We start from the raw sequence: 57,671 nt of genomic DNA, 5'->3' as shown, positions 1-57,671 counted from the left end.
GCGCAGCAGACCTTCCAGTACCGTAACCAGCGTGTGGCGAGTACCGCGCAATTCGGCCTCAGTTCCACCGTTCATTACCGGCTTGGTCAGCTCCAGATACCAGTCACAGAACTGGTTCCAGGTGAATTCATACAGAATGCCTGCGGCGATATCGAAGCGGAAACTATCCAGTGCTTCGCGGTACGCTTTGATGGTTTGGTTGAACTCCGCCAGAATCCAGCGATCCGCCAGCGACAGCGTCATTTCGCCACCGTTGAAGCCGCAATCCTGACCTTCTGTGTTCATCAGCACAAAGCGGCTGGCGTTCCACAGTTTGTTACAGAAGTTACGGTAACCTTCCAGACGCTTCATATCCCAGTTGATGTCACGACCGGTAGAAGCCAGCGCCGCCAGGGTGAAGCGCAGCGCGTCAGTACCGTGCGGCTCAATGCCGTTCGGGAACTGCTTCTCGGTGCGCTTACGGATTTTGTCCGCCAGCTGCGGCTGCATCATATTACCGGTACGTTTTTCCAGCAGTTCTGGCAGCGAAATACCGTCGACCATATCCAGCGGGTCAATCACGTTACCCTTGGATTTAGACATCTTCTGGCCTTCGTCGTCACGAATCAGACCGGTCATGTAAACAGTGTGGAACGGCACCTGCGGTTTGCCATTTTCATCTTTGATGAAGTGCATGGTCATCATGATCATGCGGGCAATCCAGAAGAAGATGATGTCGAAGCCAGAAACCATCACGCTGGTCGGGTGGAACTGACGCAGGGCGTCGGTGTTTTCCGGCCAGCCGAGCGTAGAGAAAGTCCACAGCGCGGAAGAGAACCAGGTGTCGAGAACGTCTTCGTCCTGACGCAGCGCGACGTCCGCACCGAGGTTATTTTCCTGACGCACTTCATCTTCGTTGCGGCCAACATAAACGTTACCCGCTTCGTCGTACCATGCCGGGATACGGTGACCCCACCACAGCTGACGAGAGATACACCAGTCCTGAATATCGCGCATCCAGGAGAAGTACATGTTTTCGTACTGCTTCGGTACGAACTGAATATCGCCGTTCTCAACCGCTTCAACTGCCGGTTTCGCCAGTACATCGGCACGCACGTACCACTGGTCAGTCAGCATCGGTTCGATAACCACGCCGCCACGGTCGCCGTAAGGAACGGTCAGATCGTGCGGTTTAATTTCTTCCAGCAGGCCGAGCGCGTCAACTGCGGCAACGACTGCTTTACGCGCAGCAAAACGCTCGAGTTTCTGGAACTCTGCCGGGATTTCACTGGAGTAAACGTCAGATTCGTTACCTTTGGTATCAAACACCTGGGCGCTTTCACGGATATCACCGTCAAAGGTCAGGATGTTGATCATCGGCAGGGCGTGACGTTTACCCACTTCATAGTCGTTAAAGTCGTGCGCCGGAGTGATCTTCACGCAGCCGGTGCCTTTTTCCATGTCGGCGTGTTCGTCACCAACGATCGGAATACGACGGTTAACCAGCGGCAGAATGACAAATTTGCCAATCAGATCTTTGTAACGCGGATCTTCCGGGTTAACAGCCACGCCGGTGTCGCCCAGCAGGGTTTCCGGACGGGTAGTCGCAACGACCAGATAATCTTTGCCATCAGCAGTTTTCGCGCCGTCAGCCAGCGGATAGCGGATATGCCACATCGAACCTTTCGATTCGCGGTTTTCCACTTCCAGGTCAGAGATAGCGGTGCGCAGTTTCGGATCCCAGTTTACCAGGCGCTTACCACGGTAAATCAGATCTTCTTTATACAGACGAACGAAAACTTCTTTCACCGCATTGGACAGGCCTTCGTCCATGGTGAAGCGTTCACGCTCCCAGTCGACGGAGTTGCCGAGACGGCGCATCTGACGGGTAATCGTGCCGCCGGATTCCGCTTTCCATTCCCAAATTTTGTCGATGAAAGCTTCGCGGCCGTAGTCGTGACGGGTTTTACCTTCTTCTGCGGCAATCTTGCGCTCAACGACCATCTGGGTAGCGATCCCGGCGTGGTCAGTACCGACCTGCCACAGGGTGTTTTTACCCTGCATACGCTGATAGCGGATCATGGTATCCATGATGGTTTGCTGGAAGGCGTGACCCATATGCAAACTGCCGGTGACGTTCGGCGGCGGGATCATGATGCAGAAACTTTCCTGGCTTTCATCGCCATTAGGCTTAAAGTAGCCCTGCTTTTCCCAGTGCTCGTAAAGCGGCTGTTCGATATCTTGTGGGTTATATGTCTTTTCCATTATTTCCAGGTTGCCGTATTCAGGTTGAAACCAGCCACGCGGTAGGCTTTATAGCGTTCGCGCGCCAGTTGTTTCAGAGAATCTTCATAAGGAACGAAGTCTACCACTTCTGTGAAAGCGGTGGCAAAATCTGCAAAGCTTGTTCGCAGACTAATCAATATATCGCGCGGGCTGCTGCTGCGTTTTTGCGGCCAGGCGATCTCCACCGGCGCGCCGCCGCGCGGTCCTTCTCCCGCTAAATTGTGCGGAACAAAGCTTTCTGCCGGACGCGCCCACAGGGCTTCATCCAGCCGGTAAGCCTGTTTTTCATCTTCACAGGCGATGAGCACGCGCTTACCGCTGCGCCAACGTTCTGCGGCAATTTCACACACCAGTTGCTCAACGGCGCTTAAGCCATCGACGGTGGTGTCATTGTCCAGAAGGTAGAACGTTGCGTTTTTCATATATGGGGCTTCTTGTGGTGGATTTAAATATTGCTGCATTCCTCACCCTGAAAGATGAGCAATGAATTTCTATTGCGCTCGATCGGTTCCCTCTCCCTTAGGGAGAGGGTTAGGGTGAGGGTAAAACGCAAACTTACTCTTCGCCGTTAAACCCGGCGCGGTTTAACAGGAACTGTGCCAGCAACGCTACCGGACGACCGGTTGCGCCTTTTGCTTTACCAGAACGCCAGGCGGTTCCCGCGATATCCAGGTGCGCCCAGTTGTACTTACGGGTAAAGCGCGACAGGAAGCAACCTGCGGTAATCGCCCCGCCAGGACGTCCGCCAATGTTCGCCATATCGGCAAAATTGGATTCCAGTTGTTCCTGGTACTCGTCACCCAGCGGTAAACGCCATGCGCGGTCGCCAGACTGCTCAGACGCGGCAATCAGCTCATGAGCCAGCGGATTATGGTTCGCCATCAGACCGGTAATGTGATGACCCAGCGCGATCACGCAGGCACCGGTCAGCGTCGCCACATCAATTACCGCTTCCGGCTCAAAACGTTCAACATAAGTTAATACATCGCACAGCACCAGACGGCCTTCGGCGTCGGTGTTCAGCACTTCTACGGTTTGACCGGACATAGTGGTTAACACATCGCCCGGACGATAGGCACGACCGCCAGGCATGTTTTCGCAGCCTGCCAGTACGCCGATAACGTTAATCGGCAGTTGCAGCTCTGCAACCATGCGCATCACGCCGTAAACCGCCGCCGCGCCGCACATATCGTACTTCATCTCATCCATGCCTTCTGAAGGCTTGATGGAGATACCGCCGGAGTCGAAGGTTAAACCTTTACCCACCAGCACAATCGGGCGCGCATCTTCCGACGCGTTGCCTTTGTACTCAATCACCGACATCAGCGATTCGTTTTGCGAACCCTGACCCACCGCCAGATAGGAGTGCATCCCCAGCTCTTTCATTTGCTGTTCGCCGATAACGCGGGTGATGACATTCTTGCTGTAGCTGTCAGCTAACTGGCGCGCTTGTGAAGCGAGGTAAGCGGCGTTACAGATATTCGGCGGCATATTGCCGAGATCTTTCGCAGCTTTGATCCCGGCGGCAATCGCCAGACCGTGCTGGATCGCGCGCTCACCGCTGGTCAGTTCACGGCGGGTTGGCACGTTGAACACCATTTTACGCAGCGGACGACGCGGCTCGCTCTTGTTCGTTTTCAACTGATCGAAACTGTAGAGCGTCTCTTTTGCCGTCTCGACAGCCTGACGCACTTTCCAGTAGTTGTTACGGCCTTTAACGTGCAGTTCAGTCAGAAAGCAGACCGCTTCCATTGAGCCAGTATCATTCAGCGTATTAATGGTTTTCTGAATAACCTGCTTGTACTGACGCTCATCCAGCTCACGTTCTTTGCCGCAACCAATAAGGAGAATTCGCTCGGAAAGTACATTCGGAACATGGTGCAGCAACAATGTCTGCCCCGGTTTTCCTTCCAGTTCGCCCCGACGTAGCAGGGCGCTGATGTACCCATCGCTGATTTTATCGAGCTGTTCTGCAATCGGAGAAAGGCGACGTGGTTCGAAGACGCCCACGACGATGCAGGCACTCCGCTGTTTCTCCGGGCTACCGCTTTTTACACTAAACTCCATGCACTACGCTCCTGAATCTTAAAGACAACGGCGGTGGCTACAGATAGAATTGCAAGCTTTCGTAACTCATGTCCGCTGTTGCGATGACTTCGTGTTAATCTTAACGTTATTACGGCATTGGCACGTCAGAACAAAATCTGAGAGGTGAATCCGTTGAGTATAATTATCTTAGCGACGATTTCGACGACTCAAGAGAATAAATGACGTTTAAGCCATGAAACAAGCTAAAATCCTGCAAAAGACGAGTTTTTACGGGCGTATTTAAAGTGATAATCATAAGATATCTGGTTCGGGAGACGCTCAAAAGCCAGCTGGCGATACTCTTCATCTTGCTTTTGATCTTCTTCTGTCAAAAGTTAGTGAGGATACTCGGCGCAGCGGTTGATGGCGACATTCCGGCGAACCTGGTGCTCTCCCTTCTCGGGTTGGGCGTGCCGGAAATGGCGCAGCTTATCCTGCCATTAAGCCTGTTCCTCGGGCTGCTGATGACGTTGGGTAAACTGTATACCGAAAGTGAAATTACGGTAATGCATGCCTGCGGCCTGAGCAAAGCGGTTCTGGTGAAAGCGGCAATGGTTCTCGCGGTGTTCACGGCGATTGTCGCGGCGGTTAACGTTATGTGGGCGGGGCCGTGGTCATCGCGCCATCAGGATGAAGTGCTGGCAGAAGCGAAAGCTAACCCAGGCATGGCGGCGCTGGCGCAAGGGCAATTCCAGCAAGCGACCAATGGCAGCTCAGTGCTGTTCATCGAAAGCGTTGACGGCAGCGATTTCAAAGATGTGTTCCTCGCGCAAATTCGACCAAAAGGTAACGCGCGTCCTTCTGTGGTGGTGGCCGATTCCGGACATTTAACGCAACTGCGCGACGGATCCCAGGTCGTCAGCCTCAACCAGGGAACGCGCTTCGAAGGCACTGCACTGTTACGTGATTTCCGCATTACGGACTTCCAGGATTATCAGGCGATCATTGGTCACCAGGCGGTGGCGCTCGACCCGAACGATACCGACCAGATGGACATGCGCACGTTGTGGAACACCGACACCGATCGCGCCCGTGCGGAGCTAAACTGGCGTATCACGCTGGTATTCACCGTCTTTATGATGGCGCTCATGGTTGTGCCTCTGAGCGTGGTTAACCCGCGTCAGGGACGCGTCCTGTCGATGCTGCCAGCCATGCTGCTGTATCTGCTTTTCTTCCTGATCCAGACCTCCCTTAAATCGAACGGCGGTAAAGGTAAGCTGGACCCGACGCTGTGGATGTGGACCGTTAACCTGATTTATCTGGCTTTGGCGATTGTTCTCAACCTTTGGGACACAGTGCCGGTCCGCCGCCTGCGCGCCAGTTTTTCGCGTAAAGGAGCGGTGTGATGCAACCTTTTGGTGTTCTTGACCGCTATATCGGTAAAACCATTTTCACCACCATCATGATGACGCTGTTCATGCTGGTGTCGCTTTCCGGCATTATCAAGTTTGTCGATCAGCTGAAAAAAGCCGGGCAGGGGAGTTACGACGCGGTAGGCGCGGGGATGTATACCTTGCTGAGCGTGCCGAAAGATGTGCAAATCTTCTTCCCGATGGCGGCGCTGCTGGGCGCGTTGCTCGGACTGGGGATGCTGGCGCAGCGCAGCGAACTGGTGGTGATGCAGGCTTCTGGTTTTACCCGCATGCAAGTCGCGTTGTCAGTAATGAAAACCGCCATTCCACTGGTTTTGCTGACGATGGCGATTGGCGAATGGGTCGCGCCGCAGGGCGAACAGATGGCGCGTAACTACCGCGCGCAGGCGATGTACGGTGGTTCGTTGCTCTCTACTCAACAAGGTTTATGGGCCAAAGATGGTGACAACTTTGTCTATATTGAGCGAGTAAAAGGTGACGAAGAGTTAGGGGGTATCAGTATTTATGCCTTTAATGAGAATCGTCGTCTGCAATCCGTTCGCTATGCCGCTTCCGCGAAGTTTGACCCTGAACATAAAGTCTGGCGTCTGTCGCAGGTTGATGAGTCTGACCTGACCAATCCAAAACAGATAACCGGTTCGCAGACGGTGAGCGGCACCTGGAAAACCAACCTCACGCCGGACAAACTGGGCGTGGTGGCGCTGGATCCGGATGCGCTCTCCATCAGTGGTTTGCACAACTACGTGAAGTATCTGAAGTCGAGCGGTCAGGACGCCGGGCGCTACCAGCTTAATATGTGGAGTAAAATCTTCCAGCCGCTATCCGTGGCGGTAATGATGCTGATGGCGCTGTCGTTTATCTTCGGCCCGCTGCGCAGCGTGCCGATGGGCGTGCGCGTGGTCACCGGTATTAGCTTCGGTTTTGTGTTCTACGTACTGGACCAGATCTTCGGCCCGCTGACGTTGGTTTACGGCATCCCGCCGATTATCGGCGCATTGTTGCCAAGCGCCAGCTTCTTCTTGATCAGCCTGTGGCTGTTAATGAGAAAATCGTAACTTGATGAATGAATAAAGGGAGCTAAAGCTCCCTTTATTATTGTTAGCAAAGTGGCGTAGGCCTGATAAGCGTAGTGCATCAGGCAAAGGCAAGTTGGTGTGAGAGAACACAAACAGCGCCTGACTTACCTTTTTCTCCCCCCAAGCAAACTCCCCAGCACACCGCGTACAATCTGATTCGTCACCTGGCGGGCGGCGCTTTTCGCCATTGTTTGCACCACGCCATCTTTCTTTCCGCCGCGTGGTCCGGTAGTGCCAAACAAAATGTCCTTTAACCCACCGAGAATACCGTCATCCACAGCCATCTCTTTTCCTTTGGCTGGTGGATTATTTTGCTGTTCGGTACTGGTTTGCACTCCTTTTTGCAGCATCTCATAGGCAGATTCCCGATCCACGTCATCTTCATACTTGCCATACACCGGGGAGTGATTAATCAGGCCATTACGCTCATCTTCTGTCACCGGTCCCATCCGTGAACAAGGTGCAATCACCATTGCACGCTCCACCACAGAAGGACTACCTTTCGCATCAAGAAATGAGATCAACGCTTCGCCGGTTCCCAGCTCCTGGATCGCCTTTTCTGTATCAAACGCTGGATTGGGTCGCATGGTTTGCGCTGCCGTCTTCACCGCTTTCTGGTCTTTCGGCGTAAAGGCGCGCAGAGCGTGTTGAACGCGATTCCCCAACTGCCCGAGTACGTTGTCGGGTATATCCGAAGGGTTTTGCGAGACAAACCAGACGCCCACGCCTTTCGAGCGGATAAGCCGTATGACCTGCTCAATTTTATCCAGCAGCACTTGCGGTGCATCGTTAAACAGCAGATGCGCCTCATCGAAGAAAAAGACGAGTTTCGGTTTATCCAGATCCCCCGCTTCCGGCAGTTGCTCATACAATTCAGAAAGCATCCACAGCAGACTGGCAGCGTACAGTTTTGGCATCTGGTAGAGCTTTTCGGCGCTAAGGATATTGATAACGCCTTTGCCGTTAGCATCGGTACGCATCCAGTCTTTGATATCCAGCATTGGCTCACCAAAGAAATGCGTCGCTCCTTGCTGCTCCAGCGACAGTAATCCGCGTTGGATTGCACCAACAGATGCGTTACTGATATTGCCATACTGATTCTGGAATGATTTGGCGTTATCTCCGATGTACTGGGTAATAGCCCGAAGATCTTTAAAGTCGAGCAACAACAGTCCCTGATCGTCAGCAATGCGGAAGATGATATCCAGCACGCCAGTTTGCACGTCGTTAAGATTTAACAGTCGTGCAAGCAACAGCGGCCCCAGATCGGAGACCGTTGCCCTTACTGGATGGCCTTTCTCACCAAAAATATCCCACACCACCGCTGGATTCGAATGCGGTTGCCAGTCGTTGACACCGATACTTTTTAACCGAGCGAGCAGTTTTTCCGAGGTCGTACCTTCCTGTGCAACCCCGGTCAAATCGCCTTTCACATCGGCCATAAACACAGGTACACCGATTTCTGACAGTGATTCCGCTAGTTTTTGCAGCGTGACGGTTTTACCCGTCCCCGTTGCGCCAGTAATCAGCCCGTGACGGTTAGCCATAGCGGGTAATAAAAACAGTTCCGTGTCAGGCGTGCGTGCAATTAAAAGTGGTTCGCTCATGAGAATTCCTCCAGTTCCCTGCCTGGAGTATAGGCACGGTTGAAAAGTTTTCACCACTAAATTCAGCCGATTGCGAGATGTCTTAAAGGCCGGGCAGAATCGACCTGGTAAAGGGATCACAAGACAGCTTTCAGAACCACGCGGTAGCGCGCCTTACCGTCACGTACATGCTGGATGGCATCGTTAATTTTCGACATCGGGAACCGTTCGGTTGTTGGTGCGACTTTGCTGCGGGAAGTGTAGAGCATGGTCGGGTGGGGTTCCTGGAGTGTGATAGAGGTTACACATCGTGGAAGGCGATGCTGAAATTTTCAGCACTTAGCGAGGCAGGCGTAAGCTGGCGCTTGCATGGTGACGCGTGACAGGTATAATCCACAACGTTTTCCGCATACCTCTTCAGTGCCGAAGTGGCGAAATCGGTAGACGCAGTTGATTCAAAATCAACCGTAGAAATACGTGCCGGTTCGAGTCCGGCCTTCGGCACCATTCTTACTTCCAAGACCATCCGAGAAAGTCCAAATATCCCTTTAAAATCAATGCTTGCAGCGATTTTTTCGTCCTGCGTCTTCCGAGGTTGTCCGTTGAAATCCGGATATAATTGGGGGCATATTCTTTCGAAACTATCGCTCGTGAATGGCATGCTAGTAATAAGCGCTGGAGTGAAGATCACCGATCACGCGTTCTACGTTATCTTGAGCTTTATATCTTTCCTCATATTGGTTCATCTGACATCCGTCAGCTCAAAACTAGCCACCTATTAGCCCCGATTAAAAAAGTTGATGCCAGTGGTAAGCATGACGTTGCACAGCGCCTTCAGCAGCGTGTCACGGCTATTATGCGTTATGCAGTACAGAACGATTACATCGACTCAAATCCAGCCAGTGATATGGCCGGTGCGCTATCGACAACCAAAGCGCGACATTACCCCGCTTTGCCCTCCAGCCGGTTCCCTGAGTTTCTTGCTCGTCTTGCTGCATATCGTGGCCGTGTAATGACGCGGATCGCGGTTGAGCTTTCCTTACTAACTTTTGTGCGTTCCAGTGAGTTACGTTTCGCGCGTTGGGATGAGTTCGACTTCGATAAATCTCTCTGGCGAGTACCTGCAAAACGAGAAGAAATTAAAGGTGTGCGTTACTTGTACCGTGGCATGAAGATGAAAGAGGAACATATCGTTCCGCTTAGTCGGCAGGCGATGATTTTGCTAAACCAGTTAAAGCAGATTAGTGGTGATAAAGAGCTGCTTTTTCCGGGTGATCATGACGCAACTAAGGTTATGAGCGAAAACACGGTAAATAGCGCATTGCGTGCGATGGGCTATGACACGAAAACCGAAGTTTGCGGGCACGGGTTTAGAACGATGGCCCGTGGTGCGTTGGGCGAGTCCGGATTATGGAGTGAAGATGCTATAGAACGACAGTTGAGCCATTCAGAGCGTAATAATGTACGTGCTGCTTATATTCACACCTCTGAACATTTGGATGAACGTCGATTGATGGTTCAATGGTGGGCTGATTATCTCCAAGCAAATAAGGGCAAAACAATAACACCTTATGATTTTGCTAAAATAAACAAAAGTCGATAGTGAAAATAAACGCCTATAATATATAGGCGTTTATTTCTGTATTAAACACTTTGATCATAATCTTCCAGCAGCAACTTTTTTTCGTACTTCATCTTTCCAATTGCCACTATGGATTATTCTATCGAAATTACTTCCTGCTCTTCCTGATAATAAGTCAATTCGAGATAGCTTGCTGATATCATCCCAGTTATCATAGAGGATATATATAGCATTACCATATTCTATGTTTTCAAATACAACCAAATCGTCCTCCAGCATAGCTCCAATATAATTACTGAACGTGCTGTTTCCTGTGACGATTTTTTTAGGTTCAAGACTCATGAAGAAGTCATATCTATTTTCAGCGACATTTTTCTTGTCGGAAGTGATATTTTTACCTCTAAAAATTCTTGCTAAAGTTTCTTCTTTACTACCTGGTGGAAATATTTCCCATGAGACTATAAGTGTATCAGCATAAGTCGATATGGGTTTATCAGCATTCTCAATTCCACATTTACCAAGATTTTCTTGAAGAAGATTTAAATCAAATAATAATTCATCATCAAACTTATTTGATTGTTTATCTAAAATTCTAGTTACTCTGAAGTTAAATATGAAATGGCTGTCCGAGGGCTGTTTGTGATTAATTTCAATGGCTATGAGTGTTGGTGGTATAATGTCTCTGGGATATTTCTCGTAAGGTAATCTAACAGTATGTGTACCATTAGAGCTATCACCCCAGTTAGGTGACTCAATTTCAGTGTAATGAGTTTCTTTTGGGAGGTCTTTTCTGACAATTTCTTCACCAAAAACATTTTTAAGTGAATATTTACCCTGCAATGGATCTGGTATGACCGACGTCTCATAAGCATTAACACCATTATCAAAATATATTCCAAGGTGCTCTAATGCTCCACTTTTTAATTGGTTTTCCGTAAATGCAATAGAAGTGCCAGCAACAACTGTATTACCAAGCCTTCTTAACTTGCTATGAATATTTTTAGGTATAACACGTATATTCCTTTTCATTTTTCCCTCATACTTGATCATCAATGTCTCTTTGCTCTCGCTTGTTATGTAAATCATTGATAAACATAACATTTGCAAGTATTACGCTAATTACTGCCTCAATCTGCATGTACGAAATAGCAATAATTAATGCTAAAGATGTGTTTTTTATTACATCTTGGCTCTCTAAATAAAGATGACTTTTGAAAAACACTAGTTTAACTAAGTATACAACAAGTAAAGTAATCATAACGAAAGATGATTTTAGAACACTTCCAACTATTGCTTCTAATCTTCTTGTATCTTCCAGTTGTTCGGTGAAATCAACGGTTTCTATAGTTTTGGGGTTCACAATACGCTGCAAAGCATTTGGGTAAAGAAACGCTAACCAAATTCCCATAATAGTAAAAACCATTCCAGAAACTGATACGAGAAGAGTGCAATAGTTGGCAAAATCGTTATACACATAGTTAATATCGGATGACGAAATAATCATCAGCGATATAATGAATATCGCCATGTATATCCATGTGTATTTGGCTATGCCTGCTATAGCTTTCAATATTCAATCCTCTCCAGATGCTTTCTTTATTCTTGGTTGAGATTGTAATGCTTTTAATTCTTTTAATATAGGGGAAATAAATTCTTTTCTTTTGTGTGATATTTGTTCGTAAATATATGCGGCGGAATATGTTGAATAGTCGTCAGAAGGGACATTGAGAATATCACGCATTCTATATTTATCCACCCAAGTTATACCCTTGTCTGTAGCAAATCCAACATTGTCCCAAAGACGTTTTTCTCTATCCTCAGCCGAATACTTTTCAATGATTTCTTGAACTTCATTCAAGGATGGTTTTGCTTCTGCTTTTATTTCAATTTGTCTTGTTTTGGCATTTTTCTTTCCGGACACAAATGGAACGAGAGTGCTAAAGGTCTTTAACCAATCAGCTCGTGCATCATTTGGATTTATAATAATAGTTTCCCTGCGAACTATGTGTGTTATTTTTGGTATTAGTTTACCTAACTCAGTATGAGTAGTTTCTAAGCTTCTGAGCTTCATATCAAACCTGTACATATATTTATATAAGTCTTCGTCATCGGTATTAGATAGCCTTATATAACCTTTCTCGGTTTTATTTTTAACCCTTTTGCTATGTTTAACTCTATTAGTAATAGATGAGTGTACATAGTCTTGAAATAGTTCAGAGTCACAAACAGAATGGTCGAATTTAATGGATACTATAGTTTCAAGTTCAGGTATAACCCAATAAAAGCATGGCCGACCCCAGATAACTTTTTTCCCTCTGTAGCTATTAGTATATTTAACCACCGATGAGCTTCCGATTTCACCGTCTTCACTAGCTCCTAATAAAGAGCCCGTACTATCAGTATCAGATTTCCATAACATGACTAAGAAATCACCAGTATTTTCATCCTTATAAATATCCTTGCAATAACACTTTGATCTGTTTGGTTTTTCTTTTGGATCCCATGGTATCGTGAGTGCAAGAGATTAGTTCCCACCCAATCCTGTATGAGGTCAAATGTTTCGCTAAGTTCTAAACCATAGGTATTGTCATCATTTACCTTGTATAAACCGCACTTATTAACCTTGAAGAAATTGAGATGCCCTACATTCATGCTCTTTCCTTAGCTTCTTATCTTGGGATATGTATCATGATCAAAAATTAAGCATAACCCCATTGACTTCGTGCGGGCAATGTTTTCACCCTAGAATTTGATCGGTTTAACGTTAAATATTCATAAGTTACATGAGCATTTTTCACTTCTTCCCAATTACAGACGTCATGAGCTGAATATTAATTAAATAATTATCCTCACGGCATGGCGCGCAATGCTCTCCCCGCCACGCCCGCCCGCTTTGCGGGGCGGTTTTAATGCAGTTGCACTGACACGCTCAGACCGCGCCGGGAATGGCGCGGTCTGCAGAAAATGAGGCAGGGAAACGCATGCAAAGCCATGCACCTTATCGATGCATGGCTTTTTTCAGTAAAAACGGGCGGATTTTCGGGGAATTTTACACTGACTGACGTGATGCCAGTTGCGCACTTTTACGCGAAAAAATCATGTTCTGCGCAGGGGTGAATTTTTCACGGCTGTCATCCACCGAAGCCACGTCAGGCCTGAATCCGATGGTCGTTAAAATGTCGCTATCCTGTGCGGAATAATTAATTTTTTCACCCTTCGCAAGCCAGGACAGGAGGGCTTCACGCAGGGCATCTGTGGCACGCTGTATGGCACAGTTTCGGGCAATGGCCGTCAGCTCACTGTAGCCCATCAGCTCCGGTGCCAGTGCGGCCGCCAGTACTGTGCCGTGCTGCTGCATAAAATCATTCAGCCGGTCGCGGATGCTGATGTGCTGAACGGCTTCATGCGAACGAATATAACGACCGGCGGCCTGATTCACCTGCCATTTTCTGACTTCGATAATATTGCGTAATTCGTCCAGGCGGCTGACGTTTCTGCCTTCTCCTGACAGAAGCCGCAGATATTCCTGTTCGGCCGCTGCCAGCTCATTTTTGCGTTGCAGCCATGCTGCTTTGTTATTCTGACAGGTGTCAAAGGCCTGCTGTAAGGCTGTGCTTTCCATCGTTATCTCTTTCTCATCATGCTGAAGAATAAAAATACGGTGTGCGGCGACGGCCGGTGTTAACCGGCAGCCCTCATTCCAGACGCAGCGAATATGATTGTGTTTTTAACCGTACTGGCGGCAGTTCCTGTTTTTCATGCAGGCGTTCTGCCAGTTCGTCCGGTGTGACCGGGCGGACAATGAAGCGGTTGATGGTCTGAAGCGTTTTAAACACCAGACCACAGCCCGGATCCGTGCACACATAAAAACGTTCGGTGACTTCCTGAGACAGACGCCGCGATGTTCTTGACAGTGCAAGGCCTTTACATCTCCGACAACAATATCCGGTAACAAGCATTCTTTTCGGGCGTTTCATACTGCCGGAGGCAGAAGTCAGTGAATCGCGGTATCTCTGTTTGCCTGAAATGTATTCCATTCCTGAATCTTTACAGTCAGAGAAAAAGCTTTCACTCGCTTCAAATGTCGCAGAGCAATAAATATTCCGGCACTGTGCAATCATTATCTTGGTGCCATCGTCCATGAAATGTGCGCGGCGGGTGTGAGCAACATGTCCACACGACGGGCAGTAAATCATGACAGCAGTCCTCTGGCCTTAAGCTCTGCACCCTGCTGGTCTATTTTGTCCTGCCACACCTTGCGCTGTGCCGGTGTGCCTGCCACCTCATAATCCATGTGCGGGAGTGTTGCCGCTGACAGTCCGGTCAGCCGGAGAACCGGCTCGCCGGTGAGGCTGATTTGCATCTGTTTAATTTTCTGTTCCAGCGATGATTTCACCTGCTGCATGACAGCTTTATCGGGTGCGACGTAGCCCTGATGGCCGGTGGTGTTGGCGAGCGGATTTTCCTGTACCAGAATGCTCAGATGCATTGCCCGGACAAGCGCCTCACAGGTTTCATTCAGGGCGTGTTCCAGCTCATGCTCTGCATACAGACTCAGAAGGTGATGATGTGCCTTCCGGTAGGCGGTGGCCGTGCTGTCACACGCCCCTTTCAGGCGTTCGCGTTCAAAATTCAGCACCACGGCCAGATTGTCATATTCCTGTACCAGCTCCCGGCGTGCCACGCGCTCAATGTGGCGCTGTTTCAGCTCGTCGCTCAGGACACCACCGGCTGCACGAAAGGCCGTGCGCCAGTCGTCAGCGTCGTTTCCGTCGGCCTGCGCCAGCGCATTTTTTTCCTGCTCTGCCCGTTCAATGGCCGTGACGGTCTCATCCATCAGGCGGGCGTTCTCAAGATGAGCAGCTCTGGCCTTTTCCAGTTGTGCCAGCGCGGATTGCAGATATTCAGGGATGGTGTTGTCAGACATTTTCCGGCTCCTCGTCACTTCAGGTTGAGAAAATTGTGACGTACACCGGACAACAACACGACGCATTGCAGATGTGCCAGCCCTGACACAGGAGACTCATCCTCACACCGGCAAGCCAGGAAAAGGTCGCAGGAAAAACCGGCTTACTGTTTGTTTTTTTATATTTTACTGTTCACCTCTGTTCACCTTAATAAAAAAGATAAGTAATACAGTAAGTTAAAGGGTGAACAATTGCAGTAATGACTGTTCACCGTCTGTTCACCACTGTTCACCCGTTGATGGGCTTTTTGTGCTGTTTATTACTTTTTATTTTTATTAATTCACTAAAATAAATAAGAAAAAACAATTTGTATTTCACTATAAAAAATTCCAGGTCCTTCAGAACCCTTTGAGACCCTTCCAGTCCGGATGGATAAAAAACACACAGCCATTGTAAGGCTGCCTGAACAAATCCCCCCTGTTGCGTCTGCCAAAAATATTCACAAAATAAAGCGCTACCCGAAGCCGGACGGACTTATCCGGTGCTGTATGGACATTAACGAGGTAGCCCGATGCAAGCTGTTTTTTCTTCCCCGTCTCCCGCCCCTGTGACGCCACTGATTCCGCTGCCGGACATCACACAGGAGCGTTTTTTACGTCTGCCGGAAGTGATGCACCTGTGCGGCCTGTCACGCTCGACCATCTACGAACTCATCCGTAAGGGGGAATTTCCGCCGCAGGTGAGTCTTGGCGGTAAAAATGTGGCCTGGCTGCACTCTGAAATCACCGCATGGATGGCCGGGCGCATTGCCGGACGCAAACGGGGGTACGACGCATGATGATGCCCGCTCTGCAAAAACTCCCTTTTTCTGGCTTGCCTTTTTCCGGCATTTGCGGATATAGTTTTTCCGCTGCCGCAAAATCGGCAGCCGGGCGTGAGAACCCGAGTATGTTATCGGCGACATATGACGCGCCATGCGTCTTTTTTTGTGTCGCAATCAACGCCACAGAGCGCCAGATTATGGTGTGGCGTGTGGTTTGCCGTGCAGGTATGATCCTGTTCGCAATCGCATGTTATGCCACTGAGTCAATGGTAGCTCAGGCGGGGCAGCCTCCGGGCTGGCCGGTTTCCGATAACGCCGGTATTCTCACCCCCGTCTGGGCTATCGCCATCGAGCGTGAGAACTCCGGCGATAGCGTCATTTACGCTGTTATCGGAGGTTGCCTTATGGCTACGACCCTTACCCCCTCACACCCTGAATTTGTCTTTGTGTTTGCGGCTGTCCGTCGCGCAGACCGTCATCCCCGTATCTGTATGCTTCGCACCGTCGCCGGTGATGAACGCAGCGCCCGCCGTTCCCTTGTCCGTGACTATGTGCTCTCCCTTGCTGCCCGTCTGCCGGTGGTGGAGGTGTCCCGTGCGTAATAAAAAAGCCCCTCAGACCGTCTCAGCGCGTCATGACGCCCGTGAACACCTCAGCATTGAGGCTTACCATAAGCTCAACCGCGCCAGCGCCGTATCCCAGTTTGTTGGGGGTGATTTGATTCACCGTGAACTCTCCGGCCTGCATCAGCTCTACATTCCGCATATTTTCAGCTACCTGAATGAAGATATTGATTTTGTGCTGAATGAGCTGAAAGCCAAAGGCCTGTGCCGCGATTTTCTCGCCCAGCAGAAAGACCGGGGAGACAAGACGCATGTTTGATTTTCCCCAGCCCGGTGAGATTTACCGTTCTGCCGGTTTTCCCGATGTGGCCGTGGTCGGCATTCTGGAAGACGGTATTCCGTGGGAAATGCCGTACCGCTGCCCGGACATTGTCTGGAATCCGTACCGCCGTAAATTCAGTATCCTTGTGCGTATCCTCGCTGACGGGCGCACCACAGACATCCCGCTGGGGCGTTTTCTGCGGGAATTTACCTGTGACCGTCCTGACCTGTTCAAACGCAGCCCCGTAAACCGGCATGCGGTACTGAAAGAAATGGCCGGAGACCCGGAATTACAGAAATGGCGGGAGAAATATCTGGATATTTACCCGCAGGACCCTGTTCCGGTCAGCCGGGCGGCACCGGTGGCGCGGGAATGGCGGGAAATTCCCCGCACGGAGCCTGACCCGGAAATCACCCCGGATAACAGTTACCGCAATTATCTGTAATTAAAAAACGACACCCGAAAAATTAAATGTGCGTATTCGCGCAGGGATACGCACGTCTTCAGGAGACGCAGATATGCCTTATCAGTTAATGCAACCGGCACGGAATGCAGTCATCTGTCACAGGGAGGAAAGCAAATGAAAACACCCTTACCGCCCGTCTTACGCGCAGCCCTTTACCGTCGTGCTGTCGCCTGTGCCTGGCTGACCGTGTGCGAACGTCAGCACCGCTACCCGCATCTCACCCTTGAATCACTGGAGGCGGCCATCGCCGCTGAGCTGGAGGGCTTTTATCTGCGCCAGCACGGTGAGGAAAAAGGGCGTCAGATAGCCTGTGCCCTGCTGGAAGATTTAATGGAATCCGGCCCCCTGAAGGCCGCACCGTCGCTGTCCTTTCTCGGGCTGGTTGTGATGGATGAACTCTGTGCCCGTCACATAAAAGCACCGGTACTGCACTGAAGGAGAACAACACCATGAAAATGAACGTAACCGCCACCGTCAGCCATGCACTCGGCCACTGGCCGCGTATCCTCCCGGCGCTGGGGATTCAGGTGCTGAAAAAACGTCATCAGCCCTGTCCGGTCTGTGGCGGGAGTGACCGCTTCCGTTTTGATGACAGGGAGGGGCGCGGCACCTGGTACTGCAATCAGTGTGGTGCCGGTGACGGCCTGAAACTGGTTGAAAAGGTGTTTGGTGTTTCCCCGTCCGACGCGGCCGCAAAGGTGGCTGCCGTGACCGGCAGTCTGCCCCCGGCTGACCCGGCAGTGACGGCCGCCGCCGTTGCTGAAACAGACGCTGCCCGGAAGAACGCCGCCGCACTGGCACAAACCCTGATGGCAAAAACCCGTCCCGGAACCGGTAACGCCTACCTGACCCGCAAGGGCTTTCCCGGCCGGGAATGCCGGATGCTGACCGGCACACACAGAGCCGGTGGCGTGAGCTGGCGCGCCGGTGACCTTGTGGTGCCACTGTATGACGACAGCGGCGAACTGGTTAACCTTCAGTTAATCAGTGCTGACGGCCGTAAGCGCACCCTGAAAGGCGGACAGGTCAGGGGCACCTGTCACACCCTTGAAGGACAGAATCAGGCCGGAAAACGTCTGTGGATAGCGGAGGGATACGCGACCGCACTTACCGTACATCACCTGACCGGTGAAACGGTGATGGTGGCGCTTTCTTCCGTGAACCTCCTTTCTCTGGCCAGCCTTGCCCGGCAGAAGCATCCGGCCTGTCAGATTGTCCTTGCCGCAGACCGTGACCTCAGCGGTGACGGCCAGAAAAAAGCCGCCGCAGCCGCAGATGTGTGTGAGGGCGTTGTTGCCCTGCCGCCGGTCTTCGGTGACTGGAATGATGCCTTCACGCAGTACGGCGGGGAGGCCACCCGTAAGGCCATTTACGATGCCATCCGGCCACCGGCTGAAAGCCCGTTCGACACCATGAGCGAAGCAGAGTTTTCCGCCATGAGTACCAGCGAAAAGGCCATGCGTATCTATGAGCATTACGGCGAGGCGCTCGCGGTCGATGCCAACGGCCAGCTTCTGTCCCGCTATGAAAATGGTGTCTGGAAGGTGCTGCCGCCACAGGACTTTGCCCGGGATGTGGCCGGGCTGTTTCAGCGTCTGCGCGCGCCGTTCTCCTCCGGGAAGGTGGCCTCCGTGGTGGACACCCTGAAGCTGATTATTCCGCAGCAGGAAGCCCCCTCCCGCCGCCTGATTGGCTTTCGTAACGGCGTGCTCGACACGCAGAACGGCACGTTCCACCCGCACAGTCCGTCACACTGGATGCGCACCCTGTGCGATGTGGATTTCACCCCGCCGGTGGACGGTGAAACGCTGGAGACCCACGCCCCCGCGTTCTGGCGCTGGCTTGACCGTGCCGCCGGTGGCCGTGCGGAAAAACGCGACGTGATTCTGGCCGCACTGTTTATGGTGCTGGCAAACCGCTACGACTGGCAGCTCTTTCTGGAGGTGACCGGTCCCGGCGGCAGCGGCAAAAGTATCATGGCCGAAATAGCCACCCTGCTGGCCGGTGAGGATAACGCCACGTCGGCCACCATCGAGACGCTGGAATCCCTGCGTGAACGTGCCGCGTTAACTGGCTTCTCACTGATACGCCTGCCGGACCAGGAAAAATGGAGCGGCGAAGGAGCCGGACTCAAGGCCATCACCGGCGGCGATGCGGTGTCCGTTGACCCGAAATACCGGGATGCATACTCCACGCATATCCCGGCGGTAATTCTGGCCGTGAACAATAACCCGATGCGCTTCACCGACCGCAGCGGCGGCGTGTCACGCCGGCGGGTGATTATTCACTTCCCGGAACAGATAGCCCCGCAGGAGCGCGACCCGCAGCTTAAGGACAAAATCACCCGCGAGCTGGCGGTCATCGTGCGTCACCTGATGCAGAAGTTCAGCGACCCGATGCTCGCCCGGTCACTGCTTCAGTCCCAGCAGAACTCAGACGAGGCACTGAACATCAAACGGGATGCCGACCCGACGTTTGATTTTATCGGCTATCTGGAAACCCTGCCGCAGACCAGCGGCATGTATATGGGGAACGCCAGTATCATCCCGCGCAATTACCGTAAATACCTCTATCACGCCTATCTGGCCTACATGGAGGCAAACGGCTACCGGAATGTACTCAGTCTGAAAATGTTCGGGCTGGGGCTGCCGGTGATGCTGAAGGAATACGGACTGAATTACGAGAAGCGCCATACCAAACAGGGGATACAGACCAACCTGACGCTGAAAGAGGAAAGCTACGGCGACTGGCTGCCAAAATGTGACGCCCCTGCAACAACCTGACCCACCTGACCGGCATCTGCCGGTCTTTTTTTTATCCCGACATCCCCCGAAGGTGAACAATCCAGTGTTCACCCTTCACCGTATATTCACCCGTTATCATACTGAAATTAAAAGAGAAAAACGAAAGGTGAACAGTGTGAACAATCAAATCAAAAAAAACTTTTTTCTTCCTGAGTGATTTCAGTACGGGGGATTAATCACCGGTATGAGTCACACCGGCAGAATGCCGGAGGTGAAGAATCGAATGTTCACCCTTCACCCATTATTCACCACCTATCACTCTGAAATAAAAGGAGAAAACAGGAAGGTGAACAGTGTGAACAGTTCTTTCGAAAAAAAAATTTTTATGTGGATAAAAGATGCACTGGTTTGGATCCGAGCTACGGATCCAAACTTACTGATTAAAAATGATTTAACTTTCCGATTTATTGATGGGCTGAAAATAGATTGGTCAGAAAAACAGTGGGGGCACAAAAGGGGGCATATTTCATTGTTGTGTTTTATTATTTGTTTTTTATCATTAAATTATTTTGATGTTTGAGTCCGGCCTTCGCACCAAAAGTATGCAAATCAAGTCGCTCAATAGCGGCTTTTTTTGTGTCTATGACCCGTCCTGAATAGCGTTGACACGTTCCAGACTTAAATCCGGAGAACGTGATGATGACTGAGTTCAAACGCACCCAACGTGATTATCCACTATCCTTTAAAATAGCTGTTGTTGAGCAGGTTGAAAAAGGCGAGATGACTTATAAACAGGCCCAGCAGCGGTATGGCATTCAGGGGCGCTCCACCGTTCTTGTCTGGTTGCGTAAATATGGCCAGCTTGACTGGAGTCCCGGACTTCCTGATCTGGTGAAGAGGAAACTGCCTGTGACTCAGACAACTATCCCGCTCACACCCGAGCAAAGAACCAGATAACTTGAAGAGCAGCTTGAGCTGGCGAACCAGAAAGCTGAGTTTTTTTAGTCGGTTATCAATGTCCTGAAAAATGATTATGGGGTGAGTATCGTAAAAAAGCGGCCCGGCAAGTCCTCGCGCAAAGTTCGGCCCCAAAAATAACTGTTACGCGTGCATGTCAGTTCCTGGGGCACAGCAGACAGGCATGGTATCAGGACAACGCAAGGCGCAGAAAACGGCAGGAACATCATGCTCAGGTTCTTGATTTTGTTGCCCGTATCAGATGTCGTCAGCCGCGAATCGGTACGCGTAAACTGCACTATCTGCTGAACACGCAGGCCGATAAAAGGCTGAATATCGGACGAGACCGTTTGTTTAACCTGCTGGATGAATATCGGCTCCTGGTGCCAGTAAAGCGGGCATATCACAAAACTACCAACAGCCATCACCGCTTTTACCGGTATCCCAATCTGCTGAAACCCGGCCCGGAGCAGGTTACCGCCCTTGAGCCAGAGCAGGTCTGGGTTGCCGACATTACTTACCTTCCCCTGCTCAGCGGCATGGCTTATCTGAGTCTGGTCACTGATGCCTGCTCCAGAAAAATCATGGGTTACCATGTCGGGGAAAATCTGCAGACAGAAAATGTGGTAAAAGCGTTCAGACAGGCTCTGAGGCGAAGAAAAACGACAGGTCCTCTGGTACATCACTCTGACAGAGGGTTGCAATACTGTTCAGCTCTTTATCAGTCAGTCCATGAGAGAAACGGAATAACCTGTTCAATGACTGATGGTTATGACTGCTACCAGAACGCACTGGCTGAGCGAATAAACGGTATCCTGAAAAATGAGTTTTTACTCTCGCGTCCTGCAGACCTGATGCAGGCCCGGGAAATGGTAAAAGAGTCCGTGACAATTTATAACTGTGAGCGGCCACATCTGGCCCTGAAATACAAAACGCCCGATGACGTTCATCAGGCGTTTTACAGACAGAAAAGTGTCAACTTATATCAGGACTAGTCACTAAAATCCGCACTATACAAATCTTTTCTGCTGTTTTTTTCAACTAACGTCAACCTGATTCAATCCATATTAAATCCCTTAAGAATATCGAACCAGGTATGTATGCGCTCATTTATTAAGGATTCAGCTCTTTCAGAAAATCTAATTCATCCTCCAGGCACAATATTTATTGCGATCGCGCTCGCATCGTGGACAATGTTTAATCATAAATAATATTTACATTAATGAAATCAATGATTTCTATTATGTCACGGAATGGAAAATGGACAGCAATACGTTGGGATTCACTTCATACTGGCGCAACTCCTTAGCTGACGCCGAATCTGGTAAAGGAACGTTTTCACGTAAAGATACCGACTCATTCACCCGCTGGATAAACATCACCGCAGGGCAGTTGGATGATGAGACTATTCGGGCATTTTTTGACGGTGAGGGGGAGTCGATAAAAACCGTTGAAGTCGTGTTACGACCCCAGGTGTGGAACCGCATAGTAAAACATGGCAAAGAACAAACGGCAGGTGCACCCACAATTATCACGCCACTGGTTACTTCCGCTCTCCTGAATAGAGAAGGTTTTTTGTTCCCCGCTGCTTCAGCTACTATTCCCCGCGATCTGCTTGAACCTCTCCCTTCCGGTCATTTTTCTATTGGTGAGTTGGCGCAATATGACAAATACAAAACTACGCATAACACAGCCACTATTAATGAAGATGAACCGGAACATTATGAAGAAACTGACGAAGAGAAAGCGGAGCGCCATGCCAGGTATCGCCAGCATTGGCAAAATTATCTTCAACAATCAAACAACCTTTTAAGAAACGTTGCTGGAAATTGGGTTGCTACACCTGAACCATATGAACGGGCTGGATACGGTTATATTGTCAAAGCGAGCCAGCATGTAGGGGCCAGTGTTCATATCCTGCCTATGTATGATCATCTGCTGATGAGTCAGGTTAAGGTTCCGTTATTAACGCGTTTTGCCTCAAATGAGATAGCCCCGGTGGAGCCACTTCTCGCTAAGAATGCTATGTTCTGCGAACGTCTGGGGCATTCTGGCGATAAATTCCCGCTGGCTGTGGCGCAGCGCGATGCCCTGAGCCATTATCTGACTCAACGGCCAGGCGATATGCTCGCTGTCAATGGTCCCCCGGGAACCGGTAAAACCACGCTGGTGCTTTCTATTATTGCCACCGAATGGGCAAGAGCCGCACTTAATCAAACTGAACCTCCTGTAATTATTGCCACATCAACTAACAATCAGGCCGTCACCAATATTATTGAAGCCTTTGGAAAAGACTTCTCTACTGGTTTTGGCGTAATGGCTGGACGTTGGTTGCCGGAGGTAAAAAGCTATGGCGCTTATTTTCCGTCTAAAAGCCGTAAGATTGAGGCTGCGAAAAAATACCAGACTGAAGATTTTTTTAACCGCGTTGAATCCCTGGAATACCTGGCAAATGCCCGGGCCTTTTACCTTGAAAAAGCTGAGGCGGCTTTTGGCGTCGGGGAGTGCAATTCACCAGAGCATGTAGTGAAGCTTTTGCATGAGCGTTTAACTTCACAGTTTATGCAACTTCAGCAAATTGAACCCGCATGGCGCAGACTCAAAGATATTCGCCATGAACGGCGAGCCATCAGTGAGAATCTCGACCAGTATCTTAAGGACAAAAACACACTCCTTTTTAATATTGGCAATGAAATTTCACTTTTAGCCAGAGGTAAAACGCAGTGGCAGCAATACCGTGCTGATGAGTCGCTAGTGTATGCGATTTTGTCATGGCTTCCTGCTGTTCGCACTAAACGCCATTACCAGATTAACCTCTTCCTGGATTCTACGTTCGGCGCAAGAATGACATCGTTCCAGGGAAATTATCCCGAAGATATTGATGAGTTTATTGATGGTTTGATTGCTAAAACGCAAAAAGAGCAGGTGGAGTGCCAACAGAACATCAACTTTGCGCAGGACATAGCCCGACGCGAAATGGAAGCGGCAAAACAATGGCGCGAGTTGATTTATGCTCTGGGTTACAGGGGCGACGATGAATTGACCCTGGCCGGAGCAGACGAGCTTGCCGATACGCAGATCCGTTTTCCAGCGTTCTTGTTAGCGACCCATTATTGGGAGGGGCGTTGGCTGATGGATATGGCGGCTATCAATAATCTGCAAAAAGAAAAAGGACTCAATGAGGCAATTAGCGTTAAGACTCGTTGGTTAAGAAGAATGAAACTTACCCCTTGTGTGGTGATGACCTGCTACATGTTGCCTTACCATATGAGCAGGAGAAAATCTTTCGACAGGGACAGAAAACCTGGTAATGATTATTTATATAACTTTGCCGATTTACTGATCGTTGATGAAGCGGGGCAGGTGCTCCCGGAGGTTGCTGCGGCTTCATTTGCATTGGCGAAGAAATCTCTGGTAATAGGCGATACAGAACAAATAGCACCTATCTGGAATTGTCTACCCGCCGCCGATATAGGCAATATGCTGGAGGATAACATTCTTCCTGGTGTCACTCAGGAAGAGTTAATGAATGCATATTCCCATGTGTGTGAGTCTGGAAAAAGTGCGGCATCCGGCAGTGTGATGAAGGTTGCTCAATACAATTCTCGCTATCAGTATGATCCCAAGTTTGAGCGCGGAATGTATCTGTATGAGCATCGTCGCTGCTTCGATAACATCATTGGCTACTGCAACTCACTTTGCTATCACGGTAAGTTGCAGCCCAAAAGAGGGTTGGAAAAAGAGACGATTTTCCCGGCAATGGGGTATCTGCATATTGACGGCAGGGGTATGAAGCCAAATGGAGGTAGCCGTTACAACTCCCTCGAAGCTGAAACAATTGCAGCATGGCTGGTGGCTCATAAGGAAGAAATAGAACGCCATTACGGGGAACCGTTGTATAAAGTCGTTGGCATTGTGACGCCATTTTCGGCACAGGTTAATGCCATCAAGACGTCATTGCGTAAGCTGGAGATTAATTGCAGTGACGAAGATGATTCGCTGACCGTGGGAACTGTGCACTCCTTGCAGGGGGCGGAGAGGGCGATAGTTCTTTTCTCTACGGTCTATTCAAAACATGAGGATGGGCGGTTTATTGACAGCAATAGCAGCATCCTGAATGTCGCAGTCTCACGTGCGAAAGATAGTTTTCTGGTTTTTGGGGATATGGATCTTATTGAGATGCAGCCAGCTTCTTCGCCGCGAGGATTACTGGCTACATATCTGTTTGCTTCAGACAACAATGCGTTGCAATTTGAGTTTCAGAAACGACAAGATTTAAGTTCCGCAAATGCACAGATTTCAACGCTGCATGGTGTGGAGCAGCATGATGCATTTTTGAATAAGGCTCTTGCCGGGGCGCAAAAGAAAATAACGATTATTTCTCCCTGGTTATCCTGGCAAAAAGTGGAGCAAACCGGGTTTCTGGCGTCAATGGCTCTGGCCCGTTCCCGGGGCATTGATATTACCGTGGTGACGGATAAAAACTGCAATATAGCGCATGTCGATGATGGTAAGCGTCAGGAGAAACGACATCTGCTGAATGATGCTGTTGAAAAGCTCAATAATATGGGCATCGCTACGAAATTGGTTAATCGTGTCCACAGCAAAATTGTGATTGAGGATGAAGAACTGCTGTGCGTCGGATCTTTTAACTGGTTTAGCGCCTCGCGGGAAGATAAATATCAACGATACGATACGTCTTTGGTGTACCGTGGCGAAGGCGTAAAAAATGAAATAAAGGCAATATATAGCAATCTGGATCAACGTCAGCTATAAGTGCGAAGATCGGTTCCTGACACAGGATGACGTAATAATTTCATCGGTGAAATCGATAAAGAGAATATTTTACTCATATGAAGGCGACTATAAGATTTATTGCGAGTCGCCTTCCCTATTTTCAATCTCATTGTTTATCTCATCTTTCATCTTTGCATAATGCGCCTGGCATTATAAGAAAAGATTTTACAGAGGAAATCCAGATAACCCCGCCCTTGATGGGCAGGGTTAACGTCGAATTACTGGCCTTTGTTTTCCAGATTCTCAACCTGCGGTACGCCGGAAGCGGCAGAAGATGAGAGCAGACCCGTTTTGGCATAACCGAAAAGTTTCTCGCGAGTATCGGTGATATCCAGGTTACGCATGGTCAGTTGACCGATACGATCATCTGGCGAGAACACCGAGTCACCTTTTTCCATCGTCAGACGTTCTGGTTTGTAAGTCAGGTTGTCAGAGACGGTATTGAGGATGGAGTAATCATTCCCGCGACGCAGCTCCAGAGTAACTTCACCTGTAATCTGGCTGGCAACCCAGCGTTGCAGAGAGTCACGTAGCATCAATGCCTGGGAATCGAACCAACGTCCCTGGTACAGCAAACGGCCTAACTGACGACCATGCGCGTGATACTGCTCGATGGTGTCTTCATTGTGAATACCGGTCAGTAGACGTTCATAAGCGATATGCAGCAGCGCCATCCCCGGAGCTTCGTAGATGCCACGGCTTTTCGCTTCGATGATACGGTTTTCGATTTGGTCGCTCATGCCCAGGCCGTGACGACCGCCGATGCGGTTGGCTTCCAGCATCATTTCCACATCATCGCTAAAGGTTTTGCCGTTCAGCGCCACCGGATGACCCTGTTCAAAACGTACCGTGACTTCTTCTGCCGGGATCTTCACACTCTCATCCCAGAATTTCACGCCCATAATCGGGTTGACGATTTTGACGCTGGAATTGAGATATTCCAGATCTTTCGCTTCGTGCGTCGCACCAAGCATGTTGGAGTCGGTGGAGTAGGCTTTCTCGACCGACATTTTGTAGTCGAAACCGCAGGCAATCATAAATTCAGACATTTCATGACGACCGCCTAACTCATCAATAAAGTCAGTATCAAGCCACGGTTTGTAAATTTGCAGTTCTGCGTTGGTCAACAGGCCGTAACGATAGAAACGTTCGATATCGTTTCCTTTATAGGTGCTGCCATCACCCCAGATGTTAACGCCATCTTCTTTCATCGCAGCAACCAGCATGGTGCCAGTCACGGCGCGGCCCAGCGGCGTGGTGTTGAAATAGGTCAGGCCGCCGGTGGTGTTATGAAATGCGCCACACTGAATAGCAGCAATACCTTCGGCCACCAGTTGTTTGCGGCAGTCGATCAGACGTGCGTTCTCCGCGCCGTATTCCATGGCACGACGAGGGATCGCATCATAATCCTCTTCGTCTGGCTGACCCAAGTTTGCAGTATATGCATAAGGAACAGCTCCCTTTTGTCGCATCCACAGCAGTGCGGCACTGGTGTCCAGACCGCCAGAAAAAGCGATGCCAATACGTTGACCTACCGGGAGATGCTTGAGAATCGTCGTCATAAAATAACACCCTGCTTGATTAACTGATGATGAGCCTGGATTTCCGCTCTAAATGAATTTTTATGCAAAATAAATGAGTTTTCATTTAATCATCTTTTATCGGAGACCGGAAGAGTTTAGTGCGTTTTTTGTAAAATAATGCGCTTAAAAGAAGTAAGGTGAGGTAGAAATTATTCAATCAATGAAAGTGAACAGGATATCCATTCACGTGAGTAGCAATAAATGTTGACAAAATGTGGCGTAGATCACTATAATGACCGCAGATTTTACGTCCCGTCTCGGTACACCAAATCCCAGCAGTATTTGCATTTTTTACTCAAAACGAGTAGAATTTGCCACGTTTCAGGCGCGGGGTGGAGCAGCCTGGTAGCTCGTCGGGCTCATAACCCGAAGGTCGTCGGTTCAAATCCGGCCCCCGCAACCACTTTCCCTTAGAGTTCTTTTTCAAATATACTGTGAAGACTTCGGCCTTCGTAGTGGGATTTGAAAAAATCCTTCTGGAAAGTGCTCCAGACCGCATTTGCGGTTATAGGGTTCAGTTATATAAAGCCCCGATTTATCGGGGTTTTTTGTTATCTGACTACAGAATAACTGGGCTTTAGGCCCTTTTTTTATGTCTTGGGGGTGGGCTTGTCCACATTAGAGCAAAAATTAACAGAGATGATTACTGCGCCAGTTGAGGCCCTGGGTTTTGAACTGGTTGGCATCGAGTTTATTCGCGGTCGCACATCCACACTGCGCATCTATATTGATAGTGAAGATGGCATCAATGTTGATGATTGTGCTGATGTGAGCCACCAGGTAAGTGCCGTGTTGGATGTTGAAGATCCCATCACCGTTGCTTATAACCTGGAAGTCTCCTCACCGGGTCTCGATCGCCCACTGTTCACGGCTGAACACTACGCCCGTTTTGTCGGAGAAGAGGTGACTCTGGTTCTCCGCATGGCGGTACAAAACCGTCGTAAATGGCAGGGCGTTATCAAAGCGGTAGACGGTGAAATGATCACAGTTACCGTCGAAGGTAAAGATGAAGTGTTCGCGCTGAGTAATATCCAGAAGGCGAACCTGGTTCCCCACTTTTAATAGTCTGGATGAGGTGAAAACCCCGCGATGAACAAAGAAATTTTGGCTGTAGTTGAAGCCGTCTCCAATGAAAAGGCGCTGCCTCGCGAGAAAATTTTCGAAGCGTTGGAAAGCGCGTTGGCTACAGCAACCAAGAAAAAATATGAACAAGAGATCGACGTTCGCGTACAGATCGATCGCAAAAGTGGTGATTTTGACACCTTCCGTCGCTGGCTGATTGTTGATGAAGTCACACAGCCGACCAAAGAAATCACCCTTGAAGCTGCGCGTTTTGAAGATGAAAGCCTGAACCTGGGCGATTATGTTGAAGATCAGATTGAGTCTGTCACCTTTGACCGCATTACGACTCAGACGGCAAAACAGGTTATCGTGCAGAAAGTTCGTGAAGCCGAACGCGCGATGGTTGTTGATCAGTTCCGTGAACACGAAGGTGAAATCATCACCGGCGTGGTGAAAAAAGTAAACCGCGATAACATCTCTCTGGATCTGGGTAACAATGCTGAAGCTGTCATCCTGCGTGAAGACATGCTGCCGCGTGAAAACTTCCGCCCTGGCGACCGCGTTCGTGGCGTGCTTTATTCCGTTCGCCCGGAAGCGCGTGGCGCGCAGCTTTTCGTCACCCGTTCCAAACCGGAAATGCTGATCGAACTGTTCCGCATTGAAGTGCCGGAAATCGGCGAAGAAGTGATTGAAATTAAAGCTGCCGCTCGCGATCCTGGCTCTCGTGCGAAAATCGCGGTGAAAACCAACGATAAACGTATCGATCCAGTAGGTGCTTGTGTCGGTATGCGTGGTGCCCGTGTTCAGGCAGTTTCCACCGAGCTTGGCGGCGAGCGTATCGATATCGTCCTGTGGGATGATAACCCGGCGCAGTTCGTTATTAATGCAATGGCACCGGCAGACGTTGCTTCTATCGTGGTGGATGAAGATAAACACACCATGGATATCGCCGTTGAAGCTGGTAATCTGGCGCAAGCAATTGGCCGTAACGGTCAGAACGTGCGTCTGGCTTCGCAGCTGAGTGGTTGGGAACTCAACGTAATGACCGTTGACGACCTGCAGGCTAAACATCAGGCGGAAGCACACGCAGCGATCGATACCTTCACCCGTTATCTCGACATTGACGAAGACTTTGCCACTGTCCTGGTAGAAGAAGGCTTCTCGACGCTGGAAGAACTGGCCTATGTGCCGATGAAAGAGCTGTTGGAAATTGAAGGCCTTGATGAGCCGACTGTTGAAGCACTGCGCGAGCGTGCTAAAAATGCACTGGCCACCATTGCACAGGCCCAGGAAGAAAGCCTCGGTGATAACAAACCGGCTGACGATCTGCTGAACCTTGAAGGGATGGATCGTGATTTGGCATTCAAACTGGCCGCCCGTGGCGTTTGTACGCTGGAAGATCTCGCCGAACAGGGCATTGATGATCTGGCTGATATCGAAGGGTTGACCGACGAAAAAGCCGGAGCACTGATTATGGCTGCCCGTAATATTTGCTGGTTCGGTGACGAAGCGTAATAAACTGTAGCAGGAAGGAACAGCATGACAGATGTAACGATTAAAACGCTGGCCGCAGAGCGACAGACCTCCGTGGAACGCCTGGTACAGCAATTTGCTGATGCAGGTATCCGGAAGTCTGCTGACGACTCTGTGACTGCACAAGAGAAACAGACTTTAATTGACCACCTGAATCAGAAAAATTCAGGGCCGGACAAATTAACGCTGCAACGTAAAACACGTAGCACCCTTAACATTCCTGGTACCGGTGGAAAAAGCAAATCGGTACAAATCGAAGTCCGCAAGAAACGCACCTTTGTGAAACGCGATCCGCAAGAGGCTGAACGCCTTGCAGCGGAAGAGCAAGCGCAGCGTGAAGCGGAAGAGCAAGCCCGTCGTGAGGCAGAAGAATTGGCCAAACGCGAGGCGCAACAAAAAGCTGAACGTGAGGCCGCAGAACAAGCTAAACGTGAAGCCGCTGAACAAGCGAAACGTGAAGCTGCGGAAAAAGACAAAGTGAGCAATCAACAAGACGATATGACTAAAAACGCCCAGGCTGAAAAAGCCCGCCGTGAGCAGGAAGCTGCAGAGCTCAAGCGTAAAGCTGAAGAAGAAGCGCGTCGTAAACTCGAAGAAGAAGCACGTCGCGTTGCTGAAGAAGCACGTCGTATGGCGGAAGAAAACAAATGGACTGATAGCGCGGAACCGACCGAAGATTCCAGCGATTATCACGTTACAACCTCTCAACATGCTCGCCAGGCAGAAGACGAAAGCGATCGTGAAGTCGAAGGCGGTCGTGGCCGTGGTCGTAACGCGAAAGCAGCGCGTCCGAAAAAAGGCAACAAACACTCTGAATCTAAGGCCGATCGCGAAGAAGCGCGCGCAGCAGTACGTGGCGGTAAAGGCGGAAAACGTAAAGGTTCTTCACTGCAGCAGGGCTTCCAGAAGCCAGCTCAGGCCGTTAACCGTGACGTGGTGATCGGCGAAACCATCACCGTTGGCGAACTGGCGAACAAGATGGCGGTTAAAGGCTCTCAGGTTATCAAAGCGATGATGAAACTGGGTGCAATGGCAACCATCAACCAGGTCATCGACCAGGAAACCGCACAGTTGGTTGCCGAAGAGATGGGCCACAAAGTTATCCTGCGTCGTGAAAACGAACTGGAAGAAGCGGTAATGAGCGACCGTGATACTGGCGCTGCGGCTGAACCGCGCGCGCCGGTCGTGACCATTATGGGTCACGTTGACCACGGTAAAACCTCCCTGCTGGACTACATTCGTTCAACGAAAGTGGCCTCTGGCGAAGCAGGTGGCATTACCCAGCACATCGGTGCATACCACGTTGAAACTGAAAACGGCATGATCACCTTCCTGGACACCCCGGGGCACGCCGCGTTTACTTCAATGCGTGCACGTGGTGCGCAGGCAACGGATATCGTAGTTCTTGTTGTCGCTGCAGATGACGGCGTAATGCCGCAGACCATTGAAGCAATCCAGCACGCGAAAGCGGCGGGTGTGCCGGTTGTGGTTGCTGTGAACAAAATCGATAAGCCAGAAGCCGATCCAGATCGCGTTAAAAACGAACTGTCCCAGTACGGCATTCTGCCGGAAGAGTGGGGCGGTGAAAGCCAGTTCGTACACGTATCTGCAAAAGCGGGTACAGGTATCGACGAACTGCTGGATGCGATCCTGCTGCAGGCTGAAGTTCTGGAACTGAAAGCCGTGCGTAACGGGATGGCGAGCGGTGCGGTCATCGAATCCTTCCTCGATAAAGGTCGTGGTCCGGTTGCAACTGTGCTGGTACGTGAAGGTACTCTGCACAAGGGCGACATCGTTCTGTGTGGCTTCGAATACGGTCGTGTTCGTGCAATGCGTAACGAACTCGGTCAGGAAGTGCTGGAAGCAGGCCCGTCCATTCCGGTGGAAATCCTTGGCCTGTCCGGTGTTCCGGCTGCGGGTGACGAAGTTACCGTTGTTCGTGACGAGAAGAAAGCTCGTGAAGTTGCACTGTACCGTCAGGGCAAATTCCGTGAAGTTAAACTGGCGCGTCAGCAGAAATCTAAACTCGAGAACATGTTCGCCAACATGACCGAAGGCGAAGTTCACGAAGTGAATATCGTCCTGAAGGCAGACGTACAGGGTTCTGTGGAAGCGATTTCCGACTCCTTGCTGAAACTGTCTACTGACGAAGTTAAAGTGAAGATTATCGGTTCTGGTGTAGGTGGTATCACCGAAACCGACGCCACCCTGGCGGCTGCATCCAACGCCATCCTGGTTGGCTTTAACGTTCGTGCTGATGCCTCTGCACGTAAAGTGATTGAAGCGGAAAGCTTGGATCTGCGTTACTACTCCGTCATCTATAACCTGATCGATGAAGTTAAAGCGGCGATGAGCGGTATGCTGTCTCCGGAACTGAAACAGCAGATCATCGGTCTGGCAGAAGTGCGTGACGTGTTCAAATCACCGAAATTCGGCGCCATCGCAGGCTGTATGGTTACCGAAGGTGTGGTTAAACGTCACAACCCGATCCGCGTTCTGCGCGACAACGTGGTTATCTACGAAGGCGAGCTGGAGTCCCTGCGCCGCTTCAAAGATGACGTTAACGAAGTCCGTAACGGTATGGAATGTGGTATCGGCGTTAAGAACTACAACGACGTCCGCACTGGCGATGTGATCGAAGTATTCGAAATCATCGAGATCCAGCGTACGATTGCCTAAGGTTGATTGGGTGTAGGCCGGATAAGGCGTTTGCGTCACTTCCGGCAGCCGTTGCCTGATGTGACGCTGGCGCGTCTTATCAGGCCTACGTGAACAGCCCTTCCACCTGAAATTAATTTTAAAAAGGGGCTTATGGCCCCTTTTTTGTCAGGAGAATTTATTATGGCGAAAGAATTTGGTCGCCCGCAGCGCGTAGCGCAGGAAATGCAAAAAGAGATCGCTCTCATCCTGCAACGCGAAATTAAAGATCCTCGTCTGGGCATGATGACCACCGTTTCCGGTGTCGAAATGTCTCGTGACCTGGCGTATGCGAAAGTATATGTGACGTTCCTTAACGACAAAGATGAAGACGCGGTTAAAGCAGGCATCAAAGCGTTGCAGGAAGCCTCTGGTTTCATCCGCAGCCTGCTGGGCAAAGCGATGCGCCTGCGTATCGTGCCGGAACTGACCTTCTTCTACGACAACTCATTGGTTGAAGGGATGCGTATGTCAAACCTGGTGACCAGCGTGGTCAAACATGACGAAGAACGTCGTGTTAACCCGGACGACAGCAAGGAGGACTAATGAGTCGTCCTCGTCGTCGCGGTCGCGACATTAACGGCGTTTTGTTGCTGGATAAACCGCAGGGTATGTCCAGCAACGATGCGCTGCAAAAAGTGAAACGTATTTATAACGCCAACCGTGCCGGGCATACCGGAGCGCTGGATCCGCTGGCGACCGGCATGTTACCGATTTGCCTTGGGGAAGCGACGAAGTTTTCCCAGTATCTGCTGGACTCCGACAAACGTTATCGGGTGATTGCGCGTCTTGGGCAGCGTACCGATACTTCCGACGCTGACGGACAAATCGTTAAGGAGCGTCCGGTAACCTTTAGTGCAGAGCAACTGGCGGCAGCACTGGATACGTTCCGTGGCGATATCGAACAGATCCCTTCGATGTATTCGGCGCTGAAATATCAGGGCAAAAAACTGTATGAGTACGCGCGTCAGGGCATTGAAGTCCCACGCGAAGCGCGTCCGATTACCGTTTATGAACTGCTGTTTATTCGTCATGAAGGCAATGAGCTGGAACTGGAAATTCATTGCTCAAAAGGCACCTATATCCGCACCATCATTGACGACCTGGGTGAAAAACTCGGCTGTGGCGCGCATGTTATTTACCTGCGCCGTCTGGCAGTAAGTAAATATCCAGTCGAACGGATGGTGACTCTGGAACATCTGCGTGAACTGGTTGAGCAAGCTGAACAGCAAGAGATTCCGGCGGCACAATTGCTTGATCCATTATTGATGCCAATGGACAGTCCAGCTTCGGACTACCCGGTAGTGAATCTTCCGTTAACATCTTCTGTTTACTTCAAAAATGGTAACCCGGTTCGTACATCTGGTGCGCCGCTGGAAGGACTGGTTCGTGTTACAGAAGGTGAGAACGGCAAGTTTATCGGTATGGGCGAAATTGACGATGAAGGCCGTGTCGCGCCTCGTCGCCTGGTGGTTGAATACCCGGCGTAATGTTAACCGTCTTGCGATAACAGGTCGCTACGAGTAGAATACTGCCGCTTAACGTCGCGTAAATTGTTTAACACTTTGCGTAACGTACACTGGGATCGCTGAATTAGAGATCGGCGTCCTTTCATTCTATATACTTTGGAGTTTTAAAATGTCTCTAAGTACTGAAGCAACAGCTAAAATCGTTTCTGAGTTTGGTCGTGGTGAAAACGACACCGGTTCTACCGAAGTTCAGGTAGCACTGCTGACTGCACAGATCAACCACCTGCAGGGTCACTTTGCAGAGCACAAAAAAGATCACCACAGCCGTCGTGGTCTGCTGCGCATGGTTTCTCAGCGTCGTAAACTGCTCGACTACCTGAAACGTAAAGACGTAGCACGTTACACCCAGCTCATTGAGCGTCTGGGTCTGCGTCGCTAATTCTTGCGAGTTTCAGAAAAGGGGCCTGAGTGGCCCCTTTTTTCAAGCTAACGGCAGCAATTCACTGGAAACTAATGTATTGTTGCTATGAATGATCTTCCGTTGCAGAGGTTCGCGCGGCTAATGAGAGGCTTTACCCACATCAGGCTGGGTTAGGGTTGTCATTAGTCGCGAGGATGCGCAGAAGATCGGGTATTAACACCAGCGCCGTTAAGGTGCTGTCTAAGAAAGAGAAAGGATATTACATTGCTTAATCCGATCGTTCGTAAATTCCAGTACGGTCAACACACCGTAACTCTGGAAACTGGCATGATGGCGCGTCAAGCCACTGCCGCTGTTATGGTTAGCATGGATGACACTGCGGTATTCGTTACCGTTGTTGGTCAGAAAAAAGCCAAACCAGGTCAGGATTTCTTCCCACTGACCGTTAACTATCAGGAGCGTACCTACGCTGCTGGTCGTATCCCGGGTAGCTTCTTCCGTCGTGAAGGCCGCCCAAGCGAAGGCGAAACCCTGATCGCGCGTCTGATTGACCGTCCGATTCGCCCGCTGTTCCCGGAAGGCTTCGTCAACGAAGTTCAGGTTATCGCCACCGTGGTTTCTGTTAACCCGCAGGTTAACCCGGATATCGTCGCGATGATTGGTGCTTCTGCAGCACTGTCTCTGTCTGGTATTCCGTTCAATGGTCCGATTGGTGCTGCCCGTGTGGGTTACATCAATGATCAGTACGTATTGAACCCGACCCAGGACGAGCTGAAAGAGAGCAAACTGGATCTGGTTGTTGCGGGTACTGAAGCCGCTGTACTGATGGTTGAATCTGAAGCTGAACTGCTGAGCGAAGACCAGATGCTGGGCGCAGTGGTGTTCGGTCATGAACAACAGCAGGTTGTTATTCAGAACATCAATGAACTGGTGAAAGAAGCCGGTAAACCGCGTTGGGACTGGCAGCCGGAGCCGGTAAACGAAGAGCTGAACGCACGCGTTGCTGCACTGGCTGAAGCTCGTCTGAGCGATGCTTACCGCATCACCGACAAACAAGAGCGTTATGCGCAGGTTGACGTGATCAAATCTGAAACCATCGCGACGCTGCTTGCTGAAGACGAAACCCTGGACGAAAACGAACTGGGTGAAATTCTGCACGCTATCGAGAAAAATGTTGTTCGTAGCCGCGTACTGGCAGGCGAACCGCGTATCGACGGTCGTGAAAAAGATATGATCCGTGGTCTGGATGTCCGTACTGGCGTGCTGCCGCGTACTCACGGTTCTGCACTGTTCACCCGTGGTGAAACTCAGGCGCTGGTTACCGCAACGCTGGGTACTGCACGTGACGCGCAGGTTCTTGATGAACTGATGGGCGAGCGTACCGATACCTTCCTGTTCCACTACAACTTCCCTCCGTACTCCGTAGGCGAAACTGGCATGGTCGGTTCTCCGAAGCGTCGTGAAATTGGTCACGGTCGTCTGGCGAAGCGTGGCGTGCTGGCTGTAATGCCGGATATGGACAAATTCCCGTACACCGTACGTGTTGTGTCTGAAATCACCGAATCCAACGGTTCCTCTTCTATGGCTTCCGTGTGCGGCGCTTCTCTGGCGCTGATGGACGCAGGTGTGCCGATCAAAGCCGCCGTTGCGGGTATCGCAATGGGTCTGGTGAAAGAAGGCGACAACTACGTTGTACTGTCTGACATTCTGGGTGACGAAGACCATCTGGGCGATATGGACTTCAAAGTTGCGGGTTCCCGCGACGGTATCTCTGCATTGCAGATGGATATCAAAATTGAAGGTATCACCAAAGAGATCATGCAGGTTGCGCTGAACCAGGCTAAAGGTGCGCGTCTGCATATCCTGGGCGTAATGGAACAGGCGATCAACGCGCCACGTGGCGATATCTCTGAGTTCGCTCCGCGTATCCATACCATCAAGATCAACCCAGACAAGATCAAAGACGTTATCGGTAAAGGCGGTTCTGTTATCCGTGCCCTGACCGAAGAAACCGGCACAACCATCGAAATCGAAGATGACGGTACTGTGAAGATCGCAGCGACCGACGGCGAGAAAGCGAAACATGCTATTCGTCGTATCGAAGAGATCACTGCAGAAATCGAAGTGGGCCGCGTCTACAATGGTAAAGTGACCCGTATCGTTGACTTTGGCGCATTTGTTGCCATCGGTGGCGGTAAAGAAGGTCTGGTACACATCTCTCAGATCGCTGACAAACGCGTTGAGAAAGTGACCGATTACCTGCAGATGGGTCAGGAAGTGCCGGTGAAAGTTCTGGAAGTTGATCGCCAGGGCCGTATCCGTCTGAGCATTAAAGAAGCGACTGAGCAGTCTCAACCTGCTGCAGCACCGGAAGCTCCGGCTGCTGAACAGGGCGAGTAAGGTTGCCATTTGCCCTCCGCTGCGGCGGGGGGCTTTTAACCGGGCAGGACGCCTTGTTAGCAACCGGGAACAGGACGTTCATTCAACCGTGGTCTTCGGGAGTGGGAAATGAAGCCTTTTTTGCGCTGGTGTTTCGTTGCGACAGCACTTACGCTTGCAGGATGCAGTAATACTTCCTGGCGTAAAAGTGAAGTCCTCGCAGTGCCATTGCAACCGACTTTACAGCAGGAAGTGATTCTGGCACGTATGGAACAGATCCTTGCCAGTCGGGCTTTAACCGATGACGAGCGCGCACAGCTTTTATATGAGCGCGGAGTGTTGTATGATAGTCTTGGTCTGAGGGCATTAGCGCGTAACGATTTTTCGCAGGCGCTGGCAATCCGACCGGATATGCCTGAAGTATTCAATTACTTAGGCATATATTTAACGCAGGCAGGCAATTTTGATGCTGCCTATGAAGCGTTTGATTCTGTACTTGAGCTTGATCCAACTTACAACTACGCGCACTTGAATCGCGGGATCGCATTATATTACGGCGGTCGTGACAAGTTAGCGCAAGATGATCTGCTGGCGTTTTATCAAGACGATCCCAATGATCCTTTCCGTAGTCTGTGGCTTTATCTCGCCGAGCAGAAGCTCGATGAGAAGCAGGCTAAAGAAGTGTTGAAACAGCACTTCGAAAAATCGGACAAGGAGCAGTGGGGATGGAACATTGTCGAGTTCTACCTGGGCAACATTAGCGAACAAACGTTAATGGAAAGGCTCAAGGCGGACGCAACGGATAACACCTCGCTCGCTGAGCATCTCAGTGAAACCAACTTCTATTTAGGTAAGTACTACCTAAGTCTGGGGGATTTGGACAGCGCCACGGCACTGTTCAAACTGGCGGTTGCCAACAACGTTCATAACTTTGTTGAGCACCGATACGCATTGTTGGAATTATCGCTCCTGGGCCAGGACCAAGATGACCTGGCAGAATCGGACCAGCAATAGCTGACGTACACATCAGCCCGTAATCTTATTTGATTGCCATCACCTTAACGGGTGAGGGCGTTGTTGTTCGTTAATACACCTACTTTGAGCCGGTTCACACTTTTCAATGAAAATTGCTGATCAATTTCATGATGAGTTATGTAGACTGGCCGCCATTAATTTTGAGGCACACGTACTACATGGCTGAATTCGAAACCACTTTTGCAGATCTGGGCCTGAAGGCTCCTATCCTTGAAGCCCTTAACGATCTGGGTTACGAAAAACCATCTCCAATTCAGGCAGAGTGTATTCCACATCTGCTGAATGGCCGCGACGTTCTGGGTATGGCCCAGACGGGGAGCGGAAAAACTGCAGCATTCTCTTTACCTCTGTTGCAGAATCTTGATCCTGAGCTGAAAGCACCACAGATTCTGGTGCTGGCACCGACCCGCGAACTGGCGGTACAGGTTGCTGAAGCAATGACGGATTTCTCTAAACACATGCGCGGCGTAAACGTGGTTGCCCTTTACGGCGGCCAGCGTTATGACGTGCAATTACGCGCCCTGCGTCAGGGGCCGCAGATCGTTGTCGGTACTCCGGGCCGTCTGCTGGACCACCTGAAACGCGGCACTCTGGATCTCTCTAAACTGAGCGGTCTGGTTCTGGATGAAGCTGACGAAATGCTGCGCATGGGCTTCATTGAAGACGTTGAAACCATTATGGCGCAGATCCCGGAAGGTCATCAGACCGCTCTGTTCTCCGCCACTATGCCGGAAGCGATTCGTCGCATTACCCGCCGCTTTATGAAAGAGCCGCAGGAAGTGCGTATTCAGTCCAGCGTGACTACCCGTCCTGACATCAGCCAGAGCTACTGGACTGTCTGGGGTATGCGTAAAAACGAAGCACTGGTACGTTTCCTGGAAGCGGAAGATTTTGATGCGGCGATTATCTTCGTTCGTACCAAAAATGCGACTCTGGAAGTGGCTGAAGCCCTTGAGCGTAACGGCTACAACAGCGCCGCGCTGAACGGTGACATGAACCAGGCGCTGCGTGAGCAGACTCTGGAACGCCTGAAAGATGGTCGTCTGGATATCCTGATTGCGACCGACGTTGCGGCTCGTGGCCTGGACGTTGAGCGTATCAGCCTGGTGGTTAACTACGATATCCCGATGGATTCTGAGTCTTACGTTCACCGTATCGGTCGTACTGGTCGTGCGGGTCGTGCTGGCCGCGCGCTGCTGTTCGTTGAGAACCGCGAGCGTCGCCTGCTGCGCAACATTGAACGTACTATGAAGCTGACCATTCCAGAAGTAGAACTGCCGAACGCAGAACTGCTGGGCAAACGTCGTCTGGAAAAATTTGCCGCTAAAGTACAGCAGCAGCTGGAAAGCAGCGATCTGGATCAATACCGTGCACTGCTGAGCAAAATTCAGCCGACTGCAGAAGGTGAAGAACTGGATCTCGAAACTCTGGCAGCCGCACTGCTGAAAATGGCACAGGGTGAACGTACTCTGATTGTTCCGCCAGATGCGCCGATGCGTCCGAAACGTGAATTCCGTGACCGTGACGACCGTGGTCCGCGCGATCGTAACGACCGTGGCCCGCGTGGCGACCGTGAAGATCGTCCGCGTCGTGAACGTCGTGATGTTGGCGACATGCAGCTGTACCGCATTGAAGTGGGTCGTGATGATGGTGTTGAAGTTCGTCATATCGTTGGCGCAATTGCTAACGAAGGCGACATCAGCAGCCGTTACATCGGTAACATCAAGCTGTTTGCTTCTCACTCCACCATCGAACTGCCGAAAGGTATGCCGGGTGAAGTACTGCAACACTTTACGCGTACTCGCATTCTCAACAAACCGATGAACATGCAGTTGCTGGGCGATGCACAGCCGCATACTGGCGGAGAGCGTCGTGGCGGTGGTCGTGGTTTCAGTGGAGAACGTCGTGAAGGCGGTCGTAACTTCAGCGGTGAACGCCGTGAAGGTGGTCGTGGTGATGGTCGTCGTTTTAGCGGCGAACGTCGTGAAGGCCGCGCACCGCGTCGTGATGACTCTACCGGTCGTCGTCGTTTCGGTGGTGATGCGTAATCATCGCTGAACAGCGAAAACAATCTGTAAAATAATATATACAGCCCCGATTTTAACAATCGGGGCTTTTTTTCTGTCTTTTGTACTCGCGTACTGGTACAGTGCAGCACATAACAACGCAGTCGCACTATTTTTCACTGGAGAGAAGCCCTTATGGCAACACTAACCACCACCCAAACGTCACCGTCGCTGCTTGGCGGCGTGGTGATTATCGGCGGCACCATTATTGGCGCAGGAATGTTTTCTCTGCCTGTGGTCATGTCCGGTGCGTGGTTCTTCTGGTCAATGGCGGCGCTAATCTTCACCTGGTTTTGTATGCTGCATTCCGGTTTGATGATTCTGGAAGCTAACCTCAATTATCGAATCGGTTCGAGCTTTGACACCATCACCAAAGATTTGCTGGGCAAAGGCTGGAACGTGGTCAACGGCATTTCCATTGCCTTTGTGCTCTATATCCTGACTTACGCTTATATTTCTGCCAGTGGTTCGATTCTGCATCACACCTTCGCAGAGATGTCGCTAAATGTGCCTGCACGGGCGGCGGGATTTGGTTTTGCACTGTTGGTGGCGTTCGTGGTGTGGTTGAGCACTAAAGCTGTCAGCCGCATGACGGCGATTGTGCTGGGGGCGAAAGTCATTACGTTTTTCCTCACTTTCGGCAGCCTGCTGGGGCATGTACAGCCTGCGACATTGTTCAACGTCGCCGAAAGCAATGCGTCTTATGCACCGTATCTGTTGATGACCCTGCCGTTCTGCCTGGCGTCGTTTGGTTATCACGGTAACGTGCCGAGCCTGATGAAATATTACGGTAAAGATCCGAAAACCATCGTCAAATGCCTGGTGTACGGTACGCTGATGGCGCTGGCGCTGTATACCATCTGGTTGCTGGCGACGATGGGTAACATCCCACGTCCGGAGTTTATCGGCATCGCAGAGAAGGGCGGCAATATAGATGTGCTGGTACAGGCATTAAGTGGCGTGCTGAACAGCCGTAGCCTGGATCTTCTGCTGGTCGTGTTCTCAAACTTTGCGGTAGCGAGTTCGTTCCTTGGCGTAACGCTGGGTTTGTTTGACTATCTGGCAGATCTGTTTGGTTTCGACGACTCGGCTATGGGCCGTTTGAAAACAGCGTTGCTGACCTTTGCCCCGCCTGTTGTGGGTGGCCTGCTGTTTCCTAACGGATTCCTGTACGCCATTGGTTATGCTGGCTTAGCGGCTACCATCTGGGCGGCAATTGTTCCGGCGCTGTTGGCCCGCGCATCGCGTAAACGCTTTGGTAGCCCGAAATTCCGCGTCTGGGGCGGCAAGCCGATGATTATGCTGATTCTGGTATTTGGCGTTGGCAACGCACTGGTCCATATCTTATCGAGCTTTAATTTGCTGCCGGTGTATCAGTAATCAGCGGTGCCTTATCCGACATTTCTGCTGCCTACACAATGCCTGATGCGCTTCGCTTATCAGGCCTACGTAGGACAGCGTTGCCATCTCGGATAAGGCTTCCCGCGTTAAGACACACTATCCCAACAACTCTTCCTTAACATCCATCGCCAGTTCAAACGAATGCAGGCGTGCCTGGTGATCGAAAATCTGCCCGTTAACCATAATCTCATCGGCGTCGGTTTCGCGCAGGATCGACTGCAAGCCATGACGCACTTTCGCTTTATCACCCACCAGCGACATACTCAGCGCCTGCTGCACGCCATACTGCTCGGACGGTGACCAGAACTGATCCATATTTTGAATCGGCGGCGGTAGTTGCCCGGTTTCGCCACGGCGCAGCTTCACAAAGGCTTGCTGCATTGAGGTAAAGAGAAATTCAGCGTCGCGGTTGCTGTCGGCGGCGATAATATTGATGCACACCATCGCATACGGTTTTTCCAGCCGTGCCGACGGTTTGAAGTTGCTGCGATAAAGATGCAGCGCCTGGAACAACATATCCGGCGCGAAGTGTGAGGCAAACGCAAACGGCAGACCAAGCTGCGCCGCAAGTTGCGCGCTGTAAAGGCTGGAGCCTAACAACCACACGGGGATTTTCTCACCATAGCCCGGTACCGGGCGCACATGCGGATTGGGATCGCGGGCGTCAAACCAGTCCACCAGCTCCGCGACATCGCGGGGGAAATTATCAATATCGCCGCTCATATGACGACGTAGAGCCATCATGGTTCGCTGGTCACTACCCGGAGCACGGCCCAGCCCCAAATCGATTCGCCCCGGATAGAGCGTATTGAGCGTGCCGAACTGTTCGGCGATCACCAACGGTGAGTGGTTTGGTAACATCACGCCGCTGGACCCCAGATGCAGCGTAGTGGTATTCGCCGCCAGATAGCCAATCAATACTGATGTTGCAGCACTGGCAATACCGGTCATATTGTGGTGTTCAGCCAGCCAGTAGCGATGATAGCCGCGCTTTTCAGCCAGACGGGCGAGGTCGAGAGAGTGGGAGAACGCTTCTCGCGCTGAAGAACCTTCGGGAATAGGGGCCAGATCGAGTAGCGAAAACGGAATGGTTTTATCAGTCATAACAGCTCACTTTGTTACCGATTAATCTTTAATACTGCATTAAAGAGTAGTTAAAGTTGTTAACAAAGTGAGCTATTTACTTACGCTTGCAGCTCCAGCCCGGCCAGCCGCCGCCAGTAGCCGTTACAATCGCTGTTTGCCGTCAACGGCAGTGGAACAGCGCCATTTTCATTGGCGCGGAAGGCGTCGAGCATAGCGAAAGTGTCAGCACCCTGCGGCGACAGACGAACCACATCAACCAGCCCCTGCATGGATGCCAGCTCGTTACCGAGGTTGTAAACATAGCCGCTCATGGTCTGAATGCCGTTGAGCACAAACACTTGCTGATTCTCTTGCGACAGCACGTTGCGCCCGTTCGGATACTTAATGCAGCAGGTTTCGCACTCATCTTTCGGGCGGTCTTCCGAACGCGCGGTAAAGCAGCGGGCAGAGTACGCCAGAGGCAGATGACCGTAGCTCAGGACTTCCACTTCAAACTGGTTGCGAATGCCCAGCTCATCGCACTGATTGAGCAGATTCACCAGCCAGTCGCGGGAAAGCTCCACTGGCATACACCAGCGCATCATGCCCTGTTTGAGCAATATTTTCAGCGTCACCGCGTTGTAGCAGTTTAGCGCGTGCCCGGCGACGAACGGCAGTTTACGTTCAGCGCACATATTCACCACGCCGAGATCGCTGGCTTCAATCAGGAACTCACCATTCTCAACATAGCGTTTCAGTTCGCCCAGTTCGGAGGATGCCTGCACCAGCGCCAGCGTGGAGAGCACAATCTGTTTGCCACTCCCGGCGAGCGATTTTGCCATCTCCAGCCAGTCGCCAACTTTGGTTGCCCGACGCTTGCTGCACACGGCTTCACCGAGATAAATCACATCGGCGCTGCTGGTGGCGGCCTGCTGATAAAATTCTTCCAGCGTCTCTTTTGGCCAGTACCACAGCACTGGCCCTAAGGAATATTTCATTGCTTTTCTCACTGCCATTTACGGTGATACGCGCCAAGGGTGGTTTGCGTGCCTTCGGACATCGACCCGAGCGTCTCCATCCACGCGCTTTGCGGTACGAAGTTTTGTGGATCGGCTTTACAACGGTCGATAGCCTGACGCCAGACTTTCGCCACCTGGCTGACATACGCCGGGCTACGCTGGCGGCCTTCAATTTTCACCGAAGCAATATTTGCCGCCATTAACTCTGGCAGTAGTTCCAGGGTATTGAGGCTGGTTGGTTCTTCCAGCGCGTGATAGCGTTCGCCGTCCACCAGATAACGCCCTTTACACAGCGTTGGATAACCCGCGTTTTCGCCGTCCTGATAACGGTCGATCAGCACTTCGTTAAGACGGGATTCCAGCCCCTGCGGCGTTTGTTGCCAGCGCACGAAGCGAGCCGGAGAACACGCACCGACGGTGTTGGGCGATTCACCTGTCAGATACGACGACAGATAGCAACGGCCTTCCGACATAATGCACAGGCTGCCGAAAGCGAACACTTCCAGTGGTACAGGCGTGACCCGCGCCAGTTGTTTCACCTGATGAATCGACAACACGCGCGGCAGCACCACGCGTGCAACGTCAAAATGGCGATGATAAAAGTTAATCGCCTCTTCATTGGTCGCCGAAGCCTGCACCGATACGTGACGCTCAATATGTGGATAACGCTCGGCGGCGTACTCCAGCATGGCGAGGTCGGCGAGGATCAGCGCGTCGGCACCCAGCTGCGCCGCCATGTCCACGGCGCGCTGCCAGCGGGCATAGCCGTCCGGGTGCGCAAAGGTGTTAATTGCGATGTGAAGTTTGCGGCGATGTTGATGGACAAAACTCACCGCTTCCTGCAATTTTTTCTCGGTAAAGTTAAGGCCGGCGAAGTGGCGGGCATTGGTATCATCTTTTAGCCCGATATAAACAGCATCTGCGCCGTTTTCGATGGCCGCCTTAAGCGCCGGGAGATTTCCGGCAGGGCAGAGCAGCTCCATAATTTTTCCTGAAGGTTGCGCTATCAAAGCGCAAAAATGTTAACGAACTGGGATTTTAGTTAACCTTGCTGCGACAATTTTTGATTTAAGGCAGTTAAAGTTGTATTGGTGGTAGCAGCAATTTCATATGGAATTGTTGATTTATACCGCTATGTTATTTTCCTGATATGGCAAAATAGGACGATTGTTGAAACAGGGAGTAAAACTCGTGTTGGATAAACTGCGTTCCCGTATTGTGCATTTGGGGCCATCTCTGTTGAGTGTACCGGTAAAACTGACGCCATTTGCGCTAAAACGCCAGGTTCTTGAGCAGGTCTTAAGCTGGCAATTCCGTCAGGCGCTGGATGATGGCGAGCTGGAGTTTCTTGAAGGCCGCTGGTTAAGTATTCATGTGCGTGATATTGACCTGCAATGGTTTACCTCGGTGGTGAATGGCAAACTGGTGGTCAGCCAGAACGCGCAAGCTGATGTGAGTTTTAGTGCCGACGCCAGCGATCTGCTGATGATTGCGGCGCGTAAACAGGATCCGGATACGCTCTTCTTCCAGCGTCGACTGGTGATTGAAGGCGATACGGAGCTGGGGCTGTATGTGAAAAACCTGATGGACGCCATTGAACTGGAGCAAATGCCGAAAGCCTTACGCATGATGCTGCTGCAACTGGCGGATTTTGTTGAGGCGGGAATGAAAACCACGCCTGAAACCAAACAGACATCGGTAGGTGAACCATGCTAATTCGAGTAGAAATTCCCATTGATGCGCCGGGTATTGATGCCCTGCTGCGTCGTTCATTCGAAAGCGATGCGGAAGCGAAGCTGGTTCACGATCTGCGTGAAGATGGCTTTCTGACGCTGGGGCTGGTGGCGACAGATGACGAAGGTCAGGTCATTGGCTATGTGGCATTTAGTCCGGTTGATGTGCAGGGAGAAGATCTGCAATGGGTCGGCATGGCACCGTTGGCGGTTGATGAAAAATACCGTGGGCAGGGGCTGGCACGCCAACTGGTTTATGAAGGACTCGATTCGCTTAATGAGTTCGGCTATGCCGCAGTGGTGACGCTGGGCGATCCGGCGCTGTACAGTCGTTTCGGCTTTGAGCTGGCTGCACATCACGATCTGCGTTGCCGCTGGCCGGGCACTGAAAGCGCCTTCCAGGTACATCGTTTAGCGGATGACGCGCTGAATGGCGTAACTGGTCTGGTTGAATACCACGATCATTTCAATCGCTTTTAATCTCCGGGGTTTGCAGACTGCTTAACAGCTCTGCAAACCCTGCGCCTTCCGCTACCAGACGCTCTTTCTGCCGTTTGGTTAGTTGCTTAACGCGATATTCCGCCCGTAGCGCCAGCGAACGGTCGCCAACTGGTGCGGAAAACGCCAGCGTCAGTTCACCTTTCCCACGCAGTGCTTTCGCCCCTTTACCGCTCTGGTGTTGCTGATAGCGACGTTCGACATCCGTGGTAATCCCGGTATAAAGCTTATTATCGGCGGTACGAATCAAATAGAGATACCAGGGTGTCATCGTTTGTGTCACATGTTAAGGTCAGGCCAACAGTATAAAAGAGAACAGCAATGGAAACACTCACCGCCATCAGCCGTTGGCTGGCAAAACAACATGTTGTCACCTGGTGTGTGCAGCAGGAAGGGGAACTGTGGTGCGCCAATGCCTTTTATCTTTTTGATGCACAGAAAGTCGCCTTCTACATTTTGACGGAAGAAAAAACGCGTCACGCGCAGATGAGCGGATCGCAGGCGGCTGTTGCCGGAACGGTAAACGGTCAGCCGAAAACAGTAGCGTTAATTCGTGGCGTGCAATTTAAAGGTGAGATCCGCAAACTGGAAGGTGAGGAAAGCGACCTTGCGCGTCAGGCGTACAATCGCCGCTTTCCGGTTGCCAGAATGCTGTCGGCACCGGTTTGGGAAATCCGGCTCGATGAAATCAAATTCACCGACAACACGCTGGGCTTTGGTAAAAAAATAATTTGGTTACGTGACTCAGGCACCGAGCAGGCGTAACGCCTCGCGGTTAAACGCTGGCAGATCGTCCGGTGTGCGGCTGGTAACCAGCTGATCTTTATCAACCACCACTTCCTGATCGTAAAATTCCGCGCCCGCGTTTTTAACATCAATAATGATCGGTTTAACGGCGGTCAGTTTGCGCCCCCGAATCACATCGGCGCTGATCAGCAGTTGCGGGCCGTGGCAGATAGCGAAGACCGGTTTACCGCTATTCACAAAATCTCGCGTGAAGGTGACAAAACGATTATCACCACGCAGATAATCCGGTGAATGACCACCAGGAAGCAGCAGGGCATCAAACTCTGCTGGCGTCACTTCATCGATGGATTTATCGATAGTCACGCTGGCTTCCCCTTTTTTTCCTTTCACCGTTTTACCCGCTTGCTTTTCAATGGTGACAACTTCGTGTCCGGCTTTACGAAATGCATCTGCGGGTGAAGTAAATTCTGAATCCTCAAATTCATCAGTGATTAAAACTGCAATCTTTTTACTCATGCTTCCTCCGCGTTGTTGCATTGAATGAGGTGAATTTCCCACAATCGGGGATAATTACCACGTAGACTATTAAGCCTGGTGCATGTACCGGGGAGTGCAAGGCGGACAATTCTGTAAAGGAGCGAAGATGAGTCAGGTACTGATTACAGGCGCAACGGGGCTGGTGGGCGGTCACCTGCTGCGGATGTTGATTAACGAACCGAAAGTAAACGCCATTGCTGCGCCGACGAGACGCCCGTTGGGCGATATGCCAGGCGTGTTTAATCCCCATGATCCACAACTGACCGACGCGCTGGCGCAGGTCACCGATCCGATAGATATTGTGTTTTGTTGTCTTGGCACCACGCGGCGGGAGGCGGGTAGCAAAGAAGCGTTTATTCATGCCGATTACACGCTGGTCGTGGACACCGCGTTAACCGGACGGCGGCTGGGTGCACAGCATATGCTGGTGGTTAGTGCCATGGGCGCAAACGCGCATTCGCCCTTTTTCTATAACCGCGTCAAAGGGGAGATGGAAGAAGCGCTAATTGCCCAGAACTGGCCGAAACTGACCATTGCGCGTCCGTCGATGTTGCTGGGCGATCGTAGCAAACAGCGGATGAACGAAACGCTTTTTGCGCCGCTGTTTCGTTTGCTGCCTGGCAACTGGAAATCCATTGATGCACGGGATGTGGCGCGGGTCATGCTGGCAGAAGCCATGCGGCCTGAACATGAAGGGGTGACTATTTTAAGCTCTTCAGAACTACGCAAAAGAGCTGAATAATTATTCCCAAGGATTGATAGTGAGCGTAATATTCACGCGCTCAATTATCATAACTTATTCCTGGGGAATGCTATGACTGGTCAGTCTTCATCTCAGGCGGCAACGCCCATTCAGTGGTGGAAACCCGCGCTTTTCTTTCTCGTTGTCATTGCCGGACTTTGGTATGTGAAATGGCAACCCTACTACGGCAAAGCGTTTACCGCCGCCGAAACCCACAGTATCGGTAAATCAATACTCGCGCAGGCGGATGCCAATCCGTGGCAGGCAGCGTGGGATTACGCGATGATCTATTTCCTTGCGGTATGGAAAGCGGCGGTGCTGGGGGTGATGCTTGGGTCGTTGATTCAGGTGCTGATTCCACGTGACTGGTTGCTGCGTACGCTTGGGCAATCGCGCTTTCGCGGGACGCTGCTGGGAACGCTGTTTTCGCTACCAGGTATGATGTGTACCTGCTGTGCGGCACCGGTCGCGGCGGGGATGCGTCGCCAGCAGGTGTCGATGGGCGGTGCGCTGGCATTCTGGATGGGGAATCCGTTGTTAAACCCGGCGACGCTGGTGTTTATGGGGTTTGTTCTCGGCTGGGGCTTTGCGGCGATTCGTCTGGTGGCGGGGCTGGTGATGGTGCTGCTGATTGCGACGCTGGTGCAAAAATGGGTGCAGGAGACACCGCAAACGCAGGCACCGGTCGAAATTGACATGCCGGAAGCGCAGGGCGGATTTTTTAGCCGCTGGGGCAGGGCGCTGTGGACGCTGTTCTGGAGTACGATCCCGGTTTATATCCTTGCAGTACTGGCGTTGGGTGCCGCTCGCGTCTGGTTATTCCCCCATGCCGATGGCGCTGTTGATAACAGCCTGATGTGGGTAGTGGCGATGGCGGTAGCAGGATGCTTGTTTGTCATTCCCACGGCGGCAGAAATTCCGATTGTGCAAACGATGATGCTGGCAGGTATGGGAACCGCTCCGGCGCTGGCATTGTTGATGACGCTCCCGGCCGTGAGTTTGCCGTCACTGATTATGCTGCGTAAAGCGTTTCCGGCGAAAGCCTTATGGCTGACCGGGGCGATGGTGGCGGTGTCTGGTGTGATTGTCGGCGGGCTGGCGCTGTTGGCCTGAAACATGTCGGATGCGGCGTAAACGCCTTATCCGACCTACGGTTTGCGTCGTTGTAGGCCTGATAAGACGCGGCAAGCGTCGCATCAGGCAACGGCAGTCGGATGCGGCGTAAACGCTTTATCCGACCTACGGTTTGTGTCGTTGTAGGCCTGATAAGACGCGGCAAGCGTCGCATCAGGCAACGGCAGTCGGATGCGGCGTAAACGCCTTATCCGACCTACGGTTTGCGTCGTTGTAGGCCTGATAAGACGCGGCAAGCGTCGCATCAGGCATTACAATGCGTTGTTATTTAATAAACGTAAACGCCGTGGTCACCCGCTTCACGCCGCTTACCCGGCTGGCAATATCTGCCGCCGCTTTCGCTTCACGTTCAGTCACCAGCCCCATCAGGAACACTTCGCCGTTTTCGGTGGTCACTTTCACGTTAGACGATTTCACCAGGTCGCTGGTTAACAGTTGCGAACGCACTTTGGTGGTGATCCACGTATCGTTAGACGCTTCGCCCAGACCAATCGGCTGCCCCTGACGAATCTCGTTATACACTTCGTTGGCACCGTCTACGCCCATAGCAATCTGTTTGGCGCGAGCCGAAAGTTCAGCATTTGGAGACTGCCCAACCAGCAGCACTTTGCCCTGATAGGCCGTTACATTAATGCGTGCTTCTTTCTTAATCTGTTCGTCTTTTGACAATGCGCTGTTCACGCGCACTTCCAGAGTACCATCGTCCACCTGGGTGCCGACACTGCGGGGGTCGGTCGCCGCTTTAGTACCCACAGCGGCAGTACCTACTACGGCAGCGGCAACACAACCTTGCAACAGCAGCGCGGAAATAAGGACTGCGATTGGCGATAATGCCTTCATGTATTCTCCTTAATCATCCTGGTGAGGGAAAAGCGTGTTATCGATCAGATCGCACAGGCAATTTACCGTCAGCATATGCATTTCCTGAATGCGAGCACTACGATGCGAAGGAATGCGGATCTCCACGTCCTGTGGCCCTAACAAACCGGCAAGTTCGCCGCCGTCATAGCCGGTCAATGCCACAATGGTCATATCACGTGTCACGGCGGCTTCAACTGCTTTTACGATATCGCGGCTGTTGCCACGGGTAGAAATGGCTAATAACACATCTCCTGCATGTCCCAGTGCCCGCACCTGTTTTGCATACACTTCATCATGTAAGCGATCGTTGGCAATCGCCGTTAAGACAACATTATCAGTATTTAGTGCAATGGCAGGTAGGCTGGGTCGTTCCGTTTCGAAACGGTTGATCATGCTGGCAGCAAAATGCTGTGCATTGGCAGCGGAAGTTCCATTACCACAACAGAGGATTTTGTTGCCATTGAGCAGAGACTGAACCAGCGTCATGGCTGCACGGGAGATGGCATCCGGAAGCGCCTCTGCCGCTGCAATTTGAGTTTGAATGCTTTCAGTGAAGCAAGCTTTGATTCTTTCTTGCACGCTAATCCTTAAACCTTAATTATGAGTGGTCATTAAAGGCGTCCTTAATCCACTCAACCTCATTCCCGGTGAAGGCTACCACATCGAACCGGCAATCCACAGTATCAAAACTCCCATTATGACGCGCGAGCCACAAGCGGGCAGTCTGTAATAATTTGTGTTGTTTGCTGCGGGTCACACTGGCTGCCGCGCCGCCATAAAGTGCAGAACGGCGGTAACGCACCTCGACAAAAACGGTGGTCTGGCCTTCATGCATTATCAGATCAATCTCGCCGCCACGCTCGTTCACGTTAGCGGCGACGAAGCGCAGTCCTTTGCCTTCCAGCCAGCGACGCGCTTGTGCTTCCCACGCATCGCCGGTCTGTTTAGTGGTTAACTGGCGGGGACTACCTGACCTTGTTGGTACTGTAGCCATGATAACTTCCTGTTAATCACGCAATCCGGGTTAGCCGTCAGACTTCCGGTATTACCGTTGATTTCAAAACCCTGAACCTGGCGCATTTGCGAGAAATGATTCGCCAGTGACCAGGCATCGACGCCCATCGCATACATGCGCGCCAACGAATAATCATTATTTACCGCACTGAGCGCCTGCTGCATTAACGGCAGATTACCGCCTGCCAGCATCGGGATTTCGCTGTACTGCAAGCCTTCCATCTCCAGTCGGAAATCCGGGCCAGCAGAGCCTCCTGCGCTGCGGGAGCTGGCGTACAACGTTGCACCGCTGTGACTGCCGTTACGCATGGCGATCATCGGTTTGATGAAGGCGATTTCGGCTGGCGTTGCCACAATGTACACCGCATCGACACGACCGCCATTATCGATGAACTGGTCTCCGGTCGGCGTGGTTTGCAGGGTTGGATTGTTGGTCGTCATGCCGGAGTCGGTTGTCGCTCTGGGTGTAATCGGGCTACCTGTTAAAGCGATACCTGAACGGCCGTTAACACCCGCGTGTAATTCGCTGGTGGAACCAAATTTTTGTTGCAAAACGGTGCCGCCGCCGAGTTTCTGCCACTCTTGCGCAAACGCATTGGCTACGCGATCGCCCAATGAACTGCGTGGGATCAGTACCAGCGGTGCTTGTTTACCCTGGTCACGAATATGACGCGCTGCATCGCGCGCTTCATCTTCTGGCGATAGCGCGAAGTAACAGATATTGGCGCGGTTTTCGATATTTTCCGGCTGATTGAGTGCCAGCACGTTCAGCGGGGTGTTGCTCTTGAGCAACTCCTCAACGTTATTTTTTAGCAGTGGACCGACTACAATACTCGCGCCATCCTGCTGAACCTGGTTGAGGATCTGGCTAAGTGGTTGTGATGAGGTATCGTAGATTTTCAGTTCTGCGGATGGATTCGCCGGAGAGCTTACCGCTGCGGTGCTTGCCGGAGGGGCGCTTACAGGCACCGGCTGTGCGGCGGTTTCTTCACCTGTCAGATCGCTAACAGACGCTTGTGCCGGGCTGGCAACGCCGTCTACGGTTTGCGGCTGGGGGTGTTCTGCTACGTCAGCGGCAGGCGCGGCTGCTACCTGAGCCGCTACTGGCTGAGTGCCGATATTTTTCGCCGCTTCAAAGCCTTGCTGAATAGTGCGGCCAAACACTGCGGCCTGACCATTCAACGGCAACAGCAGGGCGATTTTGTTGGTTGACGCAGGTTTAAACGCTTTTACATTTACCAACTGCGTTGGCAGCATTTTCGCGCCCGGATTGTTCGGGTAACGTTTCTGCCAGTCGGCGATCCCGGCTTTCATCATGTCGGGGTCATTGCGGTTATCAAACCAGATGCGTTGCAGATCCAGCCAGCCTTGTAGGATGTTTTCGTCGGCGTTGATCACCAGCGTATTCGCCTGCTGCTGGGTCATGGCGGAGAGCGCCTGCCAGGTGGCATCGATATTCTGCTGTTTTTCTTGCGCACCGAGTAACGGTTCCTGAGCAATTAATGCGCGCAATAAATCAATGGAAGGACGTCCCTGACTGGCATCGATTTTTGCCTGCCAGTAACGCGCCTGCTGGTTCTGCTCTAAATCTGCCGGAGTAATTTTAGCCAGCAAGGTCTGCGCGCCAGCAAAATCTTTTTGTGTCAGCTTAATCTCTACCGCCAGCAGAGATTTTTCGCGACGCTGGATATCGTTCAGTTCTTGCGGCAGCTGGTTAAACAGTTCAACCGCCTGCCCGGTTTTACCTTCTTTCACCAGTGCACGAATGGCGAGTAATTGCCAGTTGATCCTGGTATCATCAGAGCTTTGCTGCATCTGCTGAAGATAAAAAGCAGAATCGGCCTGCGCCGTGCCCTGCATATAGGCAGTGGACTGATCGGGTGTATGGGTGCCACAACCGGCGAAAATCAGGGCTGCCAGAACAACAGGCAGACAACGCGCGGCTTTCAAACGAGAAAATGTTGAGGGTACCATAATGTATCCAGTGATATTTTTTTTACGCAATTCTCAATATTAAATCGGCAATACGGACGACACAATGAAACAACACCAATCGGCGGATAATTCTCAAGGTCAGCTCTACATTGTACCGACGCCAATCGGCAATCTGGCGGATATCACCCAGCGTGCGCTGGAGGTATTACAGGCCGTTGATCTGATTGCCGCCGAGGATACGCGTCATACCGGTTTGCTGCTGCAACATTTTGGGATAAACGCCCGACTGTTCGCCCTGCACGACCATAACGAACAACAGAAAGCCGAAACGCTGCTGGCGAAGCTGCAAGAGGGACAAAACATTGCGCTGGTTTCTGATGCCGGAACGCCGCTGATTAACGACCCTGGCTACCATCTGGTGCGTACCTGCCGTGAAGCGGGGATTCGCGTGGTGCCGCTACCGGGACCGTGTGCTGCTATCACTGCATTAAGCGCCGCTGGTTTACCATCCGATCGCTTTTGTTATGAAGGCTTTCTGCCCGCCAAATCGAAAGGTCGCCGTGATGCGCTAAAAGCGATTGAAGCGGAACCGCGCACGCTGATTTTTTATGAATCGACCCACCGTCTGTTAGATAGCCTGGAAGATATCGTCGCGGTGCTGGGGGAGTCCCGCTACGTGGTGCTGGCGCGAGAACTGACCAAAACCTGGGAAACCATTCACGGCGCGCCCGTTGGCGAGTTGTTGGCGTGGGTAAAAGAAGATGAAAACCGTCGCAAAGGTGAGATGGTACTGATTGTCGAAGGACATAAAGCGCAGGAAGAAGACTTACCCGCCGATGCACTACGCACGCTGGCGCTGCTACAGGCAGAACTGCCGCTGAAAAAAGCGGCGGCGCTGGCAGCAGAAATTCACGGCGTGAAGAAAAACGCGCTGTATAAGTATGCGCTGGAGCAGCAAGGGGAGTGATTACAGGCATTGCAGCAGGAATAGAGCTGCGATGCCTGTACTTGGTGAGTTAACGGCGACACATCTCATCAATTACGCATGTGAAGTGGTTATGCAGCCATAAAAACGAAGCCGGGATCGTGGTGGAGACTTTAGCCGTGAGAAAACGTTCTGTCGCATCCTGCTTTCCTTCGCCAGTCACCAGTAACAAAACTTCGCGGGCATTGAGAATATCCTTCAAGCCTAAGGTGATCCCGCGAGTCACGGGACGACCAGCGGTTTTTAACATCTCATGTTGCTGGGTTTTCGCGTCAAGTTGGCTGATATGGCAGGCCGGTTGCAGGCTTTCTCCCGGTTCGTTCAGCCCAAGATGACCGTTTTTCCCTAGTCCGAGAACGCACAAATCGAGACCGCCTTTGCGCGCAATCAGATTCGTTACCCGCTCGCACTCTGTCTCGTTTATCTCTTCGGAGCGAAAGCTGATGAGCTGGTCTTCACGTAACCCCAGCGGCTGCACGATATGCTGCTGAAGGAAAGTTTCGCAGGTGCCGGGCACGGTTAATGGCAGATCCACCCATTCGTCGAGCTTCACGAAGGTCAGTTGGCTGACATCAACGTGCTGCTGGTGGATTTTTTCTACCAGATAATGATACGTCAGTAATGGCGTCGCTCCGGTCGCCAGGCAAATCACGGCATTTGGTTTGCTACGGATCACGTCCAATAAATATTCGCTGGCGCGTTCACTTAACACCGTATAGTTTTCAACTTGCTGTAAGGTTTGCATGAGGAGAAATTCCTTGTGTAGAGAGGCACCACCAGGTGTGATACGGAGACCGATGACAAACGCCAAATTGCCTGATGCGCTACGCTTATCAGTCCTACATTGTTTCTGCAATATATTGAATTTGCATGATTTTGTAGGCCGGATAAGGCGTTCACGCCGCATCCGGCATGGACAAAGCGTACTTTGTCAACAATCTGAGGCTGCGTCAGATGCAGTGCCTCGTTCCATTTACAAAATGCCGAATGCGGAACAAACAATAGAGAGCACAAACGTCACGCCGATTAACAGCACCGGATGCGCTTTTTTCACCCGCAGGAAGTAATACATCAGCAGGGTATAGGCCATCGGTAAAATATTCGGGAAGACTTTATCGAAGAAATCCTGTTGCAGTGCGACGCTGTGGCTACTGTCGATAGCAAACGACGTCACCACGTTAATATGCACATACGAGGCAATCAGCCCGCCGATTACCGTGATTCCGAGGATGGTTGCCGAACGGGCGATCATTTGCGAGTTCTCTCGTACTTTATCGATCGCCTTCACGCCGACCGAATAACCGACGTGGGTCCAACCGACGCGCAGGAAAAAGATAAGCAGGTAAACGGCGAAAAACAGAATCGGCCCCAGCAGGTTTCCCTGGCTGGCGAATGATGAGCAAATCCCCGCCATAATTGGCAACAAGGTAAACCAGAAAATCGCATCGCCAATTCCGGCGATTGGGCCAAACAGCGCCACTTTCAGACCTTTAATGGTGTCGCGGTTTTCCCCTTTCTCTTCCATCGAAATTAATAACCCCATCAGGAATCCGACCAGATTCGGGTGGGTATTAATAAATTCGAGGTTATCTTTCATTGCCGCGCTTAAGCCCGGTTTGTCGTCCTTATAAATCTTTTTCAGGATCGGCAACATTGCCCAGGTAAAACCGCCTGCCTGCATCCTTTCGTAGTTAAAGCTCGCTTGCAGCAGCGACGAACGAAAGCCCAGGCGGGTGATATCTTTTTTACTGATTTCAGATCCCATTGCTGTAGTCCTCTTCTTCATTTTTACTGGCAACGGGCTGCGGTTGCGCTTGCTGCCGGGATTTCGCATTGAAAAACTCATACACCGCAAAGCCTGCGCCCAGTACGGCAACCGGCAACAGGTTGCTGACCTGGATGTAGCAAACAAACAGGAAACCGGCGATCAGGTAAGGAATATATTGCGCTTTGAACATCACGCGCAGCAGCAGGCCAAAACCAACGGCAGGCAGAATGCCGCCAGCCACTTCAAAGCCGTGGGTCAACCAGGCGGGCATTGCTTTTACCAGCGCCTGCATCGCACCCTGCGCCAGGTAAGTACAGAGGAAAGCAATCACCGCATACGAAAAGGCAACAATCAGCATCGTTGTCCAGTTAAGTCGGGAAAACGCTGCTGTATCCGCCTCTTGTGCGCATTTATCGGCTTTGGTCATAAATAATGAGAAAGCGGAATAGAAGAACAGAATGACGTATTGCATTAACAAACTAAACGGCAGGCCAAGACCAATTGCCGTTTTGGCATCGACGCCCGTAGACCACGCAATGACGGTGGTCATCAGACCCGCCATAATTGGGTTGGGCGGCTGAACACCCCCGGCAGGGGTTAATCCGGCGAAAGCCAGCTCTGTCAAGCCACCGGTAATTAAGCCAGTCTGAATATCACCGAGAATAGCACCTGTAAGGGTACAAACGATTATCGGGCGGAATAAAAATAAGGCTTCCAGCCAAAAATCAATCCCCAGAACGAAAACTAATGCCGCCAGGGATAATCCCTGAAGTAGGGTTATTTCATGCATTTTTATTACCTCAAACCAGTATTAAGGCGATGTTAGATTTAGTCAGGGATTTGTTCTTTTTGATCGCCCGGGACGTCCTGAATAAAAACATTCACGCCGCGTTGTTTAATAAAGAGTAAGTCCGTGAGATCCTGATCATCGACATAAACTTTACTACTTATTTGCTTTTTCCCTTCCGAGAAATGCATATTGCCGACGTTGACATCTTTCAGCTCAATGCCACCTTCTACTAATTTACGTACCGTTTTCGGCGTACGGCAAATCAGAAAAATCTTCTGATGTGGTGCAGCTTTGCCGATGACATTAATGGTTTTTTCGACAGTAAAGAAACGGATACCAAAGCCGTAGGTTTCCGCAGTAATACCCATCAGTTTCTGTTGGATATCATCGTTAGCGACAACATCATCCACGACCACCAGCAGATTCGCACCGATGGTGGATGTCCAGGTCACGCCAACCTGGCCATGAACCAGACGGTTATCGATACGGGTTAAGAGAATATTTGGACTGCTCATTGTATAATCCTCACCATAAATTTGAATAATATAATCTTTTTAAATATATTATTGTTGCGATATTGTACTGATGTATTTATTAAGGTTTACTCATTTCCTTTGCCATTAAGGCACTACCCGATATTAGTCGAGCAGTACTTATTAATAAATCGTATAAATTTAATGGTTATGCTGAAATTCGATTCGCCGAACCACAGACATTAATTTTATTCCTGACAACGTCTTTCATTGCATCCATGCCGACGCGCATATAATAGCGAGGATCATTACCCTGCGGGTTTTCCGCAAACCAGGCTTTAACCGCGCCGGCGAAGGCAATTTTCAATTCCGTGGCGACATTAACTTTCGTCACACCCAGTTTAATAGTCCAGCGAACAAATTCATCCGGGACATTGCTGGCGCCATGCAGTACCAGAGGGATGTCTACCATTTCACGAATTTCCGCCAGCCGCTGAAAATCAATTTTCGGTATTTTCCTGTACAGGCCATGCGCCGTACCAATCGCCACCGCCAGGCTGTCGACGCCAGTCAGTTCGACAAAGCGTCTGGCTTCTTGTGGGTCGGTGAGGAACGCGCTTTCGGCGTCAACACTTATATCATCTTCCACGCCTCCCAAACGGCCCAGTTCCGCTTCCACGCTGCAATCCTGCGAGTGGCAGAAGTCGACGACCGATTTCACCAGTTTTACGTTTTCAGCAAACGGGAAGTGACTGCCATCGATCATCGCGCTGCGCACGCCAGCGTGGACTTTACGGCGAATATCATCGAGCGATTCGTGGTGGTCGAGATGCAGCACAAGCGGCATGTTGTAGGTTGTGGAATAGGCGCTACACAGGGCGTAGATCTCTTCCAGCGCGATATGTTTAAAAGTCCCTGGCGTCCCGGCGAGGATCACCGGCGATCGCATTTCACTGCACACTTCGAGGATCGCCTGGATCGTCTCGGCGTTATGGATGTTAAACGCAGGCACCGCGTAGCCATTGGCCTGGGCGTCTTGTAACAGATATTTGGTGGAGATAATGCTCATAATGCGATCCTCTTATTCCTGCCACGGATGAATAATTACGCCTTGCACCACGCGGTTTACGGTGCCACTGGCTGATGGGGAATCCGGCGTATTGCCCATATGCAGC

The 57,671-nt window shown here is 51.2% G+C and carries 54 protein-coding genes, 2 tRNA genes and 3 pseudogenes (2 of these 59 cut by a window edge); 32 read left to right on the top strand and 27 right to left on the bottom strand.

The genetic code is table 11. The features are described from left to right. The 3 genes from valS to pepA all read right to left on the bottom strand — a co-directional run. A protein-coding gene (gene valS, locus A7Z29_RS08200; protein ID WP_105290082.1) for a valine--tRNA ligase crosses the window boundary here: on the bottom strand, positions 1-2,244 show its 5' portion. Its footprint begins 612 nt before the window's first position; only the first 2,244 of its 2,856 coding nucleotides appear in the window; the start codon lies at positions 2,242-2,244; the stop codon falls past the left edge of the window. Next, the gene (gene holC, locus A7Z29_RS08195) at positions 2,244-2,687 is read right to left on the bottom strand and encodes a DNA polymerase III subunit chi (protein ID WP_000786399.1); all 444 of its coding nucleotides are present in this window, start codon (positions 2,685-2,687) and stop codon (positions 2,244-2,246) included. The genes valS and holC overlap by 1 nt, the downstream gene beginning before the upstream one ends. Before the next feature lie 133 nt (positions 2,688-2,820). Beyond that, positions 2,821-4,332, bottom strand: coding sequence for a leucyl aminopeptidase (gene pepA, locus A7Z29_RS08190; RefSeq protein ID WP_000397144.1), 1,512 nt, complete (start codon positions 4,330-4,332; stop codon positions 2,821-2,823). A gap of 153 nt (positions 4,333-4,485) precedes the next feature. Here pepA and ytgA point away from each other — a divergent pair, with 153 nt between their 5' ends. The 3 genes from ytgA (at position 4,486) to lptG (ending at position 6,781) form a co-directional block, all read left to right on the top strand. Then, positions 4,486-4,536, top strand: coding sequence for a protein YtgA (gene ytgA / locus A7Z29_RS23665; protein WP_211180521.1), 51 nt, complete (start codon positions 4,486-4,488; stop codon positions 4,534-4,536). A gap of 62 nt (positions 4,537-4,598) precedes the next feature. Next, on the top strand, positions 4,599-5,699 hold the full coding sequence (gene lptF / locus A7Z29_RS08185) for an LPS export ABC transporter permease LptF (protein WP_105290081.1): 1,101 nt from the start codon (positions 4,599-4,601) through the stop codon (positions 5,697-5,699). Beyond that, positions 5,699-6,781, top strand: coding sequence for an LPS export ABC transporter permease LptG (lptG, locus tag A7Z29_RS08180; RefSeq protein WP_105290080.1), 1,083 nt, complete (start codon positions 5,699-5,701; stop codon positions 6,779-6,781). Before lptF ends, lptG begins: the two co-directional genes overlap by 1 nt. A gap of 125 nt (positions 6,782-6,906) precedes the next feature. Here the strand turns inward: lptG and A7Z29_RS08175 are convergent, their stop codons facing one another. Next, positions 6,907-8,409, bottom strand: coding sequence for a helicase HerA-like C-terminal domain-containing protein (locus A7Z29_RS08175; protein WP_105290079.1), 1,503 nt, complete (start codon positions 8,407-8,409; stop codon positions 6,907-6,909). Positions 8,410-8,525: 116 nt separating this feature from the next. Beyond that, positions 8,526-8,648: pseudogene (locus A7Z29_RS08170) on the bottom strand (alcohol dehydrogenase); the annotation flags it as partial. 162 nt (positions 8,649-8,810) lie between these two features. Between A7Z29_RS08170 and A7Z29_RS08160 the strand changes: the two are divergent. Continuing rightward, positions 8,811-8,895: transfer RNA gene (locus A7Z29_RS08160), tRNA-Leu, on the top strand. Positions 8,896-9,010: 115 nt separating this feature from the next. Beyond that, a pseudogene (locus A7Z29_RS08155) lies at positions 9,011-9,991 on the top strand (tyrosine-type recombinase/integrase); the annotation flags it as partial. A gap of 54 nt (positions 9,992-10,045) precedes the next feature. On the opposite strand, the gene A7Z29_RS08150 reads toward A7Z29_RS08155, so the two are convergent. The 6 genes from A7Z29_RS08150 to A7Z29_RS08125 form a co-directional block, all read right to left on the bottom strand. Beyond that, the gene (locus A7Z29_RS08150; protein WP_105290077.1) at positions 10,046-11,056 is read right to left on the bottom strand and encodes a hypothetical protein; all 1,011 of its coding nucleotides are present in this window, start codon (positions 11,054-11,056) and stop codon (positions 10,046-10,048) included. Next, positions 11,007-11,543 (bottom strand): hypothetical protein, encoded by a 537-nt coding sequence (locus A7Z29_RS08145; protein WP_032149796.1) that lies wholly within the window; start codon positions 11,541-11,543, stop codon positions 11,007-11,009. The genes A7Z29_RS08150 and A7Z29_RS08145 overlap by 50 nt, the downstream gene beginning before the upstream one ends. Next, on the bottom strand, positions 11,544-12,389 hold the full coding sequence (locus A7Z29_RS08140) for a hypothetical protein (RefSeq protein ID WP_198599420.1): 846 nt from the start codon (positions 12,387-12,389) through the stop codon (positions 11,544-11,546). It lies immediately after the preceding gene. Between the two features lie 630 nt (positions 12,390-13,019). Then, positions 13,020-13,592, bottom strand: a complete 573-nt coding sequence (locus A7Z29_RS08135) for a phage polarity suppression protein (protein ID WP_000446148.1) — start codon at positions 13,590-13,592, stop codon at positions 13,020-13,022. Positions 13,593-13,665: 73 nt separating this feature from the next. Further along, a complete protein-coding gene (locus A7Z29_RS08130; RefSeq protein ID WP_000638628.1) occupies positions 13,666-14,166 on the bottom strand; it encodes an ogr/Delta-like zinc finger family protein in 501 nt (166 codons plus the stop codon). Further along, a complete protein-coding gene (locus tag A7Z29_RS08125; protein ID WP_057109959.1) occupies positions 14,163-14,897 on the bottom strand; it encodes a hypothetical protein in 735 nt (244 codons plus the stop codon). Before A7Z29_RS08125 ends, A7Z29_RS08130 begins: the two co-directional genes overlap by 4 nt. A gap of 551 nt (positions 14,898-15,448) precedes the next feature. Between A7Z29_RS08125 and A7Z29_RS08115 the strand changes: the two genes are divergently transcribed. The 9 genes and pseudogenes from A7Z29_RS08115 to yjhR all read left to right on the top strand — a co-directional run bounded on the left by A7Z29_RS08115 (position 15,449) and on the right by yjhR (position 25,528). Beyond that, positions 15,449-15,715, top strand: coding sequence for a helix-turn-helix transcriptional regulator (locus A7Z29_RS08115; protein ID WP_001149153.1), 267 nt, complete (start codon positions 15,449-15,451; stop codon positions 15,713-15,715). Beyond that, positions 15,712-16,302 carry a host cell division inhibitor Icd-like protein gene (locus tag A7Z29_RS08110; RefSeq protein ID WP_000980224.1) on the top strand — a complete coding sequence of 197 codons (591 nt, stop codon included), beginning with the start codon at positions 15,712-15,714 and terminating at the stop codon, positions 16,300-16,302. The genes A7Z29_RS08115 and A7Z29_RS08110 overlap by 4 nt, the downstream gene beginning before the upstream one ends. After that, on the top strand, positions 16,295-16,582 hold the full coding sequence (locus A7Z29_RS08105; protein ID WP_001244664.1) for a derepression protein: 288 nt from the start codon (positions 16,295-16,297) through the stop codon (positions 16,580-16,582). Before A7Z29_RS08110 ends, A7Z29_RS08105 begins: the two co-directional genes overlap by 8 nt. After that, a complete protein-coding gene (locus tag A7Z29_RS08100; protein WP_000459294.1) occupies positions 16,575-17,030 on the top strand; it encodes a hypothetical protein in 456 nt (151 codons plus the stop codon). The genes A7Z29_RS08105 and A7Z29_RS08100 overlap by 8 nt, the downstream gene beginning before the upstream one ends. 135 nt (positions 17,031-17,165) lie before the next feature. Continuing rightward, on the top strand, positions 17,166-17,486 hold the full coding sequence (locus A7Z29_RS08095; protein ID WP_000856729.1) for a DUF5375 domain-containing protein: 321 nt from the start codon (positions 17,166-17,168) through the stop codon (positions 17,484-17,486). A gap of 14 nt (positions 17,487-17,500) precedes the next feature. Then, positions 17,501-19,834 carry a primase-helicase zinc-binding domain-containing protein gene (locus A7Z29_RS08090; RefSeq protein WP_105290076.1) on the top strand — a complete coding sequence of 778 codons (2,334 nt, stop codon included), beginning with the start codon at positions 17,501-17,503 and terminating at the stop codon, positions 19,832-19,834. A 205-nt stretch (positions 19,835-20,039) separates the two neighbouring features. Next, a complete protein-coding gene (locus A7Z29_RS23660) occupies positions 20,040-20,375 on the top strand; it encodes an integrase (protein ID WP_105290075.1) in 336 nt (111 codons plus the stop codon). 116 nt (positions 20,376-20,491) lie between these two features. After that, positions 20,492-21,747: pseudogene (locus tag A7Z29_RS08080) on the top strand (IS3 family transposase). Positions 21,748-22,012: 265 nt separating this feature from the next. Further along, a complete protein-coding gene (gene yjhR / locus A7Z29_RS08075) occupies positions 22,013-25,528 on the top strand; it encodes a helicase YjhR (protein ID WP_105290074.1) in 3,516 nt (1,171 codons plus the stop codon). 239 nt (positions 25,529-25,767) lie between these two features. On the opposite strand, the gene argG is transcribed toward yjhR, so the two are convergent. Beyond that, a complete protein-coding gene (gene argG / locus A7Z29_RS08070) occupies positions 25,768-27,111 on the bottom strand; it encodes an argininosuccinate synthase (RefSeq protein WP_000207675.1) in 1,344 nt (447 codons plus the stop codon). A 347-nt stretch (positions 27,112-27,458) separates the two neighbouring features. Between argG and A7Z29_RS08065 the strand changes: the two genes are divergently transcribed. The 12 genes from A7Z29_RS08065 to mtr all read left to right on the top strand — a co-directional run bounded on the left by A7Z29_RS08065 (position 27,459) and on the right by mtr (position 41,174). Then, positions 27,459-27,535, top strand: a tRNA-Met gene (locus A7Z29_RS08065). Positions 27,536-27,741: 206 nt separating this feature from the next. Then, a complete protein-coding gene (gene rimP, locus A7Z29_RS08060; protein ID WP_001300397.1) occupies positions 27,742-28,194 on the top strand; it encodes a ribosome maturation factor RimP in 453 nt (150 codons plus the stop codon). 27 nt (positions 28,195-28,221) lie between these two features. After that, positions 28,222-29,709 (top strand): transcription termination factor NusA, encoded by a 1,488-nt coding sequence (nusA, locus tag A7Z29_RS08055; protein ID WP_001031044.1) that lies wholly within the window; start codon positions 28,222-28,224, stop codon positions 29,707-29,709. Positions 29,710-29,733: 24 nt separating this feature from the next. Then, positions 29,734-32,406, top strand: coding sequence for a translation initiation factor IF-2 (infB, locus tag A7Z29_RS08050; RefSeq protein WP_000133059.1), 2,673 nt, complete (start codon positions 29,734-29,736; stop codon positions 32,404-32,406). Between the two features lie 162 nt (positions 32,407-32,568). Next, positions 32,569-32,970 (top strand): 30S ribosome-binding factor RbfA, encoded by a 402-nt coding sequence (rbfA, locus tag A7Z29_RS08045; RefSeq protein ID WP_001040205.1) that lies wholly within the window; start codon positions 32,569-32,571, stop codon positions 32,968-32,970. Next, the gene (truB, locus tag A7Z29_RS08040) at positions 32,970-33,914 is read left to right on the top strand and encodes a tRNA pseudouridine(55) synthase TruB (RefSeq protein WP_105290073.1); all 945 of its coding nucleotides are present in this window, start codon (positions 32,970-32,972) and stop codon (positions 33,912-33,914) included. Before rbfA ends, truB begins: the two co-directional genes overlap by 1 nt. A gap of 148 nt (positions 33,915-34,062) precedes the next feature. Continuing rightward, positions 34,063-34,332 (top strand): 30S ribosomal protein S15, encoded by a 270-nt coding sequence (gene rpsO, locus A7Z29_RS08035; RefSeq protein ID WP_000059470.1) that lies wholly within the window; start codon positions 34,063-34,065, stop codon positions 34,330-34,332. A 246-nt stretch (positions 34,333-34,578) separates the two neighbouring features. Next, entirely contained in the window at positions 34,579-36,714 is a 2,136-nt protein-coding gene (gene pnp, locus A7Z29_RS08030; protein WP_000933927.1) for a polyribonucleotide nucleotidyltransferase, read from the top strand. A gap of 108 nt (positions 36,715-36,822) precedes the next feature. Continuing rightward, positions 36,823-37,707 (top strand): lipoprotein NlpI, encoded by an 885-nt coding sequence (gene nlpI / locus A7Z29_RS08025; RefSeq protein WP_000802080.1) that lies wholly within the window; start codon positions 36,823-36,825, stop codon positions 37,705-37,707. A 106-nt stretch (positions 37,708-37,813) separates the two neighbouring features. After that, entirely contained in the window at positions 37,814-37,894 is an 81-nt protein-coding gene (gene yrbN / locus A7Z29_RS08020; protein ID WP_010723222.1) for a protein YrbN, read from the top strand. Continuing rightward, positions 37,887-39,776, top strand: coding sequence for an ATP-dependent RNA helicase DeaD (gene deaD / locus A7Z29_RS08015; RefSeq protein WP_001301504.1), 1,890 nt, complete (start codon positions 37,887-37,889; stop codon positions 39,774-39,776). Before yrbN ends, deaD begins: the two co-directional genes overlap by 8 nt. Positions 39,777-39,929: 153 nt before the next feature. Then, positions 39,930-41,174, top strand: a complete 1,245-nt coding sequence (gene mtr, locus A7Z29_RS08010) for a tryptophan permease (RefSeq protein ID WP_000224346.1) — start codon at positions 39,930-39,932, stop codon at positions 41,172-41,174. Positions 41,175-41,291: 117 nt separating this feature from the next. On the opposite strand, the gene A7Z29_RS08005 is transcribed toward mtr, so the two are convergent. From A7Z29_RS08005 to ubiU, 3 genes are all read right to left on the bottom strand, one after another. Next, a complete protein-coding gene (locus tag A7Z29_RS08005) occupies positions 41,292-42,299 on the bottom strand; it encodes a luciferase-like monooxygenase (protein WP_105290072.1) in 1,008 nt (335 codons plus the stop codon). 80 nt (positions 42,300-42,379) lie between these two features. After that, positions 42,380-43,258: a U32 family peptidase gene (locus tag A7Z29_RS08000; protein WP_105290110.1), complete on the bottom strand. Its 879-nt coding sequence runs from the start codon at positions 43,256-43,258 to the stop codon at positions 42,380-42,382. Positions 43,259-43,266: 8 nt separating this feature from the next. Further along, positions 43,267-44,262: a ubiquinone anaerobic biosynthesis protein UbiU gene (gene ubiU, locus A7Z29_RS07995; protein ID WP_000421305.1), complete on the bottom strand. Its 996-nt coding sequence runs from the start codon at positions 44,260-44,262 to the stop codon at positions 43,267-43,269. 208 nt (positions 44,263-44,470) lie between these two features. Between ubiU and ubiT the strand changes: the two genes are divergently transcribed. Next, positions 44,471-44,995, top strand: coding sequence for a ubiquinone anaerobic biosynthesis accessory factor UbiT (gene ubiT, locus A7Z29_RS07990; RefSeq protein ID WP_001517154.1), 525 nt, complete (start codon positions 44,471-44,473; stop codon positions 44,993-44,995). After that, on the top strand, positions 44,989-45,492 hold the full coding sequence (locus A7Z29_RS07985; RefSeq protein WP_000908553.1) for a GNAT family N-acetyltransferase: 504 nt from the start codon (positions 44,989-44,991) through the stop codon (positions 45,490-45,492). The genes ubiT and A7Z29_RS07985 overlap by 7 nt, the downstream gene beginning before the upstream one ends. Here the strand turns inward: A7Z29_RS07985 and yhbQ are convergent. Then, a complete protein-coding gene (yhbQ, locus tag A7Z29_RS07980; protein ID WP_000189371.1) occupies positions 45,479-45,781 on the bottom strand; it encodes a DNA damage response exodeoxyribonuclease YhbQ in 303 nt (100 codons plus the stop codon). The genes A7Z29_RS07985 and yhbQ overlap by 14 nt on opposite strands. Before the next feature lie 50 nt (positions 45,782-45,831). Between yhbQ and A7Z29_RS07975 the strand changes: the two genes are divergently transcribed. After that, positions 45,832-46,275, top strand: coding sequence for a YhbP family protein (locus A7Z29_RS07975; protein ID WP_000449460.1), 444 nt, complete (start codon positions 45,832-45,834; stop codon positions 46,273-46,275). Here A7Z29_RS07975 and yhbO read toward each other — a convergent pair. After that, on the bottom strand, positions 46,255-46,773 hold the full coding sequence (gene yhbO / locus A7Z29_RS07970) for a protein/nucleic acid deglycase (RefSeq protein WP_000037602.1): 519 nt from the start codon (positions 46,771-46,773) through the stop codon (positions 46,255-46,257). The genes A7Z29_RS07975 and yhbO overlap by 21 nt on opposite strands. Before the next feature lie 127 nt (positions 46,774-46,900). Between yhbO and A7Z29_RS07965 the strand changes: the two genes are divergently transcribed. Both A7Z29_RS07965 and A7Z29_RS07960 read left to right on the top strand, forming a co-directional pair. Next, entirely contained in the window at positions 46,901-47,536 is a 636-nt protein-coding gene (locus tag A7Z29_RS07965) for an NAD(P)H-binding protein (protein WP_000084526.1), read from the top strand. A 72-nt stretch (positions 47,537-47,608) separates the two neighbouring features. Continuing rightward, entirely contained in the window at positions 47,609-48,649 is a 1,041-nt protein-coding gene (locus A7Z29_RS07960) for a permease (RefSeq protein WP_105280844.1), read from the top strand. Between the two features lie 285 nt (positions 48,650-48,934). Here A7Z29_RS07960 and dolP read toward each other — a convergent pair whose 3' ends face one another. From dolP to lpoA, 4 genes are read right to left on the bottom strand one after another with little or no spacing between them, the layout of a single operon-like run. Further along, positions 48,935-49,510 carry a division/outer membrane stress-associated lipid-binding lipoprotein gene (dolP, locus tag A7Z29_RS07955; protein WP_000646033.1) on the bottom strand — a complete coding sequence of 192 codons (576 nt, stop codon included), beginning with the start codon at positions 49,508-49,510 and terminating at the stop codon, positions 48,935-48,937. A gap of 9 nt (positions 49,511-49,519) precedes the next feature. After that, complete coding sequence (gene diaA / locus A7Z29_RS07950; protein WP_001158034.1) at positions 49,520-50,110, bottom strand: DnaA initiator-associating protein DiaA; 591 nt, start codon at positions 50,108-50,110, stop codon at positions 49,520-49,522. A 19-nt stretch (positions 50,111-50,129) separates the two neighbouring features. After that, a complete protein-coding gene (locus tag A7Z29_RS07945) occupies positions 50,130-50,525 on the bottom strand; it encodes a YraN family protein (RefSeq protein WP_000246839.1) in 396 nt (131 codons plus the stop codon). Then, positions 50,483-52,519, bottom strand: a complete 2,037-nt coding sequence (lpoA, locus tag A7Z29_RS07940) for a penicillin-binding protein activator LpoA (protein ID WP_105290071.1) — start codon at positions 52,517-52,519, stop codon at positions 50,483-50,485. Before lpoA ends, A7Z29_RS07945 begins: the two co-directional genes overlap by 43 nt. A 64-nt stretch (positions 52,520-52,583) precedes the next feature. On the opposite strand from lpoA, the gene rsmI reads away from it, so the two are divergent. Continuing rightward, entirely contained in the window at positions 52,584-53,447 is an 864-nt protein-coding gene (rsmI, locus tag A7Z29_RS07935; RefSeq protein ID WP_000809263.1) for a 16S rRNA (cytidine(1402)-2'-O)-methyltransferase, read from the top strand. 49 nt (positions 53,448-53,496) lie between these two features. On the opposite strand, the gene A7Z29_RS07930 is transcribed toward rsmI, so the two are convergent. The 6 genes from A7Z29_RS07930 to A7Z29_RS07900 form a co-directional block, all read right to left on the bottom strand. After that, complete coding sequence (locus A7Z29_RS07930; RefSeq protein WP_001194195.1) at positions 53,497-54,210, bottom strand: galactosamine-6-phosphate isomerase; 714 nt, start codon at positions 54,208-54,210, stop codon at positions 53,497-53,499. A 228-nt stretch (positions 54,211-54,438) separates the two neighbouring features. Further along, complete coding sequence (gene agaD, locus A7Z29_RS07920; protein WP_000534348.1) at positions 54,439-55,230, bottom strand: PTS galactosamine transporter subunit IID; 792 nt, start codon at positions 55,228-55,230, stop codon at positions 54,439-54,441. Continuing rightward, positions 55,220-56,023, bottom strand: a complete 804-nt coding sequence (agaC, locus tag A7Z29_RS07915; RefSeq protein WP_032226370.1) for a PTS galactosamine transporter subunit IIC — start codon at positions 56,021-56,023, stop codon at positions 55,220-55,222. The genes agaD and agaC overlap by 11 nt, the downstream gene beginning before the upstream one ends. 38 nt (positions 56,024-56,061) lie before the next feature. Next, positions 56,062-56,538, bottom strand: coding sequence for a PTS galactosamine transporter subunit IIB (agaB, locus tag A7Z29_RS07910; RefSeq protein ID WP_105290070.1), 477 nt, complete (start codon positions 56,536-56,538; stop codon positions 56,062-56,064). Between the two features lie 166 nt (positions 56,539-56,704). Beyond that, positions 56,705-57,565 (bottom strand): tagatose-bisphosphate aldolase subunit KbaY, encoded by an 861-nt coding sequence (gene kbaY / locus A7Z29_RS07905; protein ID WP_105290069.1) that lies wholly within the window; start codon positions 57,563-57,565, stop codon positions 56,705-56,707. Between the two features lie 12 nt (positions 57,566-57,577). Continuing rightward, on the bottom strand, positions 57,578-57,671 hold the 3' end of the coding sequence (locus tag A7Z29_RS07900; protein ID WP_001114846.1) for an AgaS family sugar isomerase. It continues 1,055 nt past the right edge of the window; 94 of the gene's 1,149 nt are visible here — the last part of the coding sequence; the start codon falls outside the window, past its right edge; the stop codon is at positions 57,578-57,580.

Origin of the sequence: Escherichia sp. MOD1-EC6842 (genome assembly GCF_002965705.1) — a bacterium.
In the GTDB taxonomy this organism is placed as follows: domain Bacteria; phylum Pseudomonadota; class Gammaproteobacteria; order Enterobacterales; family Enterobacteriaceae; genus Escherichia; species Escherichia ruysiae.
This window is presented reverse-complemented; position numbering and strand designations above follow the sequence as displayed.

Coding starts and splice junctions, on each gene's coding strand:
- holC (WP_000786399.1), bottom strand. CDS start 2,687: ATGAAAAACGCAACGTTCTACCTTCTGGACAATGACACCACCGTCGAT.
- pepA (WP_000397144.1), bottom strand. CDS start 4,332: ATGGAGTTTAGTGTAAAAAGCGGTAGCCCGGAGAAACAGCGGAGTGCC.
- lptG (WP_105290080.1), top strand. CDS start 5,699: ATGCAACCTTTTGGTGTTCTTGACCGCTATATCGGTAAAACCATTTTC.
- A7Z29_RS08175 (WP_105290079.1), bottom strand. CDS start 8,409: ATGAGCGAACCACTTTTAATTGCACGCACGCCTGACACGGAACTGTTT.
- A7Z29_RS08150 (WP_105290077.1), bottom strand. CDS start 11,056: ATGATTTACATAACAAGCGAGAGCAAAGAGACATTGATGATCAAGTAT.
- A7Z29_RS08140 (WP_198599420.1), bottom strand. CDS start 12,389: ATGTTATGGAAATCTGATACTGATAGTACGGGCTCTTTATTAGGAGCT.
- A7Z29_RS08135 (WP_000446148.1), bottom strand. CDS start 13,592: ATGGAAAGCACAGCCTTACAGCAGGCCTTTGACACCTGTCAGAATAAC.
- A7Z29_RS08130 (WP_000638628.1), bottom strand. CDS start 14,166: ATGATTTACTGCCCGTCGTGTGGACATGTTGCTCACACCCGCCGCGCA.
- A7Z29_RS08125 (WP_057109959.1), bottom strand. CDS start 14,897: ATGTCTGACAACACCATCCCTGAATATCTGCAATCCGCGCTGGCACAA.
- A7Z29_RS08115 (WP_001149153.1), top strand. CDS start 15,449: ATGCAAGCTGTTTTTTCTTCCCCGTCTCCCGCCCCTGTGACGCCACTG.
- A7Z29_RS08110 (WP_000980224.1), top strand. CDS start 15,712: ATGATGATGCCCGCTCTGCAAAAACTCCCTTTTTCTGGCTTGCCTTTT.
- A7Z29_RS08100 (WP_000459294.1), top strand. CDS start 16,575: ATGTTTGATTTTCCCCAGCCCGGTGAGATTTACCGTTCTGCCGGTTTT.
- A7Z29_RS08095 (WP_000856729.1), top strand. CDS start 17,166: ATGAAAACACCCTTACCGCCCGTCTTACGCGCAGCCCTTTACCGTCGT.
- A7Z29_RS08090 (WP_105290076.1), top strand. CDS start 17,501: ATGAAAATGAACGTAACCGCCACCGTCAGCCATGCACTCGGCCACTGG.
- A7Z29_RS23660 (WP_105290075.1), top strand. CDS start 20,040: ATGAGTCACACCGGCAGAATGCCGGAGGTGAAGAATCGAATGTTCACC.
- yjhR (WP_105290074.1), top strand. CDS start 22,013: ATGGACAGCAATACGTTGGGATTCACTTCATACTGGCGCAACTCCTTA.
- argG (WP_000207675.1), bottom strand. CDS start 27,111: ATGACGACGATTCTCAAGCATCTCCCGGTAGGTCAACGTATTGGCATC.
- nusA (WP_001031044.1), top strand. CDS start 28,222: ATGAACAAAGAAATTTTGGCTGTAGTTGAAGCCGTCTCCAATGAAAAG.
- infB (WP_000133059.1), top strand. CDS start 29,734: ATGACAGATGTAACGATTAAAACGCTGGCCGCAGAGCGACAGACCTCC.
- rbfA (WP_001040205.1), top strand. CDS start 32,569: ATGGCGAAAGAATTTGGTCGCCCGCAGCGCGTAGCGCAGGAAATGCAA.
- truB (WP_105290073.1), top strand. CDS start 32,970: ATGAGTCGTCCTCGTCGTCGCGGTCGCGACATTAACGGCGTTTTGTTG.
- rpsO (WP_000059470.1), top strand. CDS start 34,063: ATGTCTCTAAGTACTGAAGCAACAGCTAAAATCGTTTCTGAGTTTGGT.
- nlpI (WP_000802080.1), top strand. CDS start 36,823: ATGAAGCCTTTTTTGCGCTGGTGTTTCGTTGCGACAGCACTTACGCTT.
- yrbN (WP_010723222.1), top strand. CDS start 37,814: ATGAAAATTGCTGATCAATTTCATGATGAGTTATGTAGACTGGCCGCC.
- deaD (WP_001301504.1), top strand. CDS start 37,887: ATGGCTGAATTCGAAACCACTTTTGCAGATCTGGGCCTGAAGGCTCCT.
- mtr (WP_000224346.1), top strand. CDS start 39,930: ATGGCAACACTAACCACCACCCAAACGTCACCGTCGCTGCTTGGCGGC.
- A7Z29_RS08005 (WP_105290072.1), bottom strand. CDS start 42,299: ATGACTGATAAAACCATTCCGTTTTCGCTACTCGATCTGGCCCCTATT.
- A7Z29_RS08000 (WP_105290110.1), bottom strand. CDS start 43,258: ATGAAATATTCCTTAGGGCCAGTGCTGTGGTACTGGCCAAAAGAGACG.
- ubiU (WP_000421305.1), bottom strand. CDS start 44,262: ATGGAGCTGCTCTGCCCTGCCGGAAATCTCCCGGCGCTTAAGGCGGCC.
- A7Z29_RS07985 (WP_000908553.1), top strand. CDS start 44,989: ATGCTAATTCGAGTAGAAATTCCCATTGATGCGCCGGGTATTGATGCC.
- yhbQ (WP_000189371.1), bottom strand. CDS start 45,781: ATGACACCCTGGTATCTCTATTTGATTCGTACCGCCGATAATAAGCTT.
- A7Z29_RS07975 (WP_000449460.1), top strand. CDS start 45,832: ATGGAAACACTCACCGCCATCAGCCGTTGGCTGGCAAAACAACATGTT.
- yhbO (WP_000037602.1), bottom strand. CDS start 46,773: ATGAGTAAAAAGATTGCAGTTTTAATCACTGATGAATTTGAGGATTCA.
- A7Z29_RS07965 (WP_000084526.1), top strand. CDS start 46,901: ATGAGTCAGGTACTGATTACAGGCGCAACGGGGCTGGTGGGCGGTCAC.
- A7Z29_RS07960 (WP_105280844.1), top strand. CDS start 47,609: ATGACTGGTCAGTCTTCATCTCAGGCGGCAACGCCCATTCAGTGGTGG.
- dolP (WP_000646033.1), bottom strand. CDS start 49,510: ATGAAGGCATTATCGCCAATCGCAGTCCTTATTTCCGCGCTGCTGTTG.
- A7Z29_RS07945 (WP_000246839.1), bottom strand. CDS start 50,525: ATGGCTACAGTACCAACAAGGTCAGGTAGTCCCCGCCAGTTAACCACT.
- lpoA (WP_105290071.1), bottom strand. CDS start 52,519: ATGGTACCCTCAACATTTTCTCGTTTGAAAGCCGCGCGTTGTCTGCCT.
- rsmI (WP_000809263.1), top strand. CDS start 52,584: ATGAAACAACACCAATCGGCGGATAATTCTCAAGGTCAGCTCTACATT.
- A7Z29_RS07930 (WP_001194195.1), bottom strand. CDS start 54,210: ATGCAAACCTTACAGCAAGTTGAAAACTATACGGTGTTAAGTGAACGC.
- agaD (WP_000534348.1), bottom strand. CDS start 55,230: ATGGGATCTGAAATCAGTAAAAAAGATATCACCCGCCTGGGCTTTCGT.
- agaC (WP_032226370.1), bottom strand. CDS start 56,023: ATGCATGAAATAACCCTACTTCAGGGATTATCCCTGGCGGCATTAGTT.
- agaB (WP_105290070.1), bottom strand. CDS start 56,538: ATGAGCAGTCCAAATATTCTCTTAACCCGTATCGATAACCGTCTGGTT.
- kbaY (WP_105290069.1), bottom strand. CDS start 57,565: ATGAGCATTATCTCCACCAAATATCTGTTACAAGACGCCCAGGCCAAT.